Source organism: Rhizobium nepotum 39/7 (genome assembly GCF_000949865.1).
GTDB lineage: Bacteria > Pseudomonadota > Alphaproteobacteria > Rhizobiales > Rhizobiaceae > Agrobacterium > Agrobacterium nepotum.
In genome coordinates, this window is the sequence record NZ_JWJH01000019.1 from 1 (window position 1) to 57,671 (window position 57,671).

The 57,671-nt window shown below is 58.5% G+C and carries 42 protein-coding genes, 3 pseudogenes and 1 other annotated feature (1 of these 46 running past the window's edge); of the genes and pseudogenes, 28 read left to right on the forward strand and 17 right to left on the reverse strand.

What is annotated here, in order from left to right:
* Positions 1–98: 98 nt before the first annotated feature.
* A pseudogene (locus RS75_RS18750) lies at positions 99–806 on the forward strand (IS3 family transposase); the annotation flags it as partial.
* Positions 311–417, forward strand: a sequence feature (AL1L pseudoknot). (Overlaps the previous pseudogene by 107 nt.)
* A 208-nt stretch (positions 807–1,014) precedes the next feature.
* Here RS75_RS18750 and RS75_RS18755 read toward each other — a convergent pair.
* The 5 genes from RS75_RS18755 to RS75_RS18775 form a co-directional block, all read right to left on the reverse strand.
* Positions 1,015–2,064 carry an ABC transporter ATP-binding protein gene (locus RS75_RS18755; RefSeq protein WP_045023304.1) on the reverse strand — a complete coding sequence of 350 codons (1,050 nt, stop codon included), beginning with the start codon at positions 2,062–2,064 and terminating at the stop codon, positions 1,015–1,017.
* Complete coding sequence (locus RS75_RS18760) at positions 2,064–3,110, reverse strand: NAD(P)-dependent alcohol dehydrogenase (protein ID WP_045023306.1); 1,047 nt, start codon at positions 3,108–3,110, stop codon at positions 2,064–2,066. The genes RS75_RS18755 and RS75_RS18760 overlap by 1 nt, the downstream gene beginning before the upstream one ends.
* 7 nt (positions 3,111–3,117) lie before the next feature.
* Positions 3,118–3,936 carry a carbohydrate ABC transporter permease gene (locus RS75_RS18765; RefSeq protein WP_045023308.1) on the reverse strand — a complete coding sequence of 273 codons (819 nt, stop codon included), beginning with the start codon at positions 3,934–3,936 and terminating at the stop codon, positions 3,118–3,120.
* Positions 3,933–4,796: a carbohydrate ABC transporter permease gene (locus RS75_RS18770; RefSeq protein ID WP_045023310.1), complete on the reverse strand. Its 864-nt coding sequence runs from the start codon at positions 4,794–4,796 to the stop codon at positions 3,933–3,935. The genes RS75_RS18765 and RS75_RS18770 overlap by 4 nt, the downstream gene beginning before the upstream one ends.
* A 66-nt stretch (positions 4,797–4,862) precedes the next feature.
* Complete coding sequence (locus RS75_RS18775; RefSeq protein ID WP_045023311.1) at positions 4,863–6,113, reverse strand: ABC transporter substrate-binding protein; 1,251 nt, start codon at positions 6,111–6,113, stop codon at positions 4,863–4,865.
* 135 nt (positions 6,114–6,248) lie between these two features.
* Here RS75_RS18775 and RS75_RS18780 point away from each other — a divergent pair, with 135 nt between their 5' ends.
* Positions 6,249–7,187 carry an AraC family transcriptional regulator gene (locus RS75_RS18780; protein ID WP_045023314.1) on the forward strand — a complete coding sequence of 313 codons (939 nt, stop codon included), beginning with the start codon at positions 6,249–6,251 and terminating at the stop codon, positions 7,185–7,187.
* 161 nt (positions 7,188–7,348) lie between these two features.
* Here RS75_RS18780 and RS75_RS18785 read toward each other — a convergent pair whose 3' ends face one another.
* Positions 7,349–7,741 (reverse strand): GFA family protein, encoded by a 393-nt coding sequence (locus RS75_RS18785; protein ID WP_045023316.1) that lies wholly within the window; start codon positions 7,739–7,741, stop codon positions 7,349–7,351.
* Between the two features lie 337 nt (positions 7,742–8,078).
* Between RS75_RS18785 and RS75_RS18790 the strand changes: the two genes are divergently transcribed.
* From RS75_RS18790 to RS75_RS18825, 8 genes are all read left to right on the forward strand, one after another.
* Positions 8,079–9,695, forward strand: a complete 1,617-nt coding sequence (locus RS75_RS18790) for an ABC transporter substrate-binding protein (protein ID WP_045023317.1) — start codon at positions 8,079–8,081, stop codon at positions 9,693–9,695.
* A gap of 72 nt (positions 9,696–9,767) precedes the next feature.
* Positions 9,768–10,721 (forward strand): ABC transporter permease, encoded by a 954-nt coding sequence (locus tag RS75_RS18795; protein ID WP_045023608.1) that lies wholly within the window; start codon positions 9,768–9,770, stop codon positions 10,719–10,721.
* 2 nt (positions 10,722–10,723) lie between these two features.
* A complete protein-coding gene (locus RS75_RS18800; RefSeq protein WP_045023319.1) occupies positions 10,724–11,614 on the forward strand; it encodes an ABC transporter permease in 891 nt (296 codons plus the stop codon).
* A complete protein-coding gene (locus tag RS75_RS18805) occupies positions 11,611–12,672 on the forward strand; it encodes an ABC transporter ATP-binding protein (protein ID WP_152643157.1) in 1,062 nt (353 codons plus the stop codon). Before RS75_RS18800 ends, RS75_RS18805 begins: the two co-directional genes overlap by 4 nt.
* Before the next feature lie 2 nt (positions 12,673–12,674).
* Positions 12,675–13,640: an ABC transporter ATP-binding protein gene (locus RS75_RS18810; protein WP_407691572.1), complete on the forward strand. Its 966-nt coding sequence runs from the start codon at positions 12,675–12,677 to the stop codon at positions 13,638–13,640.
* A 72-nt stretch (positions 13,641–13,712) separates the two neighbouring features.
* On the forward strand, positions 13,713–14,390 hold the full coding sequence (locus tag RS75_RS18815; RefSeq protein ID WP_045023323.1) for an aspartate/glutamate racemase family protein: 678 nt from the start codon (positions 13,713–13,715) through the stop codon (positions 14,388–14,390).
* A 47-nt stretch (positions 14,391–14,437) separates the two neighbouring features.
* Positions 14,438–15,322, forward strand: a complete 885-nt coding sequence (locus RS75_RS18820) for a MurR/RpiR family transcriptional regulator (RefSeq protein ID WP_045023609.1) — start codon at positions 14,438–14,440, stop codon at positions 15,320–15,322.
* A 142-nt stretch (positions 15,323–15,464) separates the two neighbouring features.
* Complete coding sequence (locus RS75_RS18825; RefSeq protein ID WP_045023324.1) at positions 15,465–16,673, forward strand: MFS transporter; 1,209 nt, start codon at positions 15,465–15,467, stop codon at positions 16,671–16,673.
* A gap of 104 nt (positions 16,674–16,777) precedes the next feature.
* Here RS75_RS18825 and RS75_RS27115 read toward each other — a convergent pair.
* A pseudogene (locus tag RS75_RS27115) lies at positions 16,778–17,090 on the reverse strand (non-homologous end-joining DNA ligase); the annotation flags it as partial.
* 281 nt (positions 17,091–17,371) lie between these two features.
* Here RS75_RS27115 and RS75_RS18830 point away from each other — a divergent pair.
* From RS75_RS18830 to RS75_RS18860, 7 genes are read left to right on the forward strand one after another with little or no spacing between them, the layout of a single operon-like run.
* Positions 17,372–18,637, forward strand: coding sequence for a RhtX/FptX family siderophore transporter (locus RS75_RS18830; RefSeq protein ID WP_045023325.1), 1,266 nt, complete (start codon positions 17,372–17,374; stop codon positions 18,635–18,637).
* A 41-nt stretch (positions 18,638–18,678) separates the two neighbouring features.
* Positions 18,679–20,034: a diaminobutyrate--2-oxoglutarate transaminase gene (gene rhbA, locus RS75_RS18835; protein ID WP_045023326.1), complete on the forward strand. Its 1,356-nt coding sequence runs from the start codon at positions 18,679–18,681 to the stop codon at positions 20,032–20,034.
* Positions 20,031–21,515: a pyridoxal phosphate-dependent decarboxylase family protein gene (locus RS75_RS18840; RefSeq protein ID WP_052679714.1), complete on the forward strand. Its 1,485-nt coding sequence runs from the start codon at positions 20,031–20,033 to the stop codon at positions 21,513–21,515. The genes rhbA and RS75_RS18840 overlap by 4 nt, the downstream gene beginning before the upstream one ends.
* Positions 21,502–23,256: an IucA/IucC family protein gene (locus RS75_RS18845; RefSeq protein ID WP_045023327.1), complete on the forward strand. Its 1,755-nt coding sequence runs from the start codon at positions 21,502–21,504 to the stop codon at positions 23,254–23,256. Before RS75_RS18840 ends, RS75_RS18845 begins: the two co-directional genes overlap by 14 nt.
* On the forward strand, positions 23,249–23,839 hold the full coding sequence (locus RS75_RS18850) for a GNAT family N-acetyltransferase (protein ID WP_045023613.1): 591 nt from the start codon (positions 23,249–23,251) through the stop codon (positions 23,837–23,839). The genes RS75_RS18845 and RS75_RS18850 overlap by 8 nt, the downstream gene beginning before the upstream one ends.
* A gap of 2 nt (positions 23,840–23,841) precedes the next feature.
* Positions 23,842–25,206 (forward strand): putative histamine N-monooxygenase, encoded by a 1,365-nt coding sequence (basC, locus tag RS75_RS18855; RefSeq protein WP_234704299.1) that lies wholly within the window; start codon positions 23,842–23,844, stop codon positions 25,204–25,206.
* Positions 25,190–26,995 (forward strand): IucA/IucC family protein, encoded by a 1,806-nt coding sequence (locus tag RS75_RS18860; RefSeq protein ID WP_045023330.1) that lies wholly within the window; start codon positions 25,190–25,192, stop codon positions 26,993–26,995. Before basC ends, RS75_RS18860 begins: the two co-directional genes overlap by 17 nt.
* A gap of 39 nt (positions 26,996–27,034) precedes the next feature.
* On the opposite strand, the gene rhrA is transcribed toward RS75_RS18860, so the two are convergent.
* Positions 27,035–27,982 carry a rhizobactin biosynthesis transcriptional regulator RhrA gene (gene rhrA, locus RS75_RS18865; protein ID WP_152643158.1) on the reverse strand — a complete coding sequence of 316 codons (948 nt, stop codon included), beginning with the start codon at positions 27,980–27,982 and terminating at the stop codon, positions 27,035–27,037.
* 164 nt (positions 27,983–28,146) lie between these two features.
* Between rhrA and RS75_RS18870 the strand changes: the two genes are divergently transcribed.
* On the forward strand, positions 28,147–30,399 hold the full coding sequence (locus RS75_RS18870; RefSeq protein ID WP_045023331.1) for a TonB-dependent receptor: 2,253 nt from the start codon (positions 28,147–28,149) through the stop codon (positions 30,397–30,399).
* Entirely contained in the window at positions 30,399–31,502 is a 1,104-nt protein-coding gene (locus RS75_RS18875; protein WP_045023332.1) for a GNAT family N-acetyltransferase, read from the forward strand. Before RS75_RS18870 ends, RS75_RS18875 begins: the two co-directional genes overlap by 1 nt.
* A gap of 22 nt (positions 31,503–31,524) precedes the next feature.
* Here the strand turns inward: RS75_RS18875 and RS75_RS18880 are convergent, their stop codons facing one another.
* The 3 genes from RS75_RS18880 to RS75_RS18890 all read right to left on the reverse strand — a co-directional run bounded on the left by RS75_RS18880 (position 31,525) and on the right by RS75_RS18890 (position 36,217).
* Entirely contained in the window at positions 31,525–33,240 is a 1,716-nt protein-coding gene (locus tag RS75_RS18880) for a hypothetical protein (RefSeq protein ID WP_045023616.1), read from the reverse strand.
* A 125-nt stretch (positions 33,241–33,365) separates the two neighbouring features.
* Positions 33,366–35,480, reverse strand: coding sequence for a sensor histidine kinase (locus RS75_RS18885; RefSeq protein ID WP_045023333.1), 2,115 nt, complete (start codon positions 35,478–35,480; stop codon positions 33,366–33,368).
* Complete coding sequence (locus RS75_RS18890) at positions 35,477–36,217, reverse strand: response regulator transcription factor (RefSeq protein ID WP_045023334.1); 741 nt, start codon at positions 36,215–36,217, stop codon at positions 35,477–35,479. The genes RS75_RS18885 and RS75_RS18890 overlap by 4 nt, the downstream gene beginning before the upstream one ends.
* A gap of 239 nt (positions 36,218–36,456) precedes the next feature.
* On the opposite strand from RS75_RS18890, the gene RS75_RS18895 reads away from it, so the two are divergent.
* The 4 genes from RS75_RS18895 to RS75_RS18910 all read left to right on the forward strand — a co-directional run bounded on the left by RS75_RS18895 (position 36,457) and on the right by RS75_RS18910 (position 41,965).
* On the forward strand, positions 36,457–37,449 hold the full coding sequence (locus RS75_RS18895; RefSeq protein ID WP_045023335.1) for an ABC transporter substrate-binding protein: 993 nt from the start codon (positions 36,457–36,459) through the stop codon (positions 37,447–37,449).
* A 115-nt stretch (positions 37,450–37,564) separates the two neighbouring features.
* Entirely contained in the window at positions 37,565–38,590 is a 1,026-nt protein-coding gene (locus RS75_RS18900) for an ABC transporter substrate-binding protein (protein ID WP_045023336.1), read from the forward strand.
* A gap of 85 nt (positions 38,591–38,675) precedes the next feature.
* Complete coding sequence (locus RS75_RS18905; protein WP_045023337.1) at positions 38,676–40,907, forward strand: ABC transporter permease; 2,232 nt, start codon at positions 38,676–38,678, stop codon at positions 40,905–40,907.
* Positions 40,904–41,965: an ABC transporter ATP-binding protein gene (locus RS75_RS18910; RefSeq protein WP_045023338.1), complete on the forward strand. Its 1,062-nt coding sequence runs from the start codon at positions 40,904–40,906 to the stop codon at positions 41,963–41,965. Before RS75_RS18905 ends, RS75_RS18910 begins: the two co-directional genes overlap by 4 nt.
* Positions 41,966–41,992: 27 nt before the next feature.
* On the opposite strand, the gene RS75_RS18915 is transcribed toward RS75_RS18910, so the two are convergent.
* Positions 41,993–44,029 (reverse strand): NADH:flavin oxidoreductase, encoded by a 2,037-nt coding sequence (locus RS75_RS18915; RefSeq protein ID WP_045023339.1) that lies wholly within the window; start codon positions 44,027–44,029, stop codon positions 41,993–41,995.
* A 146-nt stretch (positions 44,030–44,175) separates the two neighbouring features.
* Between RS75_RS18915 and RS75_RS18920 the strand changes: the two genes are divergently transcribed.
* The 3 genes and pseudogenes from RS75_RS18920 to RS75_RS18930 form a co-directional block, all read left to right on the forward strand.
* The gene (locus tag RS75_RS18920) at positions 44,176–44,847 is read left to right on the forward strand and encodes a TetR/AcrR family transcriptional regulator (RefSeq protein ID WP_045023341.1); all 672 of its coding nucleotides are present in this window, start codon (positions 44,176–44,178) and stop codon (positions 44,845–44,847) included.
* Positions 44,848–44,931: 84 nt separating this feature from the next.
* Positions 44,932–45,606, forward strand: coding sequence for a response regulator transcription factor (locus tag RS75_RS18925; RefSeq protein WP_045023342.1), 675 nt, complete (start codon positions 44,932–44,934; stop codon positions 45,604–45,606).
* A pseudogene (locus RS75_RS18930) lies at positions 45,603–46,613 on the forward strand (histidine kinase dimerization/phospho-acceptor domain-containing protein); the annotation flags it as partial. The gene RS75_RS18925 and the pseudogene RS75_RS18930, both read left to right, overlap by 4 nt.
* An 8-nt stretch (positions 46,614–46,621) precedes the next feature.
* Here RS75_RS18930 and RS75_RS18935 read toward each other — a convergent pair.
* The 4 genes from RS75_RS18935 to mprF form a co-directional block, all read right to left on the reverse strand.
* Positions 46,622–48,946 carry a DUF1217 domain-containing protein gene (locus RS75_RS18935; RefSeq protein WP_045023344.1) on the reverse strand — a complete coding sequence of 775 codons (2,325 nt, stop codon included), beginning with the start codon at positions 48,944–48,946 and terminating at the stop codon, positions 46,622–46,624.
* 384 nt (positions 48,947–49,330) lie between these two features.
* On the reverse strand, positions 49,331–50,659 hold the full coding sequence (telA, locus tag RS75_RS18940; RefSeq protein ID WP_045023345.1) for a telomere resolvase TelA: 1,329 nt from the start codon (positions 50,657–50,659) through the stop codon (positions 49,331–49,333).
* A gap of 292 nt (positions 50,660–50,951) precedes the next feature.
* Positions 50,952–52,322 carry a virulence factor gene (locus RS75_RS18945; protein WP_045023347.1) on the reverse strand — a complete coding sequence of 457 codons (1,371 nt, stop codon included), beginning with the start codon at positions 52,320–52,322 and terminating at the stop codon, positions 50,952–50,954.
* 11 nt (positions 52,323–52,333) lie between these two features.
* On the reverse strand, positions 52,334–54,934 hold the full coding sequence (mprF, locus tag RS75_RS18950) for a bifunctional lysylphosphatidylglycerol flippase/synthetase MprF (RefSeq protein WP_045023349.1): 2,601 nt from the start codon (positions 54,932–54,934) through the stop codon (positions 52,334–52,336).
* 276 nt (positions 54,935–55,210) lie between these two features.
* On the opposite strand from mprF, the gene RS75_RS18955 reads away from it, so the two are divergent.
* Entirely contained in the window at positions 55,211–55,504 is a 294-nt protein-coding gene (locus RS75_RS18955) for a hypothetical protein (protein WP_045023351.1), read from the forward strand.
* A 62-nt stretch (positions 55,505–55,566) separates the two neighbouring features.
* Here RS75_RS18955 and RS75_RS18960 read toward each other — a convergent pair whose 3' ends face one another.
* On the reverse strand, positions 55,567–56,607 hold the full coding sequence (locus tag RS75_RS18960; protein ID WP_045023620.1) for a dipeptidase: 1,041 nt from the start codon (positions 56,605–56,607) through the stop codon (positions 55,567–55,569).
* A 236-nt stretch (positions 56,608–56,843) separates the two neighbouring features.
* Here RS75_RS18960 and RS75_RS18965 point away from each other — a divergent pair, with 236 nt between their 5' ends.
* Positions 56,844–57,671, forward strand: partial view of an ABC transporter substrate-binding protein gene (locus RS75_RS18965; RefSeq protein ID WP_045023352.1) — the 5' portion only. Its footprint extends 768 nt past the window's final position; 828 of the gene's 1,596 nt are visible here — the first part of the coding sequence; its start codon is at positions 56,844–56,846; its stop codon lies off the right edge, out of view.

Consider the following 57,671-nt stretch of genomic DNA (forward strand, 5'->3'; position numbering starts at 1 on the left):
GGCCGCAGGTTCAAATCCTGCCCCCGCAACCAAAGATCCCAATGATTTACGTTGATAAAGCCGCCCTCAGGGGCGGCTTTTGCGTTTCCAGCACCACAATAGTCCAACTAAAAATACACCCGGGCCTGGGACTGTTGAAGGTCGCCAAAATCGACTGCTCGGCGCATACGCTTAATGAGTGGGCCAACAAGACCGAAGTGGACAGCGGCAAGCGTGTAGGTTTGCCGCGTGACGTCGGGGAGAAGATGAAGGCTCTGGAGCGGGAGAACCGCGAGCTTCGTCAGGTAAATGAGATTTTACGCAAAGCCTCTGCATATTTTGCGATGGCGGAACTCGACCACTCACTGAAGCGATGATTTCCTTCATTGATGCACACCGCTCGGTGCTCGGGGTCGAGCCGATCTGCCGATTGCCCCGTCCACCTTATTATGAGGTCATCGCCAAGCGCAACGACGTGGACCGTCTGTCGGTCCACCCGAAGCGGCATTGCCGTGAAGGCCGAGATACGCCGGGTCTTCAACGCGAACTTCCAAGTCTATGGCGTGCGCAAGGTCTGGCGACAATCGCTGCGGGAGGGTTACGACATCGCCCGCTGCACAGTCGCTCGGCTTATGAAGGCAATGGGGCTGCAAGGCATCATTCGCGGCAAACCGATCCGCACGACGATCAGCGACAAGGCTGCCCTACGCCCATTCGACCGAGTGAACCGGCACTTCTTTGCTCCAGCGCCAAACATGTTGTGGCTTTCGGATTTCACCTATGTGGCGATCTGGCAGGGCTTCGTCTACGTGGCCTTCGTCATCGATGCCCTTGACCAGGCGCTTCGGAGCGGTTTTTGACGCATCAGGATTTGTTACCGGTTTCTATGATCTCGCATTATTGGGTCAGCCTGTCGAGCAGAGCGTCGGCCATCTTGCTATCACTGAACATGGTCGGCCGCTCGCCGAAAGCCAGTTAGACTGTAACTTCCCGTTGGTTTGCGCGACGCCATTACAAGGTCCAACTTGAGTGGGCCTAAATCAACCTCAGTCCCGTACCGGGATCAAACACGTGAAGGTCGGAAGAGGCCACTTCAACACCGAGTACCTCGCCGATGGCGGGTCTTATTTCCGCAGGAACGGAAATATTGATCTCGTGGCGTTCGTTTTTCAGGCAGATCAGACGTGTCTCACCGTGGAACTCGTTCCGCTCGACGGTCCCGCGAAAGGCGTGGGTATCTTGATTTATGCGAAATGATCCGGGCCGAATTCCAACGGTGACCTCACCGGAGCGGAGGCCTGCCGGAGCTGTAAACCTGACAAGATTGTCGCCGAGCCACTCCTGTGTCATCTGCAATTGAAGGAAGTTCATGTTCGGTGTGCCAATGAAGCCGGCTGCGAACACTGTCCGAGGAGCCTGATAAATTTCTTCGGGCGTGCCCATCTGTTCAATACGGCCATCTTTCATCAGGACAATGCGGTCGGCGAGGGTCATGGCTTCGAGCTGGTCGTGGGTGACATATATGCTTGTCGTTTTCAGGTCGCGGTGGAGCCGCGCGATCTCGATCCGGAGACTGCCGCGCAGCTTGGCATCAAGGTTGGAAAGCGGTTCGTCGAAGAGGAAGACCTCCGGGGTCTTGATCATGGCGCGGGCGATGGCCACACGCTGCTGCTGTCCGCCCGACAGCTCCGTCGGCTTGCGCGCAAGATAGACGCCCAGACCAAGCGCGTCGACCACGGGGGCCAGGCGCTGATCGATCGCGGCTTTGCCTATCCCCGCCCTCTCGAGACCGAAGGTGATATTGTCCCGCACACTCATATGGGGGTAAAGCGCGTAGTTCTGGAACACCATGGCGATGCCCCGGTCACCGGGATCGCGATCGTTCATCCGCTCGCCACCGATGAGCAGATCCCCGCCGGAAATCTCTTCAAGCCCGGCAATCATCCGCAGCATGGTGGATTTTCCGCACCCTGACGGACCGAGAAAGACGACGAATTCGTGGTTGTCGATCTTCAGGTCAAAATCCCGCATGACCTCAAGCGAACCATAGACTTTCCGGATCCCCCGGCACTCAACAGTGGCCATCAATTCGTCTCCCCGTCCACGACGATCTGCAGCTTCACGTCCTCCGGTCGGCCTTCGGCCGCTCTTTCGAAGGCGTCGATCGATTGATCAAAGGTATAGGTGCCGGAAACCAATGGCTTGAGGTTGACCTTGCCTGCGGCGATCAGCGCCAGTGCACGGTCGAACACATTGGCGTAGCGGAAAACCGTTTCAATACGGCATTCGCGGAAGCAGGCCGCCGCGAGGTCTACTGCAACGGGTTCCGGCGGCAGGCCGACGATAACGACCGTTCCGCCCGGGCGCACGACCTTGAAGAGATCACGGACCGCGGCCGGTGCGCCGGAGCATTCAAAGACGATATCGGCTCCCCAGCCTTCTGTTGCCTCGTTGACGGTCTCAATGAGATCGACCTGCTTGAGGTTGATACCAGTGATGCCGCCATAGCTTTCAGCTAGTTTAAGCTTCGTTGCGGAAATGTCGGAGATCAGCACGCGCGAGCAGCCGCCAGCAAGGGCGGCCAGTGCCACCATAATGCCGATCGTTCCGCAGCCGGTAACAACCGCCGTATCGCCAGGCGTAATCTTCGCCCGGGCAGCAGCCTGCATGCCCACGGCAAATGGTTCAACCATCGCGCCTTCGGCAAAGGAGACGTTGTCAGGCAGCTTGTATGTGAAGCTTGCCGGATGAACTGTCTCAGGGCACAACACGCCGTGTACCGGCGGCGTCGCCCAGAATGTTACGGCAGGATCAACGTTATAGAGGCCGAGCCGCGAGGCACGCGATTTCGGATCGGGGATGCCCGGTTCCATGCAGACGCGATCGCCGGGCTTCAGATGGGTGACGTTGGCGCCGGTCTCGGTGACGGTTCCGGCTGCCTCGTGGCCGAGAACCATGGGTTCATTGACGACGAAGTCACCGATGCGACCATGGGTGTAATAGTGCACGTCGCTGCCGCAGACGCCAACGGTGTGGATACGAATGCGAACGTCATCCGGCCCCAACTCCTGAGGAATTTCGATATCGCGCAGGGAAAGTTCGCCGACATGTTCGAGGACAAGTGCTTTCATGGGTCAGTCAACCTTGATCAGTTTTCTTGGAAAATGCGGCGTTGAGGCCACCGGCAAGCACCCCGAGCAGGATCAGCGGTGGCAGCGACAACAGGACGACGGCGGCGTTCAGAATACCCCAGGGCACGTTCATGCCGAGCTGCGACATCTCGGACGCGATGATCGGCAGGGTCTTTGCCTTCGAGGTCGTGAGCATCATGGCAAGCAGGAACTCGTTCCAGACAAGGACGAAGGAGAAGGCGATGGCGCCGAAGACCTGGAAACGAGCAATCGGCAAGGCGATGCGGAAGAAGGTCGCATAAGGGCCAAGTCCGTCCACTCGGGCAGCTTCCTCAACGTGCAGGCTGACACGCTCGAAAGCCGGCACGGAAAGCCAGATGGTGATCGAGGCTGTCACGATGAGATAGGTCACGATCAGGGACAGACGGGTGTCGTACAGATCGAGGCCGAGCCAGATGACCAGCATGGGAATAGCAATCGCAACAGGCGGCAGGAAGCGCAGCGACAGAACGAAGAACTGCGCCTCCGCCGTGATCCTGTTCTTAAACCGGGCAATCACATAGGCCGCCGGTACACCGAGCACGGCGCCGAGGACGACCGCACTCGAGCAGATGATCAACGAATTCGTAAGTGCGCGCGCGACCGATCGGCGATTGAGCACATAACTCATATTGTCGAAGACGGGCTGGAAGATGAGCTTCGGCGTTGAGACCAGCAGGTCGGCATTGGTCTTGAAGGCGTTGAGCAGGGTCCACAGCAGCGGCAGCACGACAAGTGCGGCGGCAAGAACCAACAAGAGCTTGAGCAGAAAGGTGGAGATCTTCATCGGTTCAGCCTCTTCCAGGTGAAGGTAAAGGTGACGATGGTCAGGACCATCATGATGACGGCCATGGAGGATGCGTAGGAGATCTTGCCGGCTTCGATGAAGCCTTGGGAATAGGCATACATGTCAAGAGTCTCGGTAGAGATGCCGGGACCGCCGCGCGTCATGACGTAAACAAGGTCGAAGGAGCGCAGACTCTCAATCGCCTTGACGAGCAGCAGACTGATCAAGGGTGCTTTCAGCATCGGCAGGGTTACGAAACGATGGATTTCGAAGCGGGTCGCCCGATCTATCCGTGCGGCTTCCAGCGGTTGAGGCGGCAGGGATTCGAGAAGCTTCAAGATGATCACCGAAAAGAACAAGCCCCATTGCCAGACATCGACGAAAGCAACAGCAAGGAGCGCGCCGAGCGGCGTCGACAGAATGTCGGGCGTGATGCCGGTGAGCTCCCTGACCGGCCAGGTCAGGGCGCCGTAGAGCGGATGAAAGGCGAACTTCCAAACAAAAGCGGCGCAAACGCGCGGCAAGAGAACGGGAATGATGAAGAGCACGCAGAGAACGTTGCGCATGCGGGAGCTTGCTGCCTCGAACATGGCAATCCCGAGCGCAAGCCCTGTCGCCATGGTCAACGAGACGCTGATGACCTCCCACTTGAACGATACCCAGAGCGCATTCAGGAACCGGGCATCCGAAAACAGCGTCAGATAATTGGCAAACCAGACATAGTCTGCATCGGGTGCCGAAAGGGTCCGGTTCTGCAGAGAGATATTGATAGCGTAGATCGTCGGCACGAGCGCCAGAACGATCAGGACACCCAGAGTGGGTCCAAGAAAGACGTAAGGCAGCGAGCGGCCGCGGCGCATGGCAGATCCTCGGATTGGGGAAAGGGGCGCGTCATCAGACGCGCCCGTCAGACGGCTTGGGAGGCGTCAGAGTTTGGCTGCGAAGGCTTCGAGTTCGTTCAGCGTCGCCTTGATGTCGGTGCGGCTACCAGTGATCAGCTCTTCCAGCATGATGCCCCACTGGTTGCCCAATTCCTGCCAGCGCGGATCCTGCCAGAAGGTGACGGTGGTCTTTTCACCAGTCGCAGCCATGGCATCGGCAAGGTTCTGGCCGAAGGTCTTGGCGTATTCCGGGCTCTGGTAAGTGCTGGTGCGGGTCAACTCGCCCGGTTGGCCGGCGGCGAGCCGACGGGCTTCCTGTTCCTTGGACGTTGCCCAGGCAACAAAGAGACCAGCACAGGCCTTTTCCTCATCAGTCTTGTTGGCCTTGGACGCGATTGCAAAGCCATGGGCGTAACCGGCCCCAGGCAGCGGTGACGGCGGAACAGAGAAGGCAACCTTGTCCGCGACCTGGCTCTGCGCCTTATCGACGGACATGCCGCCAAGGGGTGCGGATTCGATGATGATCGCCACCTTGCCGGAGCGGAAGGCACCGGTGGACTCGTCCCAGGAACCGGTCTGCGTGCCCGGCGCCGAATATTTGAAGAGTTCGAGATAGGTCTCGGTCGCCTTTACTGCAGCATCCGAATTGAAGGCCGGCTTGCCGTCCTTGAACCACTCACCACCGTTTGCTTTGAAGAAGGGCATCCAGCGCCAGACATTGGCGCCTGAACCGCGCTGTCCGCGAAGCGCTGTGCCGTAGACGCCATTGGCCGGATCATGCAGCTTCTGCACTGCGGCGAAATATTCGTCCCAGGTCTTTGGCGGCGCGATGCCTGCCTTTTCCAGGAGGTCGGTGCGATAGACCATCAGGTCGCCACCGCCCTGTACTGGCGCAAACCACGGCTTGCCATCATAGGTCGCAGCGGCGCGCATACCGGCGTCGAAGTCCTTGTAGTCGTATTCGGACGGGTAGAAGCCGTCAAGCGGGACGATCCAGCCAGACGAGGCAAAAAGCGCCAGATTGGCTTCATCAACGTAGTACACGTTGAAGCTTCCGACCGTCGAGGCGTCTGCCTGCGACTTCGCACGGCGATCATTCTCGTTGAGATAGCTGATCTCGAAGCCTGCACCCGAGAGTTCTTCGAACTCATCGACATATTCTTCGAGAAGGGTCAGTCCGTCGCGTGGCTGCGCCAGGACACGCACGTCACTGGTGCATTGTACGGCGGCAAAAGCGCTGGATGCGGCAAATATGGCGATAACCGCGCAGCTGGCGCGGAGAGCGTTGAGTGTCATGATGTCCTCCCTGAATGGCAACTCCCTTGCCATCGACGTTCACACATTTGCGCAAGCGACGGGCGTGTACTAGTTTGCCTCCGTCACAGAACTGGTATTATATTGACATTTGTGCGCTGTAACATGAGTAATTCAATGCCTATTGCATCAGACTTTCCTCAAACAGTCTCTGAGACCTTCACCGCCACGCGCGAGCAGATCGTGCTACCCGGAGGCGCTTCCTATCTGGTCCGGAGGGATGACTATCCCAATCCGATCTGCATCTGGAACTATCATCCCGAATGGGAGATTCACTTCATCCCCGACGCTACTGGATTTGCTTATGTTGGGGACTATATCGGCCCCTTTCGGCCGGGGCATCTGGTGCTCACTGGAACAAATCTGCCCCACAACTGGATCACGCCCGGTGCACCGGCTTTGCCAGGCCGCGACATGGTCCTGCAATTCGACGCGGATGCCCTGATCGGTGTTCGCGCGGTATGCCCCGAGTTTGAAGTGCTCCACCGGCTGAAGCCTCTGGCCCAACGGGGGATTGAGGTTCTGGGCCCAGACGCGCGCGCGATTGGAGAGAAGATTCTCGAGCTTCACGCTGTGGGACACCGCGGTGGGCTAGGGCTGTTTCTGGAGATACTGGAAGCAATTGAAGCGGCTACCGAAAAGAGGCTGCTCGCCAGCGAACACTTCATATCGGTCTACAACCAGGTGTCGGACCGCAGGCACCGCCGGATCGATCAGGCGATCCAGATCCTGCAATCCGATCCTGGTGCGCAGATGCACGAAGTGGCTGCGCTGGTTGGTTTCGAGCCGTCCGCCTTCTCCCGCGCCTTTCGACGTCTAACCGGGATGAACTTCTCTGACTACAGCCGATCCGTCCGCGTCTGGCGAGCAAGAACCCTGCTCGCGGAGACCGAGATATCGATTACCGATATCTGTTTCGAGGCAGGATTCAACAATCTGTCGAACTTCAATCGCTATTTCCGGATGGAAATGGGACTTACTCCCCGGGCTTACCGAAAAGCCGCTCGCATAAGAGCCAAGTCCGTCATCAGAGGAGCCCCGGTTAAGACCACTTAAAGGGTGGTCGCGCCGCGAAATGATCGATCCTAGAGTTGCAACTGTTTTCTTGCCACACGCCTTATCAAGGAGCATATCCAGTTCTTACAAGTTGCTGCATTTCTAGCACCATTTGTGCTTAAATCCATGCCTGATCGCTTCGGCCAAACTGGCCGATCAGGCTACTTGTGCTCCTCATATTGTGGCAGGTCATCGGTGATTTCATACCATGCTGCCTTGGACTTGACGAAGATATGATGCGTTGGACGGATAGATGGAACGTCTACCAATGTACCCATGGCAACATGTATCCAGGCCGCATCCCGAACCAGGGAATAAAGAAGCGATCCGCAAACGCTGCAATGAGCATCGTGATTTTCCGGGCTGCCATAGATCAGCAGGCTGGACCCGCCGGTCATTACGGCCAGCTTTTCGCGGGGAATCCCCGCAAAGGCCTTGAAGGGGGAACCGGTCGCGCGCCGACAACCGGAACAATGGCAGTTAGCGGAGTACACAAAAGCGTCCTCGACCAGATATTTCACGGCCCCGCAAAAACACTCTCCTTTTAGTCTCATTACGCGTCACTCCTCCACGACACCAATCCAATTTGTTACCTGAAGAGGGTAGATGGTCTATGACCGAAAGCCCATTACGGTGGGCGTTTTTTGCTGTCAGCATGCAGAATTTTCAGCATGTGCATGTGGAACAGCTCAGAAATTCAACACGCTGCTGGTTCTGTCGCTAGTCGCATTCGGGTTAAAATCTGACCTATTTTATTGATAAACAAAGTGAAATTATAGTTTCATAGAAACTGGCATGAAATCTGCATCCTCTTGTTTGCTGGGCAGGGATCCGGTGGCAGACAAAAAAAGAGGGAACAGCATGATGCAGACATCCGGTAAGACGCCTTCTATGCGAAAAGGCCTGCGGACGGCAGCGCTGGCGGGTGCCGCCATAGTTTCGCTGATGGTTGGGCATGCGTCTGAAGCCAGCGCGGCCGGGACGCTTCGTATCGGCATGACCGCTTCCGACATACCGCTCACCACCGGCCAAACCGATCAGGGCGGTGAAGGTCAACGTTTCATGGGCTATACGCTCTATAACGCGCTCATCGAATGGGATCTCTCAAGCGCAGAAAAGCCTTCTGCACTGATCCCGGCGCTCGCAACCTCCTGGCAGGTTGATCCCGCAGACAAGACAAAATGGACGTTCAAGCTGCGTGATGGAGTAAAGTTCCATGACGGCAGCACGTTCGATGCCGCCGCAGTGGTCTGGAATCTCGACAAGCTGCTGGTTGCGGATGCGCCGCAGTTCGACAAGCGCCAGTCGGCGCAGGGCAAGTCGCGTATTCCAGCCGTTGCCTCCTACCGCGTCATCGATCCGCTGACGGTTGAGATCGTCACCAAAAGCCCCGATGCAACGCTTCCATACCAGCTGAGCTGGGTTCTCATGTCCTCACCGGCAAACTGGGAGGCGCAGGGAAAGAGCTGGGAAGCCGTCGCCCAGAAGCCTTCCGGTACGGGGCCGTGGAAAATGGAAAGTGGTTTCACGCCGCGTGAGCGCGCTGAACTCACCCCAAACAAGGATTATTGGGATAAGGCGCGCGTGCCGAAGCTCGACAAGCTGGTTCTTGTCCCGCTTCCCGAGCCCAACACCCGTGTGGCTGCCCTGCGCTCGGGCCAAGTCGACTGGATTGAGGCGCCCGCGCCGGATTCGGTCAAATCGTTGAAAGGCGCCGGCTTCAGCATCGTCACCAATTCCTATCCGCACAACTGGACCTGGCACCTGTCACGCGTCGAAGGCTCGCCCTGGAATGATATCCGTGTTCGCAAGGCTGCAAACCTTGCCGTTGACCGCGAGGGCCTCAATGAACTGCTTGGTGGTCTCTCCGTTCCAGCGCAGGGATATCTGCCACCTGGCCATCAATGGTTCGGCAAGCCGACATTCAAGCTTGAATACAATGTGGAGGAAGCCAAGAAGCTGATGGCGGAAGCCGGTTACGGCCCGGACAAACCTATCAACACCAAGGTCGTCATCTCCTCCTCAGGTTCGGGGCAGATGTTGCCGCTCGCCATGAACGAATACATCCAGCAGACCCTGTCGGAAATCGGCATCAATGTCGAATATGAGGTCGCGGACTGGAACACGGTCATCAACATCTGGCGCGCCGGTGCCAAGGATCCGAGTGCCAAGGGCGCCACGGCCGTCAACTACAGCTATTTCATCCAGGACCCTTTCACAGCATTGATCCGTCAGTCGCAGTGCAATCTGGCGCCGCCAAACGGTACCAACTGGGGCTTTTATTGTGATCCGGAAATGGATGCCCTGTTCAGTCAGGTGCGCAACACCTTCGACGCAGCCGAGCAGGATAAGGTCCTCCAGAAGATCCACGAGAAATATGTCGATGACGCGCTGTTCCTGATGGTGACGCACGACGTCAATCCGCGCGCCATGTCCACCAAGGTAAAGGGCTTCGTTCAGGCACAGAACTGGTTCCAGGACTTCTCCACGATTTCCATCGACCCGTGATTTTGCAGCGGCAGGGCGGGAAACGAGTCCGCCCTGCCATTTCCGATGCCCGATCTGCCTTACGAGGACATCATGCTGCTCTACGCATTAAAACGACTGTTGCATGTCATTCCCGTCACGATCGGCGTGAGCATCGTCTGCTTCATGCTGATCCACATCGCACCCGGTGACCCGCTTGCCGCGATCCTGCCCTCGGACGCCTCTGCGGAAATGCAGGCGCAGATGCGTTCGTTCTACGGCCTGGATCGTCCTTTGCCTGTCCAATATGCACTTTGGGTTTGGCATGCCTTGCAGGGAGACCTCGGCACGTCCATTGCTACCGGACGTCCGGTACTTGCCGATATCATCGATGCGTCAGTCAATTCGATCATTCTTGCCCTGTCGGCAGCTGTCATCGGCTTCCTCGGCGGGGCGACGCTCGGCTTTCTGGCCGGTGTCTTCCGTGGCGGATGGGTCGACCGCCTGTCATCGGGGATCGCCATGCTCGGGGTCAGCGTGCCGCATTACTGGCTTGGCATGGTGCTGGTCATCGCCTTCTCCGTCACGCTCGGCTGGTTGCCGGCGATGGGTGGAGGACCGGGCGGCTCATCCGGTCGCAGCTTCCACTGGGAATATCTCCAGTATCTCATTCTGCCGGCAGTCACCATGTCGGTCATTCCGATGGGCATCATCGCCCGCACCATCCGCTCTCTGGTCGCAGATATTCTCGCCCAGGATTTCACCCAGGCGCTTGCTGCAAAGGGATTGATGCGAGGTCAGATTTTGCGCCATGTGGTGCGCAACGCCGCGCCCACCGCACTTTCGGTCATGGGCCTGCAACTCGGATACCTTCTTGGCGGCTCAATCCTGATTGAGACGGTATTTTCCTGGCCCGGCACGGGTTTTCTTCTCAACGGCGCAATCTTCACCCGTGATCTGCCGATCCTGCAAGGCACAATCCTCGTGCTCGCGATGTTTTTCGTGGTCCTCAATCTCCTGGTCGACGTGCTGCAGAGCGCCATCGATCCCCGCATCCAGAGGAGCTGAGCATGGTTTCAATCACCGCAGTATCCGAAATTCCAGTCGAGAAAATCGCCAGGTCGCCCGGCTTCTGGAGCGGCGTTTTGAGGCGCCTCTGTCGTGATCCCGTTGCGATGACGGCGCTGGGGATTCTTCTTCTTCTGGTTCTGATCGCCATTTTTGCCCCTTATATCGCTCCCTATGACGCAGCGAAGGGCAGCATAATCCGCCGCCTCAAGCCTGTCGGAACGGAGGGGTACATTCTCGGCACCGATGAGCTGGGCCGCGACATGCTTTCGCGTTTGATCCATGGCGCGCGCCTGTCGCTTGTCATGGGCGTCGTGCCAGTCCCCGTCGCGTTTCTTATCGGCTCGGCGATCGGCATCATCGCAGGTTATATCGGAGGCCTGACCAATACGCTGATCATGCGCACGGTCGATGTGTTTTATGCCTTTCCCTCGGTGTTGCTTGCAGTTGCGCTGTCGGGTGCGCTGGGGTCAGGTCTCACAAACGCGCTGGTGTCTTTAACGATTGTGTTCATTCCGCAGATCGCCCGGGTCGCCGAAAGCGTGACAACACAGGTGCGCAGGCTGGACTACGTCGATGCGGCACGCGCATCCGGTGCCCCAGCCTTCACCATCATACGCGTCCACATTCTTGGAAACGTCCTGGGACCGGTTTTTGTCTTCGCCACGAGCCTGATTTCGGTATCGATGATCCTTGCATCCGGCCTCTCATTCCTGGGGCTTGGTGTACGCCCGCCCGATGCAGAGTGGGGGTTGATGCTCAATACGTTGCGCACGGCGATTTATACCAATCCCTTCGTTGCGGCGCTTCCCGGCGTGATGATCTTCATCACCTCGATCTGCTTCAATCTTTTTTCAGACGGGCTGCGCACAGCCATGGACGTGAAGTCATGATGAGCATCGTTGGAAAACCGGCTTTCGAACTGCCTGTCGGTGAAAGGGGTGGTCCTGCCCAGCCACTGATTTCTGTTCGTGGGCTTCTCAAGCATTTTCCCGTCAAGGGCAGCGGCTTTCTCAAACCGAAGAAGGTGGTGCGCGCGGTGGATGGCGTGGACTTCGACATCCTCAAGGGTGAGACGCTGGGCGTTGTCGGCGAAAGCGGCTGCGGCAAGTCGACAACGGCCCGACTTCTCATGCAGTTGATCGCGCCCGACCAGGGCGAAATCCTGTTCGACGGAGAAACGGTTGGAGGTGCTTTGCCGCTTTCAGCCTATCGTCGGCAGGTACAGATGGTTTTTCAGGACAGTTACGCGTCGCTCAATCCGAGGCTGACAATCGAGGAGTCCATCGCCTTTGCTCCGAGGGTTCACGGGACGCCAGCGACAAAGGCCATTGCCACGGCTCACGATCTGCTTCACCGCGTCGGCCTTGAGCCGGTACGTTTTGCAGGCCGCTATCCTCACGAGCTTTCCGGCGGTCAGCGGCAACGTGTCAATATTGCCCGCGCTCTGGCGCTTGAGCCGCGACTCGTCATTCTGGACGAGGCAGTCTCGGCTCTCGACAAATCGGTGGAGGCACAGGTGCTGAACCTGCTTCTCGACCTCAAACGCGATTTTGGCCTGACCTATCTGTTCATCTCACATGATCTCAACGTCGTACGCTTCATGTGCGACAGGGTTATGGTCATGTATCTCGGCAAGGTAGCGGAAATCGGGAGCCGCGAGGCAATATACGGCAATACGGGCCACCCTTATTCGGCGGCGCTCCTCGCCTCCATGCCGAAGATGGACCCGGCCGAACGAACCGAAGTTCCGCCTTTGACCGGTGATCCGCCCAACCCGATCGATCCGCCGTCCGGTTGCCGTTTCCATACCCGTTGCGGTTTCGCGGAGGATGTTTGCCACCTCACGCCGCCGCCGCTTAAAAGAATTTCCGAGGATCAGGCGGCGGCCTGTCTGATGGCTGTGCCCGGTTCCGGCCACAGCCGAGCCCCGGCAATGATGGAGGCATGACCATGCAGACCGGTGCCATGATCGATATCCAGGACCTCTCCGTTACGTTTCGGCGCGGGAGCAAGGCGGTAAAGGCCGTCAACGGCGTCAGCCTGGCGGTGAAGCCCGGCGAGGTGGTCGCGCTGCTTGGCGAATCCGGATCCGGCAAGAGCGTGACGATGCGTTCGCTGCTGCGGCTCCACCCCAAGGGGACGCTGATCGAAGGCGCCATGACTGTCGACGGCCGCGACGTGGCAGGGCTTTCGTCTCGCGCGCTTGCGGATCTGAGAGGCGCTGTCGTTTCCATGGTGTTTCAGGAGCCGCGTCTGGCGCTCGATCCGGTCTACACCGTGGGCAGCCAGATTGGCGAAACCATCATGCGCCACGAAAAGGTGTCACGTTCAGTGGCTGCCGAGCGGGCGCTCGCGTTGTTCCAGAAGGTCCGTATTCCATCACCGGAGCGGCGCCTTGCCAACTACCCTCATGAAATGTCGGGCGGCATGCTTCAACGCGCCATGATCGCAATGGCGCTTGCCTGCAACCCCAAGGTTCTGCTGGCTGACGAGCCGACGACAGCGCTCGATGCGACGGTCCAGATCCAGATATTGCTGCTCATTCGCGAGTTGCAACGGGAATATGGTCTGTCGGTCATATTCGTTACCCACGATATCGGGGTGGCGGCCGAGGTGGCGGACCGTATCGCGGTCATGTATGCGGGCCGTATCGTGGAGGAGGGGCTTGCTGGCGACATCATCCGCAATCCGCGTCACCCCTACACCAAAGGCTTGCTTGGTGCGCGCGTCGAACTGGCCACAGGACGCGACCGGCTGATCACCATCCCCGGCGCACCTCCGGATCTGGCGGCAATGCCACCAGGCTGCGCCTTCGCGCCACGATGTGCCCATGTCACCGATCTCTGCCGTATGCAGGTACCGCCACTCGTGCGGTTTTCCGGCGGGGCGGGTGTCGCGTGCCTCGTTTCGAATTGAACGCCGGCGAATGATGGCGACGGCTGATACAACCAGACAAGGCGGGGCCCTCAGCGCAGGGTCCCGAAAATCATGAAACACATAGGCCTGATCAACCCGAATACCTCGCGGCACACGACGACGATGATGACAGCTATCGCCCGTAGTTACCTCCCGGACGGCTTTGTGATTGAGGGGCTGACGGCGGGGTGTGGCGTACCTATGATCCTCAACGACACCGAGCTGGCCGCTGCCGCTGACGGCGTTGTAGAGATGGGCCGCGAGCTGGCTTGCCGGAGCGACGGCCTGATTGTCTGCGCCTTCGGCGATCCGGGGCTGGAACGCCTCGCTGCTGAAACCGGCCTCCCCTCAACCGGTATCTGCCAGGCCAGCATGATGGAAGCCGCTGCCGGTGGCCGTCGTTTCGGGATTGCCACCGTGACCCCCGATCTTGTGGAGAGTTTTGCTGCAAAGGCGCGAACACTTGGTGTCGCGCCACTTTTCACCGGCACACGATTGACCGAGGAAGATCCGCTGCGCCTTGCCGCAGACCCCGCAGCGTTGCTGTCGGCGCTGGAGATCGCTGCCCGGAAGTGTTTTGAAGAGGACGGCGCCGAAATTGTCATCATCGGTGGCGGGCCTTTGGGACAAGCGGCCGATGAGCTGCAACGCGCCCTGTCGGCGCCGATCATTGCACCAATCCGCTCGGCCATAGAGTGGCTCGTCCGGACAATGGAAACCGAAAGCCGCACATCTACCGCGCAACGTTGACGGATATCGGTAGTGCAGTCATTGCTTTTCCTGTTGCAAGCCGCGCCATGACGACTGAAGGTCACCTTGTCGAGATTTTGACGGAGTATTACGTGCCCAAGGAGCGATCGTTTCTGTTTCGCGTCAGGCAGGCCCTGCCGGATCTTCATCCCGCAGAAAAGCGGATTGGAGAGTTCGTCTGCGATTTCCCCGGTGAACTGGCCAGCTATTCAGCACAGGAGCTTGCAGCGCTGGCACATGTTTCCAAGGCAACGGTAACACGTTTCATCAAGCGGCTCGGCTACGACAATTACGAAGAGGCCAGACGCCACGCACGTGCGGAAAAACAGACCGGCTCGCGGCTCTTCCTGGCAAGTGCCGCCGATATTGGCGCCGAACAATCGATCAAGGCTCATGTTGCACAGGCCGTCGCCAATCTCGAAGCCACATTTCTCGGAATTTCGGAAAGCCAGATCGATGGCGCCGTCGATGCAATGCTACATGCGCGCAAGGTCTGGGTGATCGGCTTCCGTAGCAGCAATCCCTTTGCAGCCTATCTGCAATGGCAGATCACACAGGTCATCGAAAACATTGCCGTCATTCCGGGCGCCGGGCAGACCATGGGCGAACATCTGGTCAGCGTCGCTGAAAATGATGTCGTGGTTTTCTTCGGCCTGCGTCGCAGAACCACCCAATCCGATGCGATCATCGAGCAGGTCCGACGGTCGAAGGCGCAGCTTCTTTACGTAACCGACGAGGGGGCGCCCTTCGAAACAAATGCGGCGTGGCATTTTCAGTGCCAGACGCTGGCGCCAGGGCCGCTTTTCAATCATACGGCGGTGATGGCCCTTTGCCATCTTCTCATCACCCGCTGCCTGGAAAAGGCGGGGACGGAGGGACGCACCCGCCTTCGCAGCATCGAGCTACTCAACGAGACGCTGGACGAATTGTAAAATTCGACCTCTTCAACGAAATTCCGCCGTCGCGTTGTGCATCGCACAAATTTCGGACGAATTGTAATGGATTTTGGATTTTTAGATACAGATCATCCTGGGGAATTCGGGTAAGTTTGTCCCAATTCAAGGAGAGACCCCGATGACGGACACCACATCACAGTTTGATGGGACAGAAATTGCTGCGGAAATTGCCGAGCAGCCAGCGTGGACCGCAGCGACATGGTTTGCAGTTCTTTCAATGGCAGCCACAAGTTTCGCGCTCGTATCCGCCGAGTTCCTTCCGGCGGGCCTTTTGACGCCGATGGCGCGCGATCTCGGAATTAGCGAAGGAACCGCCGGGCAAGTGGTCACGGCTACTGCTACCGTCGGCGCCGTGACTGCGCTGTTGAGCAATGTCCTTATCGGCAGACTGAACCGTAAAACCGTTTTGATCGGTCTCAGTGCGTTGGCAATCGGCTCCAATATTCTTGCGTCGGTGGCGGCCGATTTCTGGCTATTGTTATTGGGCCGGGCAGGACTTGGCATCGCGCTTAGTGGTTTCTGGGCGCTCTCGGTTGCCGTTGTGGCCAGGCTGGTCGGCGCCAATGCGACTGGGCGTGGTATGGCTATCGTCACCCTCGGCGTCTCGCTCGCCACCATCGCAGCACCTTCGATGGGTGCTTTGATCAGCGACTGGTTGGGATGGCGCGTCGCCATGTCGATGACAGCGGGGCTTGCCGCCTTGGCCATGCTATTGCAGATTCTCAGCTTGCCAACCCTGCCAGCAAGTACAAGCAACAGTCTGAGCGACGTCTTTCGGTTGACGCAGCGACGCAGCATTCAATTGGGAATGCTCGCCATCCTCCTGCTGATGACGGGACATTTCGCCGGTTCGGTGTACGTGCGTCCCTTCCTCGAACAAGTGACGGCCCTGGGGACAAATTCGATAGCCCTCGCGCTTCTCGGTTTTGGCGTTGCCTCGGTAATCGGCAATGTCGCCGGGGGTCGGATGGCTGATGCCAGTATTCGCTTTGCACTCATTGTCACCGCCGCTCTGATGGCAATTGCAGCGATCGCCCTCGTCCTTTGGGGCGCTCATAGCGGCGTCGCATTCGCCCTCGTCGCACTATGGGGCTTTGCCTTCGGAATGGCGCCTGTCGTGCTGCCGACCAACCTGTCCCGCGGCGCGCCCGATGCCCTGGAGGCGGCAGGCAGTCTGATGGTCGTTGCTTTTCAGGTAGCCATCAGTATCGGTGCGGTTTTCGGTGGCTACATCGTCGACTACTATGGTGCCACTGCACCGTTAACCCTGACGGCGCTCCTGGCTGCAACCACTGTCGCTCTTGGGCTGATGCAGCGCGATAGTTGATCGTTGCGTCTCGAACTCGGACCACGATGGCGAATGCAGAGCACCTGATCACCCGTCGTAGTGCTGGCGTCAGTCACGCCAGCACCCGAGCTTCCGGCTCAGGATCGGAGAGTGCAATCCGTCCATCCGCGAGCTCAATTTCGGTGATTAAAGTGGGTTGGGCGAATACAAGATTTTTATCTTTGAGCGGAACAACCGGCTTTTGCGGTCTTCGGTTTATCGAGAGTTTCCGAAGATACTCCGCATCGCTCGTGCTGAAGCTCCACCGAGCCAACCGACACTCAGCTATCCGCCCCTCCTGCCTGTGAGCAACAGGCTGCCCAGCTCGCCGCGGGCGGCTTCCGACCATTCGTACCCGACGATCATGAAGCTTTCGCTCTGAGCACATTTGATCTTCAGCCAGTCTCCCGACCGGCCTACCTCAATAACGCTACGGGCCACGCGTTCAGCTGAGCGAACAAACGGATGATCCTGTTCGAAGGCCGTGGCCGCTGGAACTGTCTGCTTCAGTTCTGCCGTGTCGAACCACCGTTCGTAATTGTCCTAATCGGGTTCGTCCATATCCAAGCATTTCCTTGTAAGCGAGATAAAGATGATAAAAATACTCCTGTTTAATGCTTTGGAACAGACCGGCGTTTGAAGCGCTGAAAACCTTTCCCAGGTCTGTGGTGTTCCGGGCTCATCAATGTGGTTCTTGCATGGCCCAAATCGACGACGCGATCCCTGGTGACACTGCCCCGACTTCGACTTTCGAGCGGCGGTTAATGTATGTGTTGGGCGGTCTTTACCTCGCTCAAGGGATACCGACTTATCTGCTTTTGGTAGCTCTGCCGCCGATCATGCGCGAGAGTGGGGCATCGCGCACGGCTATAGGGCTGTTTTCGTTGCTGATGCTTCCCCTCATCCTGAAATTCGCGGTCGCACCGTTTGTGGATCGATGGTCTCCTTTGCCCAAGCTCGGTCATCGCCGCGGCTGGGTGGTGCCGACCCAGCTTTTCGTCAGCGCCGGTATCGCTTCCATGGCTTTGGTGGATCCGAGCGATGCCATGGTCCTGTTTGCGATCTGCATATCGATCACGCTCGTGTCCTCCGTGCAGGATATTGCAACGGACGGTTACGCCGTAAGGTGCCTGACCGACAAGACGCGCTCCCTGGGCAATGCCGTCCAGGCGGGGGCCGTTGCGCTGGGCGTAATCGTCGGCGGTACGGCGGCACTGGTGATCTTTCATGTCGCGGGATGGCGCACGATGATACTGCTGGTAGCAGTGCTATCGTTGCTGCCCCTTTTTGCCGCCCTGGCGATGCAGCCGGAAGCACCCACGGCAGGGGAAGAGAAAAAGCGCGCCAGCCTTGGAGGTTTTTTCCGCCGCCCCAATGCCTGGCTGATCCTCGGTTTTGCGCTGACATACCGGGCAAGCGAAGGTCTCGTTCGTGGTATGGAAGGCACCTATCTGGTTGACAGCAACGTGCCGACTGACTGGATCGGTTACCTTTCAGGTGGAGCGGCGGCAACGGCGGGCCTAATCGGCGTGGCGATCGCTGCTTTCATTATCCGCAAGGTTGGCTTGACGACAACGCTTATCCTGTTGGGTGGCCTCAGAAGCCTTTGTTTCCTCGCCTTCATGCTGAATGCTTCCGGCGTCTGGCCCGGCATGTGGGTGGCTATGTCGGCCTCGGCATTCCAGACGCTGATCCGTTATATGGAGCTGGTCGCCATATATTCCTTCTTCATGAAGAACTCCTCCAATGATCAGCCAGGAACGGATTTTACCATCCTCACCTGCGCCGAGTTGATTGTCTATATGGCGGGAGCTTCCGTAGCAGGCCTGGTTGCCGACCGGATGGGCTATTCCGCGCTCTTTTCCACGGCAACGGTTCTTTCGCTTGCGGGAATGGGACTGTCCGTGTGGTTCCTTCGAAGGATCGGGCGGTGTCCGAGGGCACCTGTTACGGCAGGTGCCTGATACGGACGCGAATCCACAACAATTCCATTGGAGTTGATCTCATGGACACGTTCCCACGGCACGATAACGATTTTTACCTCAAGCGTCAGGCACGCCGTGAATCCAATGCGCGCAGTTATCCGCGGCGGTTTCCCCTTGCGCTGAAATCAGCATCCGGTTGCATTGTTACCGATGTGGAGGGACGCACCTATCTCGATTGCCTCGCGGGTGCTGGAACGCTGGCGCTCGGACACAATCATCCGGAAGTCATTTCCAGCCTTCAGGATGTGCTGGCCTCCGGCCTCCCGCTGCATACGCTCGACCTAGCGACGCCTGTCAAAGACAAATTCGTTTCCGATATCTTCGAGACACTGCCTGCTGGCCTGCGAGACGAGGCGAAGATCCAGTTCTGCTCACCGAGTGGAACGGATGCGGTGGAAGCAGCGATAAAACTTGCCAAGACCGCCACAGGGCGCACAGATATCATAGCGTTTCGTGGCGCCTATCACGGCATGTCGCAAGGATCGCTATCGCTAATGGGATCGCTCGGACCGAAGGCGGCTATCGGCCAACTGGTGCCAGGAGTGCATTTCTTTCCATACCCCTATGCCTATCGATGCCCCTTCGGACGCGGCGGCGACGAGACAGCGACGCTTGCGGCAGAATATTTCGAAAAGGCGCTACGCGATCCTGAAGGTGGGATCAATCTCCCTGCGGCGGTTATTCTTGAGGCGGTTCAGGGCGAAGGCGGCGTTATTCCGGCGCCTGTCGAATGGCTGCGCAAGATTCGCGCTGTCACCAGCGAGCTTGGCATTCCGCTGATCCTTGACGAAGTGCAGAGCGGTGTCGGTCGCACGGGAACCTTCTACGCCTTCCAGAAGGCAGGTATCGTGCCGGATATCATCGTGCTTTCCAAAGCGATTGGCGGAGGTCTGCCAATGTCGGTGATGATTTATCGCGAGGGCCTTGATCTGTGGAAACCGGGTGCGCATGCCGGCACATTCCGGGGCAACCAGCTAGCCATGGCAGCTGGATCGAAAACGCTGGAGATCATCAAGCGCGACGGGCTTGTGGAACGAGCAGCGATTGCCGGGCGAAGGCTGCGGTCCAATCTGGAACGTATCCAGAACCATACCCCCTATATCGGCGAGGTTCGCGGCGAAGGGCTGATGCTGGGTGTCGAGGTGATCGACCCGGCGCGCAATCCGGACAGCTCCGGCCATCCACCGCATGGCAGCGATACCGCTAGGGCGATCCAGAACGCGGCATTTCGTGCCGGTCTAATTCTGGAAACCGGCGGTCGCCATGGCAGCGTTCTCAGGCTTCTTCCGCCGCTGACCATTTCCGACGCAGAGATTGATCAGGCCTCCAATATTCTCTCGGATGCCTTCCTGCGCCTTGGACGCAACGCTGCATGAGCGTCGCTTTACTGTACAGCAAACAGACGGGTGTGGCGGATGACGAATTGTCCGCCGCCATCCTTGGCCCCGGGGTATCCGCACGCTCGGCTTATCGCCAGGCGATGATGACTGCAGTGGCGATGATTACCGAAAACACGACCCGGACCAAAATTCACTCCGGCGTCGATGTTGACGGCCTGCGCGGTTTTCTGGCAGGGCTGGACGTCTGCCCGGAACAGGGTACCGGTGTTTTCGCAGCACTCGAGGAGGTCGGCCTTCCGGCGGTACGGCATGCGCTGGATGTCGGCAATCCCGCAACCATGGCGCACCTTCATTGCCCGGTGGCGGTGCCAGCCCTTGCGGCGGAGGTGCTGATTTCCGCCACCAACCAATCACTCGATTCCTGGGACCAGTCACCTTTCGCGACGCTGGTGGAGGAACGGGTACTGTCATGGCTGACAGGGTTTGCCGGACTGCCGGAAACGGCGAGCGGCAGCTTCACCAGCGGCGGCAGCCAGTCCAACATGACGGCACTCTATCTCGCAGCAGAGAGACACGGGCCGGCGGCGCGGAGCCGTGGTGTCCTCTTCACTTCGGAACAGTCGCATTTCAGCATCCAAAAAAGTGCGTCTCTCCTCGGTTTTGCCAAAGATGCTGTGATAACAATTGCAACGGATGACGTGGGTCGCATGTCCGTGGCCGCCCTGCGAGCCGCAATCGCTGATGTGACAGCGCAAGGCCGGCCGCTCGTTGCTGTGGTGGCAACGGCGGGCACCACCGACCTTGGCGCTATCGATCCCCTGGCGGAAATTGCCGATCTGGCAAAGGCGAATGGGTTGTGGCTGCATGTGGATGCGGCCTATGGCGGCGGACTGCTGTTTTCGCGGCATCGCCATCGCCTGGCGGGAATAGAGCGGGCGGATTCGATCGCACTCGACTTCCACAAGATGCTGTTCCAGCCGATCAGCTGTGGCGCCCTGCTTTTGGGAAATCGCAGCCATTTCTCGCCCCTCGCAATGAAGGCGGACTATCTCAATCCGGAAGTTTCGATTTTCGGCAATGTGCCAAACTTCGTGGAGTCGTCGGTCCAGACAACCCGACGCAGTGATGCGCTGAAGGTGCTGATGACGCTGCGCTCAATCGGGCGGGAAGGGCTCGACGCACTGATCTGCAAGACACTCGATAATGCGGCTGCGGCGGCGCAAGCCGTGCGGATGCGCGATTACCTACACCTGGCGCAAGAACCGGCATTGTCGACTGTCCTGTTCCGCTATGTATCGCCGCAAGGACCTGAACAGTCTGACGAACTGACGCTTGTCATTCGGGCAGAACTGTTCCGCACCGGCATTGCTGCACTTGCAACCACCGTCCTTGACGGGCGGGTTCACTTTAAGCTGACGCTTCTCAATCCCCATTCCACACCCGACGTCATTGGCCGTGTTCTAGACGCGGTCGGAGAGATGGCGCGCGAACTGGAGAACGACTATGTACGCACGTAAAGCCGCAACCCTAGCGCTTCGATCCCTGCTCAACTGCGTGGCCCGCGAATATGTGGACCTTTGCTTGTGGGGATACGACAGCGGCAGGCAAAAACTGACGCTGAACTTTCCCGGACATGGCGGCAGTCTGAGGGTGCCGGTGCTCTATCGTTCCGCGACCGGGCATCATCTCTTTGGTGAGCCGTTGGTGCTGAGTGATGACAACGGTACCAACACGGTCAGCGCAGAGGATGCGATTGGCATCATCGTCGGGCGGATTGAGGCGACTGCATCCGAGGAAGGCCGCAATGACCTTCTGAAGCGCACCCATTCCAGCCGTTTGTTGGTGGAGGCGGCGCTTCGCACCCGCGAGAACGATCTTGTCACACTGATTGGTGAGGAGGTTTCTTTCATCGAAGCTGAGCAGGGGCTTATTGCCGGTCACGGTATCCACCCTTGCCCCAAAAGCCGTGAAGGCATGACGGAAGACGAGGGCAAACGCTACTCGCCTGAATTTGCCGCAAGCTTTCCGCTGCGCTGGTTCGCCGTAGCGCGTGGACTTTACCATACTGGCCATTCCGATGGTTCTGCCGCCGCCGAGGAGTGGCTCGACGCAGTGGACGGCGAAACATTGGCTGCCCTGCGCAACGGGGTGCCCGACGGAGACTTCGCCTTCCTGCCGGTACACCCCTGGCAGGCGGACGCCGTGCTGCAACAGCCGGATGTCGCAGCCCTGATCACCGCCGGTAAAATCGTGGATTGCGGAGAGGCAGGCAAGCCATGGTTCCCCACCTCCTCTGTGCGCACGCTTTACCGGCCGGATGCCCCGTTCATGCTGAAGTTATCGCTCGGTATCGGCATAACCAACTCGGTGCGTGTCAATCTTGCCCGTGAACTGCTGCGCGGGAATGACATGTATCGCTTCCGGGCAAGCCGTCTGTGGCAGGACCTGAAAACGGACTATCCCGGCCTGAACCTCATGCCAGACCCTGCCTATATGGGTGTTGCGGTCAACGGCAGTGTGATTGATGGTCTTTCCGTTACGATGCGCGAAAACCCGTTCCATGGCGGTGAGGTTGGTCGGAACGTGAGTCTGCTCGCCGCCCTGTGCGAGCATCTGCCTGAGCGTGGCAGCAGACTGGGTGCGTTGATCAGCAGGCGGGCGGATATTGAGGGCCGCTCGGTGGAAGCTGTCGCCGCAGATTGGTTCTCGCGTTTCCTGACGGTTTTCGTCACGCCGGTGTTTGCTCTCTACCTGCGCCACGGGATCGCAATCGAGGCACACCAACAGAACATGTTGATCGAAATTGCTGACGGTTATCCGGTTGCCGCGTTCTATCGCGATAATCAGGGTTTCTTCCACCACGAGCGCGGCCATCTGGCATTGAACGCCGCCATTCCGGGTATCGGGATCCGCAGCGAATCCGTCTTCGGCGAGGAGCCGGTGGATGAGCGCATCCTCTATTACGCTTTCATCAATTCCATTCTCGGCATGGTCGGGGCTCTGGGGCGTGAGGGTTTGATCGAGGAAGAGGCCTTGATTTCGCAGCTGCGCGCAGCACTCATCAAACTCAATGCGGAAGAAGGCGGTCAATCACGTCTGGTGGAAAAGATGCTGGCGCCCGTTCTGCAGTGCAAGGCCAACCTCAAGACGCGACTTGCGCAGATGGATGAGCTGGTCGGACCTCTGGAAACACAATCGGTCTATCTGCAAATTGACAATCCGCTGTTTCAGCATGCGCGGGCGCAGGCTCATGGATAACCTGACAATAACCGGCGCCGGTTTTGCCTATTCTCGTTACGATCCAGACATAGGCAGGACGATCAGTTTTCGGCTACTGGACAAGGGGCGCGATCTCGACCTGTTGTGGCGCTGGATGAACCAGGCCCATGTCGTACCGCAATGGAAGATGGCAAAGCCGAAAGAGCATATCGCGGCCTATATCGATACCAATCTGGCTGACCCGCATCAGGATCCATATATCGGTTTCATCGATGGCACGCCTATGAGCTACTGGGAGGCCTATTGGGCCAAGGACGATATTCTTGGTCGCCATTATCCGGCTGCTGACAAGGATCGCGGCTGGCACATGCTGGTGGGAGAGCCTTCATTTTTTGGCAAAGGCATCGCGCCTGCGGTGATCCGGGCGTTTACCCGCTTCCTTTTTCTCAATGATCCCGCCACAGAAAAGGTGGTGGGGGAACCGAGTGTCGAAGCTCGTCGCCTGCTGCGATATGCGCCGATCTGCGCCTTTGAGGAGCAGGGCGAAATCGACCTGCCGGACAAACGCGCCAAACTGATGTTCTGCCATCGACAGCGTTTCATTGAACAATTTGGACTATGACCATGACCACACTCGATCTTACCGGCATCGGTATCGGGCCATTCAATCTTGGCCTCGCTTCGCTTCTATCCTCCCACCCGGAAGTTTCGGCAAAGTTTCTGGAGCGCAAACCGAGTTTCCGCTGGCATGAGGGTCTCATTCTGCCGGGGACGACGCTGCAGGTGCCGTTTCTTGCCGACCTTGTTTCCATGGCGGATCCGACGCATCGCCTGAGCTTTCTCAACTATCTGGCGGCCCATGACCGTCTCTACAAATTCTATTTCTATGAGAATTTCCTGATCCCGCGCCAAGAATACGACGATTATTGCCGCTGGGCCTCGCAACAGCTCGATAGCTGCCGGTTTGGCGAAACCGTTTCCGACGTGCAGCACGACGTTGCTACCGACACTTTCGTAACCGAAACCCGCTCCGTGAGCGGAACGACACGCAGCTATCGCAGCCGCAATATCGCTGTAGGGATCGGAACCTCGCCCTACCTGCCGAAGTGGCCAGGTCTGCAGGCCAATGCCCCGCTTTTCCATTCGGCCGAATTTGCTAAGCGCAAGGCTGAGTTGATGAAAGCTCGTCGTGTGACGGTGATTGGATCGGGCCAGAGTGCGGCGGAATGCGTGCTGGCGCTCTTTAGCGAGTTAACACCTCAAAAGGTGGCGGCGGGAGCATCTATTCGCTGGATCACCCGTTCAGCGGGCTTCTTCCCAATGGAGTATTCCAAGCTCGGATTGGAATATTTTACGCCCGACTATATGCGCGAGTTCCACAAGCTGCCGCGCGCGACACGCCGTCAGACGGTTGCCGATCAGGGATTGCTCTACAAGGGCATCAGCTTTTCGACGATAGGGGATATCTTCGATCTGCTCTATGAGCGCTCGATCGGCGGTCGTGACCCAGGCCTGTCCCTATCACCCAACTGCGATGTCACCGATATCCAAACCATGGGTTTTGCTGGCGGTCTGAAGATCGGTCTGCGGCACAATCTTTCCGGCGAGGAAAGCACTGTCGAGGCCGATGAGATCGTCTCGGCGACCGGCTATCGCCATGCGTGGCCGCAATGGCTTGACATGCTGAAGGGGCAAATACTGGAAACCTGCGAGGGTGGCGACTTGATCGTCGACGCGGATTTCCGCGCCAGACGTCGCGACGGCGGAGCAGGAGCCATCTTCGTTCAAAATGCCGAAACCTTCCAGCATGGCGTCGGCGCGCCAGACCTTGGTCTCGGTGCTTTCCGCAATGCTGTCATAATCAATCAGTTGCTCAAAAGAGAGCACTACCGGGTCACCGCGCGATCTGCCTTCCAGGATTTCGGGATTCCGCAAGACCACGCCCCGTCCTCGAAAATTTCAGGAGATGTCTATGCCCGCGCCGTTTGAAACGCTCTATCACCCCGCCTTTGCGCCGGCCCTTTGGAAAGATACCGCCCGCCGGCTGCTGGCCAAGGTGATCGAGGAGTTTGCCTATGAACGCGTTTTTCCGGTCACGTTGGAAAAGCCGGGTCATTACCGGATCGATTTTTCAACGGTTTCCTACAGTTTCAAAGCCAAGACATACGTGTTCGATAATCTCTCGGTTGAACCCCAGACCATTGTCAGACATGCCGATGGCGTCAGCAAGCCGGTTCATGATCCGCTGGCCTTCTGCGCGGAAGTACTACCGGACCTTGGCGTCAAGCCCATGACAGTCGCGCATTTCATCCGTGAGCTTGGCAATACCCTCGTTTCGGATGCTCACATCGCCGCTCGTGCCGGCAAGACCGGTGCCGAGCTTGCCGAACTCGATGATATGCACATGGAAGGCGAGATGACCGGACATCCATGGGTCACGGTTAGCAAAGGACGTATCGGCCTCGGTTATGCGGACTATCTCGCCTATACCCCGGAAAACCGATCGGCATTGAAGATTGTCTGGATCGGGGTAAGCCGCGAGCGAGCGTCCTTCATCGGCGAAGCGGGGCTGACAAATGAACGGCTGGTGAGCGAGGCTGTCGGCGAGGTGCTTTACGCATCTTTTGTTGCCACGTTGAAATCTGCAGGCCTCTCTACGGAGACGCACGACATTATGCCGGTTCACCCGTGGCAGTGGGACCACATGATCGTGCCGCACTTTGCCGCCGATATTTCATCCGGGCATATCGTGCTTCTGGGGGAGGGCGATGACCTCTATCTACCGCAGCAGTCCGTCCGCACTTTATCGAATGTCAGCAACCCGGAAAAATCAACGCTGAAATTGTGCATGACGATTCTCAACACCGCGGTTTATCGCGGTATTCCCGGCAAGCGGGCGCTGACGGCAGCGCCGTTCACGACGTGGCTTGACGAGCTTTTGAAGAATGACGCTTTCCTCTCGAAAGATTGCGACCTCGTGCTTCTGGGAGAACGGGCGGGCATGCACTATATGCATCCACAGTTTTCGAAGGTTCCCGGCGCGCCCTACCAGTTTAATGAGATGCTTGGATGCCTGTGGCGCGATAGTCTGGGAGGCCATCTAAAGCCCGGTGAAACCGGCATGCCGCTTGCCGCTTTCATGCATGCAGGTAGCGACGGCAAGCCGGTGGTGCAGGCTCTGGCGGAAAAAGCCGGTGTCAGCGTCGAAAGCTGGCTGGCCCGTTTCTTTGATGTCGTCCTGCCTCCAGTATATCACTTTCTCGCCCGTCATGGCCTGGCCTTTTCCGCCCACGGGCAGAACGCGACCGTGATCTTGAAAGACGGTTTGCCAGTGCGGTTGGCGCTGCGCGATTTCATCGATGATGTCATCGTCTGCGACCTGAATTTCCCGGAGAGTGACAGCCTGCCGAAGGAGGTTCAGGAAGTGCTGCTACGCCTGCCGGCGGACTTCCTGATGCACTTCGTCCAGACAACGCTATTCATTTGCGTCTTCCGCTACATGTCAGTGCTGCTGGACAAGAGGTCGGGGTTGTCGGAGGCGACATTCTGGGCGCTGGCTGGAGAAAGCGTCCGACGCTATCAGGCGCGCTTCCCTGACATGGCGGAACGTTTCGCAATCTTCGATCTGTTCGGAAGTGAATATCCCCGGCTTTGCCTCAACCGCGTGCGCCTGTTCACCCATGGCTATGCTGACGATGACGAGCGTCCGGTGCCGGATTTCCAGGGTATGGTGGACAATCCCCTCGTCCGTTTCGACCGTAAGAAAGATGCGGCCTGACGAGCCGGGCGATCAGTTTAACGGTTTAACGGGTTATGATCACACGGGTTGCGCCGTCATGCGGCGCAAATCCGTGGGGCATATGCCGTAGCGACTGCGGAAGGTCCGGTTGAAATAGGACAGATCGTTGAAACCGACGCTGTAGACGATCTGGCTGATCGGGGTTGCGGCATTGTCGGCAAGTATCAGGTTTTTGGCGAGTACAAGCCGTCGCTCCAACACGTAGCGCGAAAAGGTCGTTCCCGCCCGACTGAAAAGCTTTTGGATCGCGCGCGGTGTAATCCCTTCGGCCTGTGCCACATCGGCTATGGAAAAGGAGCCGTCGGTCAGATTTTCCTCAATCATCCCCTTGATTGCTTCAAGGCGGCTTTGCGGAATAGCGGAAGGTGTAGCCTCGGCCACATATTGGGCTAGAACGGGGAGCAGAGAATAGAAATGCGCCACCATCATACTGGCGTGCTCTTTGTCCTGATGGTCCTGCCGCAGTAGATATCCCGCATAGTTGGTCAACAACTGCAACGGCAGGCATTCTGCTGAAAAGGGCCGCAATAGAATCCGGTCGATCGACTTTCGTATAAGGGTGATGGCGGCATGTGGAAGATGGGCGCAGTCGAGGCGCCCGCCTTCCGGCAGAACGATTTCCGACATCATGTCCGAGGGAAGAAGAATGACATCACGCGGCGCCATTTCAAAGGTTTGCTTGCTATGATGGACGATTAATGGGCCGTCAGTGGCCCTCAATATCACGATATCATGCGTGCCGACTCCGTGTGTGGACAGTCGAAGTGAGGTCCTTGGCAGGTAGACGGTCGCCAAGGAGAGGTCTTCATGTTTCCAGACAAGGCCGGTCACTCCTGCCAGATCACCATCTTCGACGGCAATCGTTGCTTCTCCCAGCATATCCAGAAGGATCGTACGGCAGACCAGCCTGCTTTCTGAATCGGGCAGGGAGAGGGTTCCAAGTTTCAGGGGTCGGATCACTTCCATGAAAAATCAAACCTGCCTTTTCTGTTGATGTTCGCATCTATCCAAATCGGGTTCGTCCCTATCCAAGCCCGGCCGTTTCATAGCGCATAAAACATGATAAAAATAGTCTTGTATTTTTCCCGATCGGACGACTCGGGAGATATTTTTTGCGCATTGGGGGCGACATGATCGGAAAATGGAATGTCGGCGTTAGTCTTGTGGCTATCGCCGTCGCAATCGGGGGCGGCGACAACGTCGCGCAGGCGCAGGATGCATCGCAGAACGCGCAATCAGACAGTAGTCCTACGGTGCTGGAGCCGATCGTTGTGAGCGGCAACCGTATACCCCAGCAAATCTCGCGGACAGCGCGAACGATTTATGTCGTTGATGCACAGGCCATCGAGGCCGAAGCCCGCTCCGGCAAGACGCTTCAGCAGATTCTCGCTGAGAAAGTTCCAAGTTTCGATCCCGCCAGCGAAGGTGCACGCACAGCTTATGGCCAGAACCTGCGGGGACGCACCGCCCTCATTCTCATCGACGGTGTTTCGATGAACTCGGCGCGCTCGCTCAGCCGCCAGTTTGATTCCATCGATCCGTTCAATATCGAGCGCGTCGAGGTCCTGTCCGGCGCAACGGCAATCTACGGCGGTAACGCCACAGGCGGTGTCATCAACATCATCACGAAGAAGGGCAAGGATGCGCCAGAAGGTCTGCATGGCGAAGTGACAGCTGGCCTCGGCAGCGGCTTTGGCCATACCCGCGACATTAACCGCAACGGTGCGGGTGCCGTGACCTATAACAGCGAAAACTGGGATGCGCGTTTCTCCATCGCCGGTAACCAGACAGGAGCCTTTTACGATGGCTCCGGCACGATGCTCACCCCCGATATCACCCAGACGTCCACCGCATTCAACAAGCGCGTCGATTTCATGGGAACTGTGGGCTTACAAATCGACGACGACCGGCGCCTCGAGGTGTCCGGCCAGTTTTATGATAGCGCCCAGGATTCGCCGTTTGGGCTTTATCTTGGCGCGGGGCTTGCCGGGATACGCAACTCCAACTTGGTTGAAACGCGTGATGGGTACCGATCGGATTTCGATCCCCGCACGCGCCGTACCATGGTAAACGCGACTTACACCGACAATGATTTCCTGGGGCAAGAACTGCTTCTGCAAGGCAGCTTCCGACGGGAAGAAATCCGGTTCCACCCGTTTCCCGGCAGTGCGATTTTCTCCCCCTTCGTCTATTTCGGCGGCAGCTCGCAGGATACCGATTATTACAGCCTGAAGGCGGCGATGATCTCGGAGCCATTGGACGGACTTAAGGTGACATATGGCATCGACGCCGACCGGGATTCGTTGAGCTCGAAACAGAACGTATTCGATTTCCTTACCGTTGCGACGAGCGGGGCGATGGACTTAAAGACACGCGGCATTACCGGGCTCTATCCCGATATCGATGTCTCGACCGTGGCCGGTTTCATCCAGGGATCTTATGAGGCGACAGACCGGCTGACGGTCAATGGCGGTGTGCGTTATCAATATGTCACCACCGACGTCTCCAGCTTCGCCGGCGCGGCGCAGCAGGTCGCCATTCTCAACCGGGTCGGTTCCTCTGTTGATACCATTCCCGGCGGGGACGTCAGCTATGATGCCGCTCTGTTCAACGCAGGCGTGACCTATGAGCTGGCCGACACGCAGCAGGTTTACGCCAATTTCAGCCAGGGCTTCGAGCTTCCTGATCCGGCAAAATATTATGGGATAGGGAGCTATAGGCTCGTCGGCGGCCGTTATGTCCTCTTGAACAGTGTCAATGTCGCCGACTCCGCGCTCGATGCGATCAAGACCAACTCTTTTGAAGTCGGTTATCGCTTCAATGACGATACGTACAGCTTCGAGACAGCGGCATATTACTCGCTATCGGACCGATCCATCGAGTTGAACCGTACGACCCTGGCTGTTGATGTCGTTGATCGTGAACGACGTGTCTATGGTATCGAGGCCAGCGCCAGCGTGAAACTTGATTACGGGTTTGATGTCGGCACCTCCGCTCATTGGGTGAAGTCAGAAATCAAGGCCGATGGCAGCTGGGAGAAGGAAAGCATCGGTACGGCCAGTGTTTCTAAGCTCGGCGGTTATGTCGGCTGGACGAAAGATAACTTCAACGTCAAGCTTGCCGGGCAGCATGTCTTCAGCCTCAGTGACGATGACAGCCGGAAGATTGATGATTACACCCTGTTCGATCTAACTGGCGCCTATCGCTTCGAAGCTCAGGACACGACGCTTCGCTTCGGCGTGATGAACCTGTTCGATACCGATTACACAACCATATGGGGCGCACGCGCCAACGCCCTTTACGGGGCTTTGGCAAATGAAGCCGTGTTCGACTACAAGGGACGCGGACGCACTTTCGCCGTTTCACTGACGAAAGTTTTCTGATGGATCATCAGGGCGACATGCGGCGGGGGATCGTTACTCCCGCCACACCCCGCGAGGTCGGCGGGATGAGTGGTCCTGTCGTCTATCGTGCCTTCAATCTCCATGGCCGAGGCCCGGTCGAGGTATATCGGGAGGGCCGACGGGTTCTGGTTTCCGATGCTGATGGAGCAAAGGCAGTTTTCCTTCTTTCTACGGATGACAATGGTGGACAGATTGAGGTTGGTGAGGTGTCGGCCATGGCGTCAGGCACCTGGCGTTTGGCCGCCGCAGCGTTTGAGTGTCTGTTTTCCACATCTCCCGCGCTTCGATTCCTGACGCTGTCGGGCAATGGCTGGGCAGGGCTTAAAGACGAGTTTACGGCCCAAGGGCTTTACGCGCAGGTGAGATCTACCTCTACCCCTCCTGCCGTGTGGGCGGATATGTTCTGGCAGACGCCCGGTCTCTGGACTGCACCTGTCACCGGTCTGTTCCCCCGTCACGACATCCATGACGGCAGGGTGTCGCATCCATTACGTCCTCCGAAACCGGTGGGGGCGGTTTATGCCCGTTTCATCCCCTGGCTCGGCGGCGTCCTGTCGCTTGATGTCGCGACGCTGGATGATCTGCCGGAGGTGCACAGCTGGATGAATAGTCCGCGTGTGAACGAGTTCTGGCACGAAGCGGGAGATGAAGACCGACACAGCCGTTATCTTGAGGGCATGTTCGCCGACGAGCACATCATGCCGCTCATGGGCCGTTTCGATGGTAGACCGTTTTCCTATTTCGAGGTCTATTGGGCAAAGGAAGATGTGGTTGGCAGCTTTTGCGATGCGAGCGACTACGACCGTGGTTGCCATGTAATTGTCGGTGACGAGACATGCCGTGGCCGCAACTGGTTTACCGCGTGGTTGCCTTCGCTGTTGCACTATATGTTTATTGATGATCCGCGCACCGAGCGGATCGTGCAAGAGCCAAGCAGCAACCATCATCGACAATTGCGAAATCTGCAAAAGTCCGGCTTTTCACATGTCAAAAGCGTCGATTTACCGACGAAACACGCCGCTATCATGGCAATTGGCAGGCAACGATTCTTCTCGGACCGGCTGTGGCATCCGGCCGTGTGATAGCCGTAGTTTGCCTAGCGAGTCAGTGAGATGTTCGGCAATCCTGAACGGGAGCGGAGGCCGGTTCTTTCTGCCCGGACGCAAGATCGGCCGGCAGGTAGCGAAGATGCACGTCGCGCTCCTGCGCCATCGTGTAGAGCTTGTAGATCCGTGCCGAAAACGGCTGGATTTTCTCCGCGAATGCGGAAATGTCCGGGGCGTCGCCACTGACCAGTTCGCCCGCCACCTGACGGCATTCGTTCAGGACGTCGCCGAGTTCGCTTTCGAAATCGAGCTTGATCACGGCAGCACTGATGCGGCTGAAAACGGCTTGACCTTCCGTCGCGAGATCATCGAGACCCATTTCCATCTGGCCCTTCGCGCGGCTTATGGCCTCCAGCGCGTCGTTCAATGGCTCCGGCAGGTCGCCGGCGCTGCGGTCCGCCGTCATCAGATTTCCGATCACGTTTTCGATCCGATGGAGATCGGCAACGATCGAATCCGCCGGGCTTTCCAGCTTGTCGGCAAAGACCCGCAATTCGCCGCTGACGACGTTGACCGAGCGGCCTTCGTCACCCAGTTTCGAGCAACGCAGGTTCAAGTTGAGCGCCATGTAGTGGATTTCGGTTTTGATCGAGCGCAGCACCTCGATGCCGTGCAACAGATCTTGCGCGGTTCCGGTGACCGAAGAGACGACGGCGTTGGCATCCGCCATGCCTTCCTGAACACGTCCGGCCAGATCGCAAGCCCTGGTTATACCCTTCTCAAGCAGTTGCAGCGCGCTGCCGCCATCATTGGCGGCGTCTTCGACCAGCGTGTCACGCAGCGAAAGAATGGTTGCCGCATCGTCCGCAAAACTTGCGATGCCTGCAAAAATCTTGCGGCAATCCTGCTGGAACGTGGTCGCCAATTCATCGATCTGGGCGCTGACCATCTCGAAGACGGTGTCACAAAGGGCATCCGTTTCGGCGGCATTTAAAGCCTTCGCCTCTTTGGAATTCAGATAATCATCGAACAGGGACAGCGCCATCTGCACATGTTCGACGCGTTGGCGGGTGATGTCACCGATCTGGAGAGACGACAGTGTCGCAGCGATCTTGCCCTGCACGCGCTGCGCTACCGTTTTCACCTTGGCCGCCATGCCCGTCATGGCACGATGTTGTTCGCCGATACGACCGGAATTCGTCTTCAAGCCGCTGACAATACCCGGGATTGTCGCTTCGAAATCCGCGCCGATGACGGAGGAAACGTTGCGGGCCGTGGCAAGCTGCTTGTCCATGAGATCGAGATATTGTGCGAATTTGCCGACTTCAGTGCCGCCGAAATGGATGCGCTCGCGGATTTCCTCGGCAAAGGAGGAGAATTCGGCGATGCCTGCGCCGGTGATCTTTACCGTGACTGCAAAGGTTTTCAGGTAACGGATCGTCTCGCGAATATCATCGACATGGCCGTTTGCGGATTTGCACAAGGTGCTCATTTCAACAAAGGCGGCCTGCCGCACCTGCTCTGCTTCCGGCAGGCGGATCATGTCCTCAATGGTCTTTTGCATGTTGGCCATTGCGGCATCGGCGGTGTCGCTGTCCATCGAACCCGTCATGCGGTCCAATATGGCGATTAGCTCGTTCAGGATGTCCATGACCGAAACGAGCGCCGATCCGCCCTCGAGAAAGGTTTTCTCGATACGAGACTGCGCGGTTGCAAGGCGCGCGGTCAAATAGGCTTGCGGATCACTGGCTTCAGCTTTTGGTTGGTTTCTCACGATGGCACTGTTTCCCATATTCGGATGGCTTGATCGTAGCCGGCAGGACGAAAGGGACAGTGAATATTCTGAGTTGACCGCGGGTTAACGCTTCGATTGGTTGACCAATTCCTATCTTCGCGAGGTCATCGACCATGGGCTTGGTCGGGGCCAGCCGGAAAAGTCAGTTGCACCCTTGCGCCTTCGCCGGGTTTCGAGACGATATGCGCCTCGCCGCCGCTTTGGCGGACGAAGCCGTAGACCATTGCGAGGCCAAGGCCCGCGCCGCCGTGTTCCTGCCTCGTGGTGAAATAGGGTTCGAATGCCTTGTCCACTGCCTCGGGCGTCATGCCGATGCCCTCGTCGGTGACGGCAATCATCAGTGCATCCTTCTCGCAAGCGGCCCTGATCGAAATCAGGCCGCCGTCGGGCATGGCCGCTGCGGCATTCAGGCAGAGGTTGAGGATAGACTGCTCAAGGAGGGCGGGGTCGAGCGGTATCGAGGGAAGATCCTTGTCGAGGTCAAGCGCGATCCGGCATTTCGGGCCCACCGCAATCTCGAGGATATCGGCCATGCCGCGCAGCAGGTTCGCGACGTTGATGTGGTTCGCATGGATCGGCTGCTGGCTGCCGATGGTCAGCATGCTGCTGGCCAGAGAACGGCCACGGTCCGCAGCCTTGCGGATGCGGGCGATGTGCCGTTTCTGGCGATCGTTGAAGCCTGCTTCCCGTTCCAGCAGGCCGAGGCTTCCGGTGATGATGCCGATCATGTTGCCGACTTCATGGCTGACCTGATGGGTCATGCGCATGATGCCGTCCAGCCGCTGGGCTTTCGCGGCTTCCGCCTCCTGGCGATCGAGAGCGGTCACGTCGCGGGCGAGCAGCACGATGCCGCCATCCGGCTGGCGAGACATCGACACTTCGATCACCCGCTGGTCCTCGGTGCGATGGCGCACGACAGCGCGGTCCATCAATTTGCCCTGCTCACTCTCGAAAGGCAGCAGAAACGGATCGATTTCCGGGATCGGCTCGACAAAACGGCGAAGCTGCAACTTTCGCGATGAGCCGGAGCGCCCGACAAGCTCGATGATCCGTCGGTTCATGGTGATCGGACGGCCGGTCGGATCGAACAGTGCTATTCCCTCATTCATGTTGCGGAAGGTGGAACGGATGGTGCGGGCCGCCGCTTCCGCCGTGCGCCGGAGACGGGAGACACGATCGACGCTGTCATGGAAGGCGCGGAAGGCATCGAGCAGGCGGATCAGCTCCGTCTCTGGTCCGGTGTAAGATGGCGGGCCGACATCCTTCTCTCCCTTGGCGAGCGCGTTCATGCCGTTGGAAAGCGTCGCGATCCCGCGCGAGACGCGCATCACCGATTTGATCGAGAAGATCGCCACCACCAGAACCAGAAGGGAAGCAACAGCAACGATGATGAGTAGCCGGCTAAGAGCATCGGAGGTCGAGATCAAATCCTCGTTCAAGCTGCGGGCAACCGCATCGCTCTGGGTTTCAGTGACGTGGGAGAGATCGCGCGACACGATGTGAAGCCGCGACACCGAGGCGCGGATCGCGAACATTTCCAGGAGGTAGCGGCTCTGGGCTTCGAAGACCCGTTCATAGGGTCGCAGCTCGGCCACGGGGAGCCGCTCCCCGGGATAGCCTTCCTGACGCGCCGTGGTTTCGGCAACGTAACGGCGGCGGAGTTCGCCAAGCTGGAAGAGGCTGTCGGATGCGGATGCGGCCTGCACGATGCCGTTCATCCGCCGGCGCAGTTCCGGATCGACAATGCCCAGACCGGTGGCAATTTCGCCAAGTGCTGCTGCCGCTTCCGCCTTGTGGCCCTGTGCGGCATCGGCATCCTTTGCGAGATCCAGCGTCTGCGTCCTGATGAGTTCGAGAAGTTCGACGATGCGCTCGCTGGCAAAGCCGCGGGTGACCCGGTCGTCACTGCCCTGTCCCGTCATTTCGAGCAGGATGTCGACCTGCTGGACCACGGACCGGCTTTCGCTGGAAACGCGATAGGGCGAGGCGGCGTTCATCAGAAACGGCGCGCTTGAGACGAGATCGGAGACCTGTCGCGAGACCAGCGATGCCTTGGTAAGGCTGGAAAATGCCTGAAGACCATATGCGGCCATTTCATCACGGGCCCGCTGCAGGCCGTAGATGGCGATGGCGGAAAGGCTGAAGACGAGAATGCAGATGAAGACGATCGCGAAGGGCAGGCGAAAGGCGATCGAGGAAAGGAAGGAGCGGCTGATCACGGGGAAAGCTCGCCCTCGCCGGTATGCAGCACATAACCCTTGCCGCGCCGCGTCTTGATATGACGCGGCAGATCGGGGTTTCGCTCGATCTTGCGCCTCAGCCGCAGCACCAGCACGTCGACATTTCTATCGATATAGCGGTCGCTTTCCGAGCCCAGCCTGTCGAGTATCTGGGAGCGGCTGACGGGGTGGTTGGGTGTTTCGGCCAGGATTTCCAGAAGTGCGAATTCGGCACTCGTCAGCGTTCTGCTGCGATCGGTCAGGCAGACCGCCTGTCGCGCATTGAGATCAATCGCCCAGTCGCTGAGGAGCAATGCTGCCCGGCCGTGATCGCGTTCGCTTTCCTTTTCCTGTTTCAGCGAAGGGATCGTCCGGCGCAACACGGCCTTGATCCGTGCCGTGAGTTCGATCGGTTCGAAGGGTTTGACAACGTAATCGTCGGCGGCCGTCTCCAGACCGAGAACCCGGTCGGCGGCGCTGCCGGCAGCCGTCACCATGACGATGCCGATATCGATCCGGCTGCGCAGTCTCTGGGCAAAGGCGCGGCCGGAGGTGCCGGGCAGATTGTGGTCGACCAGCACGAGCTGCATCACGTCCTTCGCCAATATCTCGTCCGCCTCCTCGGCGGAGCGCGCGCAGGTGGGCAGCCAGCCTTCGGCCTCGACAAGGTCCGAGATGAGCTCTGCCATATCCGGATCGTCCTCGACGATCAGAATGCGAACCTTCTGATTAAGCAATGCGTATTCCTCCCGCCGCCATCATAGGCACGCTGGAAGCGATCTTCAAAGGCTGGCTGGTTATCTCCCCTGTCATAATTGTAATAACTGTAATCTTGTTCGGCGGTGCGGTGAAAGATTGGTAACCATTCTTCGATTGCGGCGCGGACAGGATGTGACATGTTGTCGGCGGAGATTGGAACGGGGAGGTTCCAAGCAGGGAGGCTCAGTTGAGAGCATTAACCGCACTTGCGGCGAGCATGGCGTTATGGCTGTGCGGCGCAGGGCATGGCATGGCCGAGACCAAGTTGAACGTCCTTTGTGGCGTCGACGAGGCTTGGTGCGTGACCATGCAGCGGGCTTTCGAAGCCCGGATGGGCGTCGAAATTTCGATGGTTCGCAGGAGCACAGGCGAAATCCTCGACCAGATCCGTGCCGAACGATCCGATCCGACTGTCGACGTTTGGTGGGGAGGCACCGGTGACACTCATTTGCAGGCGGGTTCGGAGGGTTTGCTGGAAGAATACCAGCCGGCCCATCAGCAGGATTTGCTGCCCTGGGCACAGAATTTCTATGCGATGTCCGGATCGAAATCGGCTGGGATTTATGCCGGAGCGCTCGGCTTTGCCTATAATTCTGAACTGCTTGCCAAACACAACCTGCCGGCCCCGACCTGCTGGAAGGATCTGGCGAAGGACATCTATCGCGGCCACATCCAGACCGGTAATCCGAACTATTCCGGCACGGCCTTCACCATGCTTGCCACCCTTGTCCAGCTTTTCGGCGAGGAGGAAGCCTTCAGTTTCATGGGCAAGCTTAACCAGAATGTGACGAGCTATACCAAGGTCGGTGCGGCACCTGTGAAAGCGGCGGCGCGAGGCGAGGTTCTGATCGGGATTTCCTTCATGCATGACGCCGTGACGCAGAAGATCGAAGGCTTTCCGCTGGTGATCGTCGCGCCTTGCGAGGGGACCGGTTACGAGATCGGGGCGGTCAGCATCGTCAAGGGCAACCACAACGATGCGTTGGCGCAGGCCTTTGTTGAATTCGCGCTGACCCCGGAAGGACAGGCGACCGGAGCCAAGGCCGGCCAGAACCAGGTGCCATCCAACGCCCGGGCGACGTTACCGCTCACGGCGCCTGATATATCGATGATCAAGATGGTGGATTACGACTTTGCCACCTTTGGCCAACCCGAAGAGCGAAGTCGATTGTTAAGCCGCTTCGACAGCGAGATTCACCCGACCCAGTAGGTCAGCAATCCAAGACCGAAAAAACAGACAGCGTGGCAGCACAAGTTGCCGCGACCGGCAGCGCCATGTTTGCGCGCGGCCCAACCATTCAGACGCAAGCTACAGGAGGATAACCATGCGACTGACGATACTTTCCACATTGCTTTTTGCCGGTACGGCACTCGGCACCACATCGGTGCAGGCGGCTGGCGAGCTTAACCTGATCTGCTCGGCCGATGTCGTCATCTGCGAACAGATGAAGGGCGATTTCGAGAAGTCGCATGACATCAAGGTCAATATGGTTCGCCTTTCTTCCGGCGAAACCTATGCCAAGGTGCGTGCGGAAGCCCGCAACCCGAAGACCGATATCTGGTGGGCCGGCACCGGCGACCCGCACATGCAGGCGGCTTCCGAAAACCTGACGCTCGAATACAAGTCGCCAATGCTCGATCAGCTGCAGGACTGGGCCGTCAAGCAGGCGGAAAGCACCGGTTACAGAACTGTCGGCGTTTATGCCGGCGCGCTGGGCTGGGGCTACAACACCGAAATCTTCAAGTCCAAGGGCTACAAGGAGCCGAAGTGCTGGGCCGATCTGCTCGCACCGGAACTGAAGGGCGAAATCCAGATCGCCAATCCCAACTCTTCGGGCACCGCCTATACGGCGCTTGCCTCGCTCGTGCAGATCATGGGCGAAGATCAGGCGATCGATTATCTGAAGAAGCTCAACGCCAACATCTCGCAATACACCAAGTCCGGTTCCGCGCCGGTCAAGGCGGCAGCGCGTGGCGAGACGGCGCTTGGCATCGTCTTCATGCATGATGCCGTGGCGCAGACGGCGGAAGGTTTCCCCGTCAAGTCTGTCGCTCCCTGCGAAGGCACCGGCTACGAAATCGGCTCCATGTCGATCATCAAGGGTGCCCGCAACCTCGAAAATGCGAAGACCTGGTATGACTGGGCCCTCAAGGCAGACGTCCAGTCGCGCATGAAGGACGCCAAGTCCTTCCAGCTTCCGTCCAACAAGACGGCGGAAGTGCCGAAGGAAGCGCCGAAGTTCGAGGACATCAAGCTCATCGACTACGACTTCAAGACCTATGGTGACTCCGCCAAGCGCAAGGCACTGCTGGAGCGCTGGGACCGTGAGGTCGGTGCTGTCGCAAACTGATCTGAACTCCGGCGATCGGCATCCCGGCTTTTAAAGCCGGGGTGTCCGCCATTCTTTCATCGGCATGAAATAAGCGAGGTCGGCCATGACACGTGGCAATCGCAGGCTGAACATTGTCCTGGCGCTCGGGGCTTTGGCCCTGGTTTTTCTTCCCTGGTATCGCATTGAAGGCGGATTTTTCAGCTTCCGCTGGCTGTCGGAGTTTCTTTCTTCCTCCAGCAATGCGCCCGGTGTGCTGCAAATATTGGTTTATGGAAAACCCTGGCTTGCCGGTGCCGCCTTCTTTTTCCTCGCCGGATGCCTTGTCCGCCCGATCAGCGATCCGATGCGACGCGGCAAGCTGCTGGCGTGGATCGGTGCTGCCGGTCTCATGGTTCTGATTTTGCAGGGACTGGCGATTGGATTTACCGGCTGGACATGGACCGTCAGCGAAAACCTCTTCGGTATGCTTGCCGATGGCCAGCCCGCCATGGGGGCCGGGGCCGTCGTCATGTCGCTGGTCTTCGTGCTTTTCTTTGCCTTCGGGCTTGCCGAACGCGGCGTGATGAAGGGCGATGCCTTTGTCGTCGGCTCGATTTCCATTCTGGTCTTCCTCGTCACCGTTTTCGTGTTTTATCCGATCGGCAGCATGCTGATCGCATCCGTTCAGGATTTCGATGGCTCCTTCAATGCCGACGGTTTCATCCGTAATATTCAGGATCCCGGCATCTGGAGCCTCGGCTGCGTCATGGGTGAGGAGCGTTGCGGCGTGGCCTGGCGGACGCTTTTCCTTGCCTTGATGACCGCCTTCGGCTCCACCGTGCTGGGGCTGGGTTTTGCACTGGTTGCCACCCGCACCCGCTTTCCGTTCAAGAAGGGCCTGCGCCTTCTGACGGTTCTGCCGATCATCACGCCGCCTTTCGTCATCGGCCTTGCCTTGACGCTGCTCTTTGGCCGCGCCGGTGTCGTTACCGAATGGCTGTCCTATCTCTTCGGCATCGAACCCGGCCGCTGGCTTTATGGTCTCACCGGCATCTGGATCGCGCAGGTTCTCTCCTTCACGCCGATATCCTTCCTGGTGCTGATCGGCGTCGTCGAGGGTGTCAGCCCGTCGATGGAAGAGGCGTCGCAAACGCTTCGCGCCGACCGCTGGCGCACATTCTGGCGGGTGTCGTTGCCGCTGATGAAGCCCGGTCTTGCCAATGCCTTCCTCATCGGCTTCATCGAAAGCATGGCGGATTTCGGCAATCCGCTGGTGCTTGGCGGCACCCATGGGGTGCTGTCGACGGAAATCTTCTTTGCTGTCGTCGGTTCGCAGAACGATCCCTCGCGCGCGGCGGTTCTGGCTATCGTCCTGTTGTGTTTCACGCTTTCGGCTTTTCTCGCCCAGCGTTTCTGGCTATCGGGCAAGAACTTCGCGACTGTCACCGGCAAGGGCGATAGCGGCGCGCATATCGCCCTGCCGCGCGGCCTTTCAATCGGCGTCCATGCCGTTGTCATTCCGTGGATGCTCTTCACCGTCGTCGTTTATGGCATGATCCTCGTCGGTGGTTTCGTGAAGACCTGGGGTCTCGATAATTCACTGACGCTTGACCACTACATCCGCGCCTTCTCCGTCAGCTTCTCCAATGGCTCGATTGCCTGGACCGGCGTTGCCTGGAACTCGTTCTGGACAACCATGGAGATCGCGCTGGTTTCGGCGCCGCTGACCGCTGCCGTCGGTCTGCTGACGGCCTATATCATCGTGCGGCAAAAGTTCGCCGGGCGGAACATCTTCGAATTCGCCTTGATGATGAGCTTTGCCATTCCCGGAACGGTTATCGGCGTCAGCTACATCATGGCCTTCAACCTGCCGCCGGTGGAAATGACGGGATCGGCGCTGGTTTTGATCGCCTGCTTCGTCTTCCGCAACATGCCGGTCGGTGTGCGCGGCGGCATCGCGGCGATGAGCCAGCTCGACAAGAGCCTCGACGAGGCCTCGCTGACGCTGCGCGCCGACAGTTTCCGCACGATCAGGAAGGTCATCCTGCCGCTGCTGCGCCCGGCGATCACGGCGGCTCTGGTCTATTCCTTCGTCCGTGCGATCACTTCCATCAGCGCCGTCATCTTCCTCGTCAGCGCCCAGTACAACATGGCGACTTCCTACATCGTCGGTCTCGTCGAAAACGGCGAATACGGTGTGGCCATTGCCTATTCCTCTATGCTGATCGTCGTGATGATCACGGTCATCACCGGCTTCCAGTTCCTTGTGGGCGAGCGTCGCCTGCGACGCGAAAACCGTGTCGCAGGACTGCCCTCCGCTTCCTCCGTTCCTCTCGCTCAGGAGAAAACCGCATGATTTCCGTAAAGCCCGGTTCCGTCACCTTTCAGAATGTCCGCAAGACCTTCGGCGCCTTCACCGCCATCCCCGACCTTTCGCTCACCATCGAGCCCGGAACGCTGGTGACCCTGCTCGGCCCTTCGGGCTGCGGCAAGACGACGACGCTGCGCATGCTGGCGGGTCTGGAGCACCCGACTGCCGGTCGCATTCTGATCGGCGACAAGGATGTGACCATGCTGCCAGCCAATGAGCGCGATGTCTCGATGGTCTTTCAGTCCTATGCGCTTTTCCCGCATATGACGGCGCTCGACAATGTCGCCTATGGCCTACAGTCTTCGGGATTGCGGAAGGCGGAAGCACGGGAAAAGGCAGAGGAAGGGCTGAAGCTCGTGGGCCTTGCGGGCATGGGGCACCGCCTGCCGGCCGAACTCTCCGGCGGTCAACAGCAGCGTGTCGCGGTTGCTCGCGCCCTGGTGCTTGAGCCGCAGGTGCTGCTGCTTGATGAGCCGCTTTCCAACCTCGATGCGCGGCTTCGCCGCCGGGTTCGCACCGAAATCCGTGAATTGCAGCAGCGGCTGGGCTTTACCGCCGTTTATGTGACGCATGATCAGGACGAGGCGCTGGCCGTTTCCGACCGGATCATCGTGATGAAGGAAGGTGAGATCGCCCAGTCGGGCGCGCCACGGGAACTCTACGAAGCGCCGGCATCTTCATTCATCGCCGACTTCATGGGCGAAGCGAATGTCGTCGGCTGCGAGGTGGTCAGCCTTGAGGGCGCCGATGCGTTGATCCGCGTCGGGGGGATCGATCACCGGGTTGCGGCACGCAACGCCAAGCCCGGCCCGGCAAAGCTTGCGGTTCGTCCGGGGGCGATTTCCATCGCCCAATCGGGCGGGCAGGGGCTTGCCGGTCGGGTGCTGCACAGCGCCTATCTCGGCGGTCACGTCGAATATGAAGTCGAGACCGATATCGGCACGCTCTTCATTATCGACCATGCCGTCGAGACCAGTCTGCCGCCCGAAAGCGATGTCACACTCGGCTTCAAGAACCGTGGCATTGCGTTGATCCAGGCCTGAATTTCAAAGCGTATCGCGGCGGTCCTCTCAAATGTCCTTTGCGAGACGCAGCGCATCGTAGATCGCCGCATGGGTGTTGCGTGCGGCGACCGCGTCGCCGATCCGGAAGAGCCGGTAGTCGCCGTCCGGATTGCGCTCGACGGTTTGGGCGGAGCCAGCCAGCAGGGCGTCGTAGGATATTTCGCCGAGGTTCTTCGAGCCGGGTTTGAGTTCGAAATAGAGATCGTCGAGCGGGACCGTGCCGTGATTGACGACGATCTGGTCCACGGTTCTTGTTTTCGTCACGCCGCCATAATCGCTGCCGACGCGGGCGATGAGCTGGTTGCCGTTTCTTTCCGCCGCTTCCAGCCGATAGGTGACGGTGAAGGTGACGTCGAGCTTTTGCAGCGAGCGCATGTAGGGCACGAGGTTCATCGCCATGACCTCAGGGGCAAAAGCGCGATCCGGTGTCATGATCTCCACTTTCGCACCCGCTTTTGCGATAAATTCGGCGGCCTGCAAGCCCGCATGATCGCCGGCATCGTCGAAAACCAGCACATTGGTGCCCGGCTTGACGTCCCCGGAAATGATATCCCATGCGGAGATGACGAGATCGTTGCCTGCCGAAAGCACGTCGGTATGCGGCAGTCCGCCCGTGGCGATGATAACCACGTCGGGGTTTTCAGAAAGAATTGTGTCCGTTTCCGCCCAGCTGTTGAAGTGAAAGGTAACGCCCAGCCTTTCACACTGGCTCATGCGCCAGTCGATGATACCGATCATTTCGCGGCGGCGTTCGCTTTGCGCGGTCAGGCGGATCTGGCCGCCGGGATCGTTCGCGGCCTCGAAGACGACGACCTCGTGGCCGCGTTCGGCACAGACACGCGCGGCCTCCAGCCCGGCCGGACCGGCACCGACGATCACCACCTTTAGGCTTTCCGTCGCCTTGGTGATCTCGTGCGGCATGGTTTCTTCACGGCCGGTCGCCGCGTTGTGAATGCAGAAGGCGAGACCACCCTGATAGATGCGATCAAGACAGTAATTGGCGCCCACACAGGGGCGAATATCGTCCTCCCGCTTTTCCATGATCTTGCGCACGATATGCGGATCGGTCATGTGGGCGCGCGTCATGCCGACCATGTCGACCTTGCCGGAGGCGATTGCGTATCGGGCGGTGGCGACATCCTGGATTTTGGCGGCGTGGAAGGTGGGAAAATTGGTCGCCGCGCGGATTTCGCCTGCGAAGTCCAGATGCGGCGCGTTCACCATGCCCTGAATGGGAATGACGTCGGTCAGGCCGGGATCGGTGTCGATATGGCCCCTGATAACGTTGAGATAGTCGATGAGGCCGCTATCCCTCAACCGGCGCGAGATTTCGAGGCCCTCGGCTTTTCCGGTGCCGCCCTCAAGACATTCGTCGGCGGTATAGCGAACCCCGAGGATGAAATCGTCGCCCACACGTTCGCGCATCGCCCTGAAGACGTCGAAACAGAAACGCATGCGGTTGTCCAGCGAACCGCCATAGGGTCCATCCAGCTCATTGGTCAGCGGTGAGACGAACTGGTCGATGAGATGGCCATAGGCTTCCAGCTCCACCCCGTCCATGCCGCCGGCCTTCATGCGTTCTGCGGCATTGGCGAAGTCCTTGATGATGCGCTCGATATCCCAGTCCTCGATCTTCTTCGGAAAAGCGCGATGCGCGGCTTCCCGCTGGTGGGATGGCGCCAGCACCGGCAACCAGTCTCCCTTGTCCCAACGGGTGCGGCGGCCGAGATGCGTCAGCTGGATCATGATCGCCGCACCCTCTTCATGCACGGCGTCGGTCATTTCCCTGATCCACGGAACGATTTCATCCTTATAGGCCAGCAGATTGTTGAAGACGGGTGGGCTGTCTTTGGATACGGCGGCGGAGCCGGCCGTCATCGTCAAGGCCACGCCGCCCTTTGCCCGCTCGACCGTGTAGGCGCGGTAGCGCCCTTTCGGCATGCCGTCCTCCGGATAAGCGGGTTCATGCGAGGTGACGATGATGCGGTTTCGCAGGGTGAGATGCTTCAGCTGGTAAGGCTGAAGAAGGGGATCATTCGACATGGCGAGCGTGCTCCAGGAAAGTTTGTTAGGAGAAGGCTAAGCGGGAATGTACATAGGTGTCAATTAATAAAACACTTGTGTTTATGCATTCGACATGAGTGGACATTCGCCTTGTCGCGACCAGGTCGATTTGATAGGAAATCATCATGGAAGCGACATTGAACGAGATCGGTTGGCGTGGATCGCAGGAGGGCTGGCTTGAGGCCGCCTATCAGGCCCTTCTCGAATCCGGTGTGGATTCCGTGAAAATCCTGCCGCTGGCGAAAAAGCTCAACCTGTCGCGCACGAGTTTCTACTGGTTCTTCAGGGATCGGGAGGAGTTGCTGGTCGCATTGGTCGCCCGCTGGCGCGAGAAGAATACCGGCAGCATCGTCAGGCAGTCCGAGGCCTATGCGGAGACCCTCGCCGAAGCGATGCTGAATGTTTTCGATTGCTGGCTGGATTCCCGCCTTTTCGACAACAGGTTCGAATTTGCGGTGCGCAGCTGGGCGCTTCAGTCCGACAACATTCTTGCCGAGGTGCGCGAGGCCGACCGGACGAGAATGGATGCGCTTTCGCACATGTTCGCGCGTTTCGGCCACTCCGAAACCATGGCGGATGTGCGTGCCCGCACCACCTATCTCGTGCAGATCGGCTATATCTCCATGCAGTCGGAGGAGGATGTGGCCGTGCGCATGAAAAGGATCCCGGACTATATAGCGATCTACACCGGCGAAGTGCCGCAGCAGCGCGAGCTTGACCGGTTTTATGCACGCCACGGATACAGGCCGGGATCGGACACCTGGAGTGCGTCGGGCGAGGTGATGGAAGAAGAATAGTCTGGCTCCACGCGTGCAATGTAGCTGCAACATTCACCGACCAGTGGTGGGGACGGCAAGAGTTCACCTTCGAGGAAAAAGTCATTGCGAATCTTGCTTCTTGAGGATGAACCTGAAATGGCGCGAGCATTGCTCGAAGCCTTGCGCCGGCGTGATGTGCTTGCGGATCACGTCAGCACGATCGCCGATGCCGATGCTCTGGCGCGCGACGGGACTTACGATGTGCTGGTTCTGGATCGCCGTCTTCCCGATGGCGAAGGGTTAAGCCTTGTGTCTTCGCTTCGCAAAGCCAGGCATTCCGTGCCGATCCTTGTTTTGACGGCGCTTGGAAGTGTCGATCACCGCGTTGACGGGCTCGATGCCGGCGCGGACGATTATCTCGCCAAGCCCTTTGCGATCGAGGAATTGCTCGCTCGCCTTCGGGCGCTGCACAGGCGCGGCCCTTCGCTCTCCGGCAAATATGTGAGTTTCGGAAATCTGAGCATTGATCCGAAGAGCAATGAAGTCTCCGTTGCCGGTTCCACCATCGAATTTCGGCGTCGCGAATATCTGGTGCTCGAGGCTCTGATGCGACGCCCGAACCGCATCGTGACGAGACCCAATCTGGTCGAGGCGGTTTATACCCTTGATGATGAGATCGAATCGAATGCTCTGGATGCCCATATTTCCCGGATCAGAAAGAAGCTCGCGCAGGCCGAAGCCACGGTCGAGATAAGGGCCGTGCGAAACATCGGTTATCTCATCCGGTCGAATGCATGAAACAGGAGCGTAACCGATCCCTGCGGTGGGCGCTGATGAAGCGTCTTTTCGCGTTGCAGGCGTTTTTTCTCGTTCTCTTTGTCGTCCTCCTCGTCAGCTGGATATGGATCATCAATCCGCAACTGGAAGACGCCAACGAAGAGGCCGTCCGGGTCGTTGCGGAAAGCGTGACAAGGGATGGACAGGGCCGGGTGCAAATTGCGGCTACGCCCGGACTGGCTGAGCTGAAACAGCGCTACCCGAACCTCTGGTTCACGGTGTGGGACGCCGATGCAATCGTTTCGCAATACGGAGAAATACCCCCGGCTCTGACGGCGACGTTCCCCCGCACCCTGGAGCGGGCGCGCCTGGAAACCGGGGATAAAATCCGCGCCACCATGGAAAATCGCGATACGCCTGCCGGACGGCTGCAATTCATTGCCGGAACGGAGGGGAGTTTTCCGACCGATGGCCTCAATCTCTGGATCAGCATGCAGCTCGATCTGGAAAAAGACCGTGACGGCGCAATCCGCTGGCTCACCGTGCTGCCCGGTTTCGGCTTCATCATTCTGATTGCCGTCGTCCCCATGCTGCTCCTGACCGGTTTTGCAACATTGCTCGTGACACCGCGTGCGGTCGGCCGTTCACTGAGCGGCCTTATGGAAACGGTCAACCAGGCGCAATCTATCAACTTCGAAAACCGTTCCGCCCGTATCGATCGTTCGAAGGTGCCCAATGAAATCATTCCATTGGTGGACGCCTTCAATGTTGCGCTCTCCAAGCTGGATGAGGGGTATAATCGCCGCAACCGCTTTCTTGCCGATGCCGCTCATGAGCTGAGAACGCCGATTGCAATCGCGCGGATAAGAGCCGACCTTTTGCCCGACGACGAACTGAGCCGGCAGTTGCGGGCCGATATGGATCGCCTGACACGCGTTGCGCATCAGCTGCTGGAGATGCAGGCGGTGGGTGCGGTGGAGTTGCCCGCCGAGCAGCAGGATCTGAATATTCTTGTCGGGCGCATCGCGGGCGTATTCTAGCCTCTGCGACCGCCGCGCAGCTGTGCCAACGTCGCGAGCGTATTGCCGCTGATCGAGGAACTGCCGCCCAATAATGTCAGGAGAGGATCGGGCGCTGAATTGTTGGCCTCGAACATGACCAGAAAACGGTTGACCAGCTTTTCGACCTTCTTGGGGTCCTGCAGGTCCTTTATCTTCAGTTTTTTCTCGATCATCTTCACCTGCGCATCCAGCTTGGAATTTGCGGTTTCGGCAGGAATTCCAAGGGCGGTGCGGGTGAACTCAGCAAGCGCATTATCGGCCAATATGTCATAGGAGTTGGAAATGCCGCCGGCCATCCGCTTGAAGTAAAGGGCAAGGCGAACCCCGGAATTTTCTTCGCCGGCCCGTTCCTCCAGCGTCTGGCGAACATATTTGTCGCGCATCTCCATGAGGCTGCGGGTGTTCTGCACGTTCTGGCCGGCTTTTGTGTTGATCTTTCCCTTAGCGTCGAAATTGAAGGAACCGGCAAGAGCCCGGAAACGGGCATCGGTTTCGGTGTTGGCGAAGCTTTTGGGGTCCTGAAGATCGGATTTGAAAATCTTCTTCAGATAATCGGTGGTGACCGATTTGGGGTCGATACGCTGCGCAACCAGCATGAAATCGAGCAGGCGACGATCGGCAAGCAGTTGATCGGCGGTTTCGAGTGTTTCCATGCGCTGGCGATAATAGGTGATCTCTTTCTCCGCCTTCTCCTTGACCTTCTTGTCCTTGTCCCAACGGGTGATTTCCGTCAGGTAACTCCGCGATATCCGGGTGATCTCGTTTTCCGCCTGGGCGAGCCGTGGCGAGCCGATCTTGCCTTCGGAATCAAAGTTAAAGGCCTTGGCAAGCCGCACAAAGCGATCGTCTTTCAGTGTGTAAACGTAGCTTTTCGGGTCCGATAGATCGCTGGTGAACACCCGTTTGAGTGTGAAGGACGACGCTTCTCCAGCGGAAATATCAAACGCCTTCAGGGCGAAGTTTCGAATGATGACCGCCGCCTGCGCGTCGGACAGAAAATCCGCGAGATTTTTCGTCAGGCCGATGTAGCGCCGGTAGTCCTTGATCGCCTTCTCGTCCGCCACTTCGTCCTTGTCATTGTAGCGGCTGAAATAGAAATTCATCATGGTGTTGAGCTGTTCGGTGGTCTGGGCCGTCTTTCCGGTCTCGATCTTGCCATCCGCACCGAAATTGAAGGCCCGTGCCAGATCGACGAGACCCTTGTCTTTCTCTTTGTGGACAGGACTTTGCGGATCATCCGGGTCCTGTAAAAGAGCCCAGCCGATTTTCTCGTCGGTCTCGTCATTGTCCATCAGATTGAAACTGACGATCAGCATCGTTCTCAGGCGCACAAATTGGGTCATCTGGCTGGCCTCGGTGATGGTTTTCATCTTGTCGGTGAAATAATCACGGTTGAGAACCGCTCCGGCCTGCGTCAGGCGGGGATTTGAGAGAACGTAGGTTTCGTTGACCAGTCGCCTTTGGGCCGCCGTCTGCGCCGGCATGCCGTCATCCACCCGGCCATCACCCTGGAAATTGAACGCCGCCGCCATCTCGAACAACTTGTTCGCATCGTTGATACGCTTGTTATACTGGCTGATCAGATAGTCGATCTTTGCGAGCGCCACCTTGTCGATGGATGCGATTTTCGCGCGTTCTATGCGCAGGTCGGCCGCCTTTTCCTTCCAGTCCGGAATCAATGGCTTGTAGGTCTTGTTGATATAGCTATCGGCGTTGCTGATATCGCTGGTGAGAACGTCTTTGACGTGCTGGTAGCTGAAGGTTTCGGCGTCGATAGTGAAGGATTTGAAGATATAATCCCGAAGCCGCGTGTTCTTGAAGATATCGTCGACATGGCCGACCTTTTCGATGGCGATGTTATAAAACCGCGTCTCTTCCTTTAGCTCCTCGGCTTCCTGTTCAATCGTATCGTGATAGGTGGCAATCAGGCGGTCCTGCTGTGATTTCGTCTGAACTGATTTTTCCGCTTTGATGTTGCCGAAATCGAACGCCGTCGCGAAGTCGCGGTATCGTGTATCCTTCAGTTTGTTGGCGAAACTGTTCGGGTCGTTGAGATCGCTTTCCAGCACCTTCTTCATGAAGGCAGTGGCATAGGTCATGTCTTCCAGGCCGTGGGCTTTCATGGCGTAGGAGTAGAGCCTGTAGTCCTTCAGGAACTCGTCAAGGCTTTTGACGTTGCCGATATTGTCCGCATAATATTTGGCATCACGCGATACGACCGGGTCGCTCGCGACGCGTTTCAGCGACAATCCCAAATCACGATTGTAGAGAGCGTAGGTCGTATAGGCGGACAGCACCATGTGTCTCCGGAAAAACTGTGGCCGAAATATTCGTTCTCGCCAGTAATACTTTGAACTATTGTATTATAGTCTTGCCTGTAGCTGTATTTTTGGAAGGTTTTCCTAAATAATGTATTCTATGTTGTTAAATTAGAAGGAATATATGTTAATAAAATTGAATTTTTACTTGATGTTGCCGCGTTTAGAGGTGCGCAGGCAAAAGCGGACCGAGCCCCGACACCCTGCATGCGTCGGTTGATAATCGGGCCGGGGGGCTTGTCAAATTCGCGTAGGCTACCTGTGAGGACCGCCGGGACCGGCATGCGAAAATGCCGCCGGCTGCCGTGCCAGTGCAATTCCTATGATAAAGGGTACCGGTCGCTTTTTCCGGAGCGGTTGCAGGTGCTACCGGGGGGTTTTGCCGGAGACCGGCATGACGGTCGCCATTTGCAGCAATGTGCGTTCGTTCGTGCGTTTGGCCCGCGCCAACGCATCGTCGCGATCTTCCGGCAGCGTATAGGTCATGTAGGACAGCGAGGTTTCGAGGTCGTTGTTGTTATGGCCGAGGATGGCCGCGAAATAGCTGTTCTTCGTGACGTGTGGCGGGGCGAAATTGTGATAGGCCACCTCAGCGTAAAGGTGCCGCAGGCCATAGGGCTTGGGCAGTTCCTGCTTCGGCCAGTGATCCTCGAACAGATTAAAGACCGTGTCCCTGAGCAGCAGGCGGGTTTCCGACGAAAAATCGTCGATCGACATGCCGAGCCACAATTTTCCCTGCCCGCTTTCGCGCAGGCGTTGATAGGCGGACAGGATCGTGGCGGAGCGGGCAAGGACGGGAATTTCGTATGTCACCCCGAACTTCGTTCCTTCGCCCTGCTTCGTCTTGGCCTGGCCGTTAAACAGGATGCTCCATTTGGAAATGCCCTTGCCATAAGGGGCAGGGGAAAATTCCGCTTGAGTGAAGACCTCATAGGGGCGTCGTCCCGTCATGCCGATCAGGCCGATGCCGATCATCAGGGGATCGGCGGACTGGAGGCAATCGGCGCAGATTTTCAGGACCTGCCGGTAGTTCTCGAATGTGATCAGGGCGCCGTGCTTGTTGGCGATCTTCTCCATCTTGACCCGGCGCGCTTCGTCATACATTGCGGCATCGCCGGTCGCGATCTTCAGCATCGGATGATCGTCGCCGAAGGCTTCGCGGACGGCGTTGCGGTATTTCGTGATGTAGGAGATGATCGTTGTCTGGGCTCTGCCCTTCATGATACCTATTTCGGCGTTCCACAAAGCCTGCATCTCGTCTTTCGAGCCGATGCCGTTCATCGCGGCAATGAAATCGGCGATCCGTAAAAGAACGGTCGGCTTGCGGCCGGCGGTGTTGAGTTCCGCCCGTTCGATTTTTTCGACGATGGATGTCGCCACACCGGTTTTCGGATAGTCGGCCCGCTCGATATAGGTCTTCAGCCGCTCCCGCAGCTTTTTCATGTTGCAGATGGCAAGCGGGGTGCTCTTGGCGCCGAATTCAGCCTTCAGGGCATAGCGATATTTCATGATGTAAAGTTCGAGCGTCTTTTCCGTGCGGCCATTGTCGAAATGGTAGCGGACCTCGGCGTCCCACAGATCGCGGATTTTTTTGTTTCGCAACGCGTCGCTGCTTTTCATCGCCTCCCGCACCCGGCCGACGAACTGGTCGATGCGTTCCACAAGAACAGGCGTTTTTGTCTTTCGTGCGAGCATGCGGCGGCTCCCTGAACCGGTCCGGAAATATAAAATCTATGATTGGCAATCAACAGAAGCTTGGTTGCGGAAATGCCATGGACATCCGCCGCCAGCATATTTCTTTTGAATAATACTTTAACCGATTCCGCAAGCATGGCCGTGGTGCCGAGGAACTTTCGAGGAAGGTTTCCGGGCTGCAGTCGGCCATTTCGGAAGCCGGCATGCTGCCGATGGCGCTATTTGCGGTGTTTGAAGACCAGCGGCATTGCGGCTTCGGGAGTTTTCCCGAAGCCCTTCAGGTCGTGACTGCCTATTTCGGCAGCCGGGTCTTCAGCGATGTCACGATACGCTTGGCCAGCCCTTCATAATCCTCATCGAAATGATGGCCGCCCTCGATGCCGACCGCCTCCACGCCTTTTGCTTTCAGGCCGGGGCAGGGATCTTCATCCTCTTCCTCCGTTCCATAGATGCATTGCACCAGCTTCGGGTCTATTTTGGCGATGTCGTCGATGGTCTTGCCGCCCTTGCCCTCGCCGGCGACACCCAGCCAGCCTTCGACGGAAATTTCGAAATCCACTTCGGTCGACAGCCCCATAAGGGTTAGCTGTACGACATGAGATTTCGCGCGTTCCGGCAGAAGATTATAGGTGGCGGGAATGATATCGGCACCGAAGGAGTAGCCGATCAGCACCACGTTTCGAACCTTCCATTCCTTGCGGTAGGTGTCGATGATACGTGCGAGATCGCCCGCCACTTCCTGAGGCTGCTTTTCTTTCCAGAAATAACGCAGCGCATCGACGCCGATCACGGGTATGCCCTGTTTTTGCAGCGCGCCGCCCACTTCCTCGTCGAGATCGCGCCAGCCGCCGTCGCCGGAATAGATCACCGCCATGGTGTCCATCACCGGGCTGGTTTCCAGAACCTTGATTGGCAGGCCGAGTGGGCTGTCCGCATCGCCGGCGGCATCAAACTGATCGGACAGGGTCTGGGTCAGAACCTCGTCCGCCTTGTCGGTCACATCCGTCACGTCGATATCGGGATGAAGTTTTACCAGCGCGTTGACGTGGTCGCGGCCCTTCTGGTCCGCATCGGGCGTGAACAACACGCTGACCGGCGCAGGCAGCGGGCCATCGGTCAGACCATAGACCGTCTCGCCATCCACCTTGTCCTTGGTGGCGGGGGTGCAGAGTATCTTCTCAAGCGGCAGACCGGCCTTGGGGTCGACGGCAATGGCTTCCCGGACAGTAGAAACCGGGCTTTGCGCGATCATGGCCAGTGCCAGCGTTCCGCCCTTGCCGATGCCGGTGAGGATAGGTTGGCGATAGCTGCTGGTGCCGGCGGTGCGCTGGATCTGCTGCGACAGCGACTCGATGTCCGAGATCATGTAGATGCAGTCGTCGTCATCGGCCTCAAGCGCCTTCAGATATTCCTTGAAGTCGATGCCGACCACGGCGGCACCTTTTTCCACCAGCGCCTTGGCGCGTTCTTCGTCGGTATTCGTCCATCCGTCCGCGTCGGAAATCAGGAAGACGCTGGCGAGAATATCGCCGTCCGGCACCATGATGTGCTCGGCGGGGATCATGCCGGTCTCATAGGCCGGTTTGTCCTGCGACAAGGCGGCGCTGGAAGCAAACAAGGGGGAAGCGAACAGGGCGGAAGCGGCAAGGACCGTCTTCAACATGCTGTATTTTCTCATTTTCCGATCACTCCTCTGACACCGCCACTGATCAGAACCGTCGCATCCATCAGCGCCAGAGCGGCGTCTGCGCCATTCTGCACGGCAAGGTAACGCGGTTCCCATTTTGGGTGGAACTTCGTCTTGAACGCACGAAGCCCCTTAAAGTTGTAAAAACGTTCGCCATGTTCGAAAAGCGTGCTGCCGATGCGGTCCCAGACGGGCGCCGCATCGCGTTTCGACATGCCGGACATGGGCGCCATGCCGAGATTGAAGCTTTCATATCCCGCCTCGCGCAGATGCTGCATGATGCTGACGAAGAGGAAGTCCATCGAGCCGCGCGGCGCATCCGGTGAAAAGCGCATGAGATCGACAGTGGCTTCCTTTTTCGTATCCGTCACCATCAGATTGGCGAAGGCGGTGATCTTGTCATCCTTGCGCAGCACGGCGACGGGCTGGGACAGAATGTAATCCGGCTCGAAAGCACCGAGTGAAAAGCGCTTTTCCCGCGTATTGTGGTGCGCGAGCCAGCCGTCGGAGACCTGTTTCAGCTCGTCCAGAATATCTGCGACATGCGATCGTTCGACGACCTCGAAGGTCAGCCCGTCGCGCGCGCCGCGGCTCAGCGACTGGCGGAGATTGGCGAGTTTGCCCCCCTTCAGTTCGAACGCCGTAAGGTCCACCAGCGCCAGTTCGCCGAGCTTGAAGGCGCGCAGGCCCGCATCGGCGCAATGGGACAGGAGAAAAGGCGAGATCTGGTAAAAGGCGGCGCGTGCGCCCGCCGCGCGGGCGGCTTCCACGAATTGCCAGACGAGATCGGGGAAATCCTCCTCGTCGCCGACAGGGTCGGCGAAGGCGATCCAGGAGCGGCCCTGAATGCCGTACATGATGAAGGCGTTGCCGCTTTCGGAGAACATCACGTGCTTGTCGCCCATACGCACCAGATTGGCGTCGGCCGAATCCTGCGTCATCACGATGGTGGTGGCATTTGCGACATCGTCGGCCTCGATCGCATCCGGCCGGAAGGCCACCGGCCGCATCAGGCTGAAGATGGCGATGGTGGACGAGGCGAGTACGAGGCCGAGAAGGGCGCGCAATCCGCGTGGGGCTTCCTCGGAGAATTCGAACTGCCACCACAATGTCTGGCTGTAATCCGTATCGCGATAGACGAAAAGCAGGATGGTTGCCGCGCCCGCCACGATGACGGCCATGGCGGCGAGCCAGCTTGGGCCCAGCGCCTGCTTCACCAGCGAAGCATGGCGGTTGAAGCTGCGCATATTGGCGGCAAGGGCTGCGATGAAGATGCCGAGGATTGCGGCTTCGAAAACCGCTATGGCCTTGAGGAGGGAGAGAACCAGCGCCAGCGAGGCGGCGACGAGGGCGATCCACCAGGCGCCGTCCAGCCGCTGCCCGAGGCCGCGCGAGGCGACGACCAGAACGAGGCCGAGAATGCTGGTGAGAAAATGCGCCGCCTCGATGATAGGCAACGGTACGAAATTGGACAGGAAATCCAGATTGCCGTCGGGTGTCGGCGTCACGCTCGAAAAGATCAGCATGGTGCCGAGGATCATCGCGAAGGTCGACAAAAGCGGCGGCGCGAGCCGGACGGCAAGCTGGCTGATATCGGAAACCACCGGCTTTGCCGCGAACTGCTTCATCTCGGAGACGAGCATCACCAGAATGGCGACCACCAGCGGCAGGACGTGATAGATCACGCGGTAAAGGACGAGGCTTCCGAGCAATTGGTCGACGCTGATCGCATTGCCGAGGCCCGCGACCATCACGGTTTCGAAAACGCCGAGACCGGCCGGCACGTGGCTGAGGACGCCGAGGCCGACGGCGGTGGCGTAGATTGCGAAGAATGTCGGCCAGCCGAGATGCGTGTCGGGCAGCAGCACGTAGAGCACGGAGGCGGAAGCGGCGATATCGAAGGCGGAAACCAGGAACTGACGCGAGGATGTGCGGCTGTCGGGAAGGCGAAGTCGCCAGGCGCCGAGCCGGATCGCGCGGCCGTTGCGCCCGACATAGGCGGCGACGACAAGAGCCGCGATAACGGCCAGCGCGGCCGTTCTGAGAACCAGGGCGTCGACGCCAATAATGGCGGCGATACGCGGCGCGACGATCAGGGTGGAGATTGCACTGACCGAAAGCAGGCCAAGCCCGAAGGAAAGTGTGACGAAGGCAATGACGCGGGCGATTTCGCCGGGCGACAGCCCGAGCCGGGAATAGGCGCGAAAGCGGATCGCACCGCCGCTCAACGGCCCGAAACCGGCGGTATTGCCAATGGCGTAGGCAGCGAAGGCCGTTGCCGCCATGGGCGGAAACGGAAGCTTGCGGCCGATAAATTCGATTGCATTGGCGTCGTAGAAGATCAGCGCCAGAAAGCTGAGCGCGGTGAAGACGATGGCGAGCAGAACCGCCGAGGCCGAAGTTTGCATCAGCGCTTCGATGACATCGTCATAGCGGACTTCGGAGGTCAGGTGATATATGGCGAAGGTCATCATCACGAAGACCAGCGTGATGGCGATCGCGGTCAGGTAGGAACGGTTTCTTGCGAAAAAGCTCTCAACCGCAGATTCCGTGACATCGGTTTGTATGATTTCGCTCTTGTCTGCCATTTGATTATCCAGCGCCCGTTTCCCGGTTGGCGAACCACAGGAATGTGTCGCCAATTCGTTTCGGTTTCGGAAATGTGATTAGCAGAAAAGCATGAAGTGTCGATGTGAAGTTTATGCGCGGTTCTTCGCAAAGCCCGCCAAGTCTAAAGGTAAAAATGCAACTGGGGAATGCGGGATTTTCGAGATTGCTCCAAAACGCGCCAAATTGACCGTAACGGTTGCTTGGTGATGGTGTTTGATGCGACTACACGCTCCTTTCAATTGAAGGAGATGCAAATGAACATGCCTACAAGGATCGTACTTTCGCTCGCTATCGCCGTTTTGGCGGGTGGCGGCTACATGGCCTATGACAAGATGCGGGGCGCGGAATGGGTCGTTTCGCCGCAGCAGATCGCTGACGCCAAGGCCAGCGGGCAAGCCGGATATGAATCGCGTCCGGGAACGGTGACGGTTCTGCCGATCCGCAGCGAAACGGCGGATGCGCTGCCGGTCAAGTGGGCGATGATTGCCGTCGTCGGCGGTCTTCTGGCGTTTCGTGCCACGGGCAGAAAAAAAGCGGCAAAGGCCTGAGGCCTGCCGCTTCATGTCTCCGGCGCGGATGCGGCGGGGGAGAAGTTGAAGTCGGGGGCGCTTTATGCGCCCCAGGTCTTCTCCAGCACGCGCACCCAGTTGCCGTGGCAGATCTTGGCGAGCGCTGCGTCGTCATAACCGCCCTTGCGCAGGGCTTCGACCAGCAATTGCAGATCGGCCGCATCCTTCATGGCGGCGGGAATGGTCGTGCCGTCGAAGTCCGAACCGAGCGCCACATGATCGATGCCGATGCGGTTGACGATATAGTCGACATGGCGGACGAGTTCGCCGAGATCGGTCTGCGGGTTCTTCACACCGTCCTGGCGCAGAAACAGAACACCGAAATTGATGCCGGCAAGGCCGCCCGTGTCGCGGATTGCGTCCAGCTGGCGGTCCGTCAGGTTGCGGCTGTGGTTGCACAGCGCATAGGCGTTGGAATGCGACGCCACCAGCGGCGCATCGGAAATCTTCGCGATGTCCCAGAAACCCTGCTCGTTCATGTGCGACAGGTCGACCATGATCTTCAGTTCGTTGCACGTCTTCACCAGCCGCTTGCCGGCATCGGTGAGACCGGGGCCGATATCCGGCGTTGACGGGAAACGGAAGGGGACGCCGTATGCGAAGATGTTCGGGCGGCTCCAGACCGGCCCGAGCGTGCGCAGACCGGCTTCGTGGAGAACGTGCAGCGCATCGAGATCGGCACCGATCGCTTCCGCGCCCTCGATATGGAAGACGGAGGCGAAGGCGCCCTCAGCCATGGCGTTGCGGATATCGGCTGCCGTGCGGCAGACTTTCAGCGCACCGCCGGATTGTTTCTCGGCGCGGAACAGCAGAGTCGCCATGCCGAGCGTCGCCTTCAGCGCGTCCGCCTCTGCCGGTGTCGGGTAGTCGCCGTTTGCGTCCTTTTCCATGCTGGGCGAGGGTACGTAGATGGCGCAGAGACCGCCGGCCAGACCGCCCTTCTTCGCGCGCGGCAGATCGATATGGCCAACCGTGTCGCCCTCGATGAGAAGCGTTTCGGGAGAAGCGTTGCCCGATCGCCATAACCGCAGAAGCACATCGTTGTGGCCGTCGAAGACGGGTACGGTTTTTTCATCGGTCATGGTCATTCACCTTTGGATGTGCGGAGGCGCGCGGGCGCGCGTCCGTCAGACTTTTGAGAATTGGTAGAGGAAAGGTCAAGGCCGGAGCAAATGCAATCCGTGCATAGGCTCTGCCAAATTTGGAATTGGTCGCGCCTCGTTTGCTCGTGGTAATCGCGGGAAAACATAAAAAAAATGACTGGATTGGGGCAAACCCGTTCCATTCCCGAAAAATAAGATCCGAAAGGGGATTTTCGATGATTTCAAGACGCAACCTGCTGATCGCTGGCGCTGCCGTGCCGTTCCTGTCCTATGCGCGCATTCCGGCATTTGCCGCTACGCCGAAGGATATTCTGGTCGTTGCCCAGCAGCTGGACAATATGACGAGCCTTGACCCGCATGAAGGTTTCGAAGCCGTCGGCGGTGAAATCATCTCCAACATGTATCAGAAGCTGGTGCGCGCCAACCGTGAGGATTCCACCAAGGTCGATCCGGTCATCGCGAAATCCTGGGAAGCCGATGCCGAAGGTAAGGTCTTCACCTTCACGATCTCCGACGACGCCACCTTCTCCAGCGGTGCGAAGGTCACGGCGGAAGACGTCGCCTTCTCGCTGCAGCGCGCCATCAAGATGAACAAGAGCCCGGCCTTCATCATCGGCCAGTTCGGCTTCACGCCTGACAATGCCGAAACGACCATCGTCGCCGCCGACGACAAGACGGTGAAGCTGACGACGGCAAAGCCGACCGCCATCTCGTTCCTGCTTTATTGCCTTTCCGCCAATATCGGCGCGATCGTTGAAAAGAAGGCCGTTCTCGCAAATGCCTCGGGCGAAGACCTCGGTAATGGCTGGCTGCAGAAGAACAGCGCCGGTTCCGGCGATTTCATGTTGCAGGCCTGGAAGCCGAGCGAAAGCGTCGCGCTGACCGTCAACCCGAATGGCCCCTATAAGGGCAACATCAAGCGCGTCGTGCTGCGCCACGTCACCGATCCGTCTTCCCAGCTTCTGATGTTGCAGAAGGGCGATATCGACATTGCCCGTGACCTGACTTCGGAACAGCTGCGCACCGTTCAGAACGATGCCAAC

Coding starts and splice junctions, on each gene's coding strand:
- RS75_RS18755 (WP_045023304.1), bottom strand. CDS start 2,064: ATGGCCACTGTTGAGTGCCGGGGGATCCGGAAAGTCTATGGTTCGCTT.
- RS75_RS18760 (WP_045023306.1), bottom strand. CDS start 3,110: ATGAAAGCACTTGTCCTCGAACATGTCGGCGAACTTTCCCTGCGCGAT.
- RS75_RS18765 (WP_045023308.1), bottom strand. CDS start 3,936: ATGAAGATCTCCACCTTTCTGCTCAAGCTCTTGTTGGTTCTTGCCGCC.
- RS75_RS18770 (WP_045023310.1), bottom strand. CDS start 4,796: ATGCGCCGCGGCCGCTCGCTGCCTTACGTCTTTCTTGGACCCACTCTG.
- RS75_RS18775 (WP_045023311.1), bottom strand. CDS start 6,113: ATGACACTCAACGCTCTCCGCGCCAGCTGCGCGGTTATCGCCATATTT.
- RS75_RS18780 (WP_045023314.1), top strand. CDS start 6,249: ATGCCTATTGCATCAGACTTTCCTCAAACAGTCTCTGAGACCTTCACC.
- RS75_RS18785 (WP_045023316.1), bottom strand. CDS start 7,741: ATGAGACTAAAAGGAGAGTGTTTTTGCGGGGCCGTGAAATATCTGGTC.
- RS75_RS18790 (WP_045023317.1), top strand. CDS start 8,079: ATGCGAAAAGGCCTGCGGACGGCAGCGCTGGCGGGTGCCGCCATAGTT.
- RS75_RS18795 (WP_045023608.1), top strand. CDS start 9,768: ATGCTGCTCTACGCATTAAAACGACTGTTGCATGTCATTCCCGTCACG.
- RS75_RS18800 (WP_045023319.1), top strand. CDS start 10,724: ATGGTTTCAATCACCGCAGTATCCGAAATTCCAGTCGAGAAAATCGCC.
- RS75_RS18805 (WP_152643157.1), top strand. CDS start 11,611: ATGATGAGCATCGTTGGAAAACCGGCTTTCGAACTGCCTGTCGGTGAA.
- RS75_RS18810 (WP_407691572.1), top strand. CDS start 12,675: ATGCAGACCGGTGCCATGATCGATATCCAGGACCTCTCCGTTACGTTT.
- RS75_RS18815 (WP_045023323.1), top strand. CDS start 13,713: ATGAAACACATAGGCCTGATCAACCCGAATACCTCGCGGCACACGACG.
- RS75_RS18820 (WP_045023609.1), top strand. CDS start 14,438: ATGACGACTGAAGGTCACCTTGTCGAGATTTTGACGGAGTATTACGTG.
- RS75_RS18825 (WP_045023324.1), top strand. CDS start 15,465: ATGACGGACACCACATCACAGTTTGATGGGACAGAAATTGCTGCGGAA.
- RS75_RS18830 (WP_045023325.1), top strand. CDS start 17,372: ATGGCCCAAATCGACGACGCGATCCCTGGTGACACTGCCCCGACTTCG.
- rhbA (WP_045023326.1), top strand. CDS start 18,679: ATGGACACGTTCCCACGGCACGATAACGATTTTTACCTCAAGCGTCAG.
- RS75_RS18840 (WP_052679714.1), top strand. CDS start 20,031: ATGAGCGTCGCTTTACTGTACAGCAAACAGACGGGTGTGGCGGATGAC.
- RS75_RS18845 (WP_045023327.1), top strand. CDS start 21,502: ATGTACGCACGTAAAGCCGCAACCCTAGCGCTTCGATCCCTGCTCAAC.
- RS75_RS18850 (WP_045023613.1), top strand. CDS start 23,249: ATGGATAACCTGACAATAACCGGCGCCGGTTTTGCCTATTCTCGTTAC.
- basC (WP_234704299.1), top strand. CDS start 23,842: ATGACCACACTCGATCTTACCGGCATCGGTATCGGGCCATTCAATCTT.
- RS75_RS18860 (WP_045023330.1), top strand. CDS start 25,190: ATGCCCGCGCCGTTTGAAACGCTCTATCACCCCGCCTTTGCGCCGGCC.
- rhrA (WP_152643158.1), bottom strand. CDS start 27,982: ATGGAAGTGATCCGACCCCTGAAACTTGGAACCCTCTCCCTGCCCGAT.
- RS75_RS18870 (WP_045023331.1), top strand. CDS start 28,147: ATGATCGGAAAATGGAATGTCGGCGTTAGTCTTGTGGCTATCGCCGTC.
- RS75_RS18875 (WP_045023332.1), top strand. CDS start 30,399: ATGGATCATCAGGGCGACATGCGGCGGGGGATCGTTACTCCCGCCACA.
- RS75_RS18895 (WP_045023335.1), top strand. CDS start 36,457: ATGGCGTTATGGCTGTGCGGCGCAGGGCATGGCATGGCCGAGACCAAG.
- RS75_RS18900 (WP_045023336.1), top strand. CDS start 37,565: ATGCGACTGACGATACTTTCCACATTGCTTTTTGCCGGTACGGCACTC.
- RS75_RS18905 (WP_045023337.1), top strand. CDS start 38,676: ATGACACGTGGCAATCGCAGGCTGAACATTGTCCTGGCGCTCGGGGCT.
- RS75_RS18910 (WP_045023338.1), top strand. CDS start 40,904: ATGATTTCCGTAAAGCCCGGTTCCGTCACCTTTCAGAATGTCCGCAAG.
- RS75_RS18915 (WP_045023339.1), bottom strand. CDS start 44,029: ATGTCGAATGATCCCCTTCTTCAGCCTTACCAGCTGAAGCATCTCACC.
- RS75_RS18920 (WP_045023341.1), top strand. CDS start 44,176: ATGGAAGCGACATTGAACGAGATCGGTTGGCGTGGATCGCAGGAGGGC.
- RS75_RS18935 (WP_045023344.1), bottom strand. CDS start 48,946: ATGGTGCTGTCCGCCTATACGACCTACGCTCTCTACAATCGTGATTTG.
- telA (WP_045023345.1), bottom strand. CDS start 50,659: ATGCTCGCACGAAAGACAAAAACGCCTGTTCTTGTGGAACGCATCGAC.
- RS75_RS18945 (WP_045023347.1), bottom strand. CDS start 52,322: ATGTTGAAGACGGTCCTTGCCGCTTCCGCCCTGTTCGCTTCCCCCTTG.
- mprF (WP_045023349.1), bottom strand. CDS start 54,934: ATGGCAGACAAGAGCGAAATCATACAAACCGATGTCACGGAATCTGCG.
- RS75_RS18955 (WP_045023351.1), top strand. CDS start 55,211: ATGAACATGCCTACAAGGATCGTACTTTCGCTCGCTATCGCCGTTTTG.
- RS75_RS18960 (WP_045023620.1), bottom strand. CDS start 56,607: ATGACCGATGAAAAAACCGTACCCGTCTTCGACGGCCACAACGATGTG.